The sequence below is a fragment of the Nocardia tengchongensis genome (genome assembly GCF_054781395.1).
This window is the reverse complement of sequence record NZ_BAAGUM010000006.1, coordinates 1-55888: the sequence shown is the minus strand read 5'-3', so window position 1 is coordinate 55888 and position 55888 is coordinate 1. Positions and strand designations below refer to the sequence as shown.

General features: G+C 65.6%; 59 protein-coding genes and 1 tRNA gene (1 of these 60 cut by a window edge). 33 read left to right on the top strand and 27 right to left on the bottom strand.

The window, feature by feature from the left end:
- On the bottom strand, positions 1-2203 hold the 5' portion of the coding sequence (aceE, locus tag ACYVKL_RS11290) for a pyruvate dehydrogenase (acetyl-transferring), homodimeric type (protein ID WP_379161851.1). The gene continues 698 nt to the left of window position 1, outside the view; only the first 2203 of its 2901 coding nucleotides appear in the window; its start codon is at positions 2201-2203; the stop codon falls past the left edge of the window.
- A gap of 232 nt (positions 2204-2435) precedes the next feature.
- Between aceE and ACYVKL_RS11285 the strand changes: the two genes are divergently transcribed.
- From ACYVKL_RS11285 to ACYVKL_RS11265, 5 genes are all read left to right on the top strand, one after another.
- Positions 2436-2999: a hypothetical protein gene (locus tag ACYVKL_RS11285; protein ID WP_379161848.1), complete on the top strand. Its 564-nt coding sequence runs from the start codon at positions 2436-2438 to the stop codon at positions 2997-2999.
- Positions 3000-3162: 163 nt separating this feature from the next.
- The gene (locus ACYVKL_RS11280; protein ID WP_213560182.1) at positions 3163-3585 is read left to right on the top strand and encodes a DUF3052 domain-containing protein; all 423 of its coding nucleotides are present in this window, start codon (positions 3163-3165) and stop codon (positions 3583-3585) included.
- Positions 3586-3720: 135 nt separating this feature from the next.
- Positions 3721-4185: a peroxiredoxin gene (locus ACYVKL_RS11275; protein ID WP_213560183.1), complete on the top strand. Its 465-nt coding sequence runs from the start codon at positions 3721-3723 to the stop codon at positions 4183-4185.
- 28 nt (positions 4186-4213) lie between these two features.
- Positions 4214-4285 (top strand) — tRNA-Val (locus tag ACYVKL_RS11270).
- Between the two features lie 297 nt (positions 4286-4582).
- Entirely contained in the window at positions 4583-5272 is a 690-nt protein-coding gene (locus tag ACYVKL_RS11265) for a hypothetical protein (protein ID WP_379161845.1), read from the top strand.
- A gap of 48 nt (positions 5273-5320) precedes the next feature.
- On the opposite strand, the gene ACYVKL_RS11260 is transcribed toward ACYVKL_RS11265, so the two are convergent.
- Positions 5321-5788, bottom strand: a complete 468-nt coding sequence (locus ACYVKL_RS11260; protein WP_379165687.1) for a tyrosine-type recombinase/integrase — start codon at positions 5786-5788, stop codon at positions 5321-5323.
- Between the two features lie 51 nt (positions 5789-5839).
- Positions 5840-6424 (bottom strand): hypothetical protein, encoded by a 585-nt coding sequence (locus ACYVKL_RS11255; RefSeq protein ID WP_379161842.1) that lies wholly within the window; start codon positions 6422-6424, stop codon positions 5840-5842.
- A gap of 170 nt (positions 6425-6594) precedes the next feature.
- Between ACYVKL_RS11255 and ACYVKL_RS11250 the strand changes: the two genes are divergently transcribed.
- A complete protein-coding gene (locus ACYVKL_RS11250) occupies positions 6595-7893 on the top strand; it encodes an NsdA family TPR-like regulatory protein (protein ID WP_379161840.1) in 1299 nt (432 codons plus the stop codon).
- Here ACYVKL_RS11250 and ACYVKL_RS11245 read toward each other — a convergent pair.
- Positions 7886-8626, bottom strand: a complete 741-nt coding sequence (locus tag ACYVKL_RS11245; protein ID WP_379161837.1) for a 2'-5' RNA ligase family protein — start codon at positions 8624-8626, stop codon at positions 7886-7888. The genes ACYVKL_RS11250 and ACYVKL_RS11245 overlap by 8 nt on opposite strands.
- 151 nt (positions 8627-8777) lie before the next feature.
- Between ACYVKL_RS11245 and ACYVKL_RS11240 the strand changes: the two genes are divergently transcribed.
- From ACYVKL_RS11240 to ACYVKL_RS11160, 17 genes are all read left to right on the top strand, one after another.
- On the top strand, positions 8778-8981 hold the full coding sequence (locus tag ACYVKL_RS11240) for an excisionase family DNA-binding protein (protein ID WP_379161834.1): 204 nt from the start codon (positions 8778-8780) through the stop codon (positions 8979-8981).
- A gap of 157 nt (positions 8982-9138) precedes the next feature.
- Entirely contained in the window at positions 9139-9369 is a 231-nt protein-coding gene (locus tag ACYVKL_RS11235; protein ID WP_379161831.1) for a hypothetical protein, read from the top strand.
- Positions 9366-10136, top strand: a complete 771-nt coding sequence (locus ACYVKL_RS11230) for a hypothetical protein (RefSeq protein WP_379161828.1) — start codon at positions 9366-9368, stop codon at positions 10134-10136. The genes ACYVKL_RS11235 and ACYVKL_RS11230 overlap by 4 nt, the downstream gene beginning before the upstream one ends.
- Position 10137: 1 nt before the next feature.
- Complete coding sequence (locus ACYVKL_RS11225; protein ID WP_379161826.1) at positions 10138-12210, top strand: hypothetical protein; 2073 nt, start codon at positions 10138-10140, stop codon at positions 12208-12210.
- Positions 12207-12383: a hypothetical protein gene (locus ACYVKL_RS11220; RefSeq protein WP_379161823.1), complete on the top strand. Its 177-nt coding sequence runs from the start codon at positions 12207-12209 to the stop codon at positions 12381-12383. The genes ACYVKL_RS11225 and ACYVKL_RS11220 overlap by 4 nt, the downstream gene beginning before the upstream one ends.
- Complete coding sequence (locus tag ACYVKL_RS11215) at positions 12380-13255, top strand: terminase gpP N-terminus-related DNA-binding protein (protein WP_379161821.1); 876 nt, start codon at positions 12380-12382, stop codon at positions 13253-13255. Before ACYVKL_RS11220 ends, ACYVKL_RS11215 begins: the two co-directional genes overlap by 4 nt.
- Positions 13252-13695, top strand: a complete 444-nt coding sequence (locus tag ACYVKL_RS11210) for a hypothetical protein (protein ID WP_379161818.1) — start codon at positions 13252-13254, stop codon at positions 13693-13695. Before ACYVKL_RS11215 ends, ACYVKL_RS11210 begins: the two co-directional genes overlap by 4 nt.
- Positions 13696-13736: 41 nt before the next feature.
- On the top strand, positions 13737-14645 hold the full coding sequence (locus ACYVKL_RS11205; RefSeq protein ID WP_379161815.1) for a hypothetical protein: 909 nt from the start codon (positions 13737-13739) through the stop codon (positions 14643-14645).
- 171 nt (positions 14646-14816) lie between these two features.
- On the top strand, positions 14817-15284 hold the full coding sequence (gene ssb, locus ACYVKL_RS11200) for a single-stranded DNA-binding protein (protein WP_379161812.1): 468 nt from the start codon (positions 14817-14819) through the stop codon (positions 15282-15284).
- Between the two features lie 2 nt (positions 15285-15286).
- The gene (locus ACYVKL_RS11195) at positions 15287-15622 is read left to right on the top strand and encodes a hypothetical protein (protein ID WP_379161809.1); all 336 of its coding nucleotides are present in this window, start codon (positions 15287-15289) and stop codon (positions 15620-15622) included.
- A 58-nt stretch (positions 15623-15680) separates the two neighbouring features.
- Entirely contained in the window at positions 15681-16283 is a 603-nt protein-coding gene (locus tag ACYVKL_RS11190) for a hypothetical protein (protein WP_379161806.1), read from the top strand.
- Positions 16283-16678: a hypothetical protein gene (locus tag ACYVKL_RS11185; RefSeq protein ID WP_379161803.1), complete on the top strand. Its 396-nt coding sequence runs from the start codon at positions 16283-16285 to the stop codon at positions 16676-16678. Before ACYVKL_RS11190 ends, ACYVKL_RS11185 begins: the two co-directional genes overlap by 1 nt.
- Positions 16678-16887, top strand: a complete 210-nt coding sequence (locus ACYVKL_RS11180) for a hypothetical protein (RefSeq protein ID WP_379161800.1) — start codon at positions 16678-16680, stop codon at positions 16885-16887. Before ACYVKL_RS11185 ends, ACYVKL_RS11180 begins: the two co-directional genes overlap by 1 nt.
- On the top strand, positions 16887-17075 hold the full coding sequence (locus ACYVKL_RS11175; protein WP_379161798.1) for a hypothetical protein: 189 nt from the start codon (positions 16887-16889) through the stop codon (positions 17073-17075). Before ACYVKL_RS11180 ends, ACYVKL_RS11175 begins: the two co-directional genes overlap by 1 nt.
- Positions 17072-17254 (top strand): hypothetical protein, encoded by a 183-nt coding sequence (locus ACYVKL_RS11170; RefSeq protein WP_379161796.1) that lies wholly within the window; start codon positions 17072-17074, stop codon positions 17252-17254. The genes ACYVKL_RS11175 and ACYVKL_RS11170 overlap by 4 nt, the downstream gene beginning before the upstream one ends.
- A gap of 163 nt (positions 17255-17417) precedes the next feature.
- Positions 17418-17624 (top strand): hypothetical protein, encoded by a 207-nt coding sequence (locus tag ACYVKL_RS11165; protein ID WP_379161794.1) that lies wholly within the window; start codon positions 17418-17420, stop codon positions 17622-17624.
- A 153-nt stretch (positions 17625-17777) separates the two neighbouring features.
- Positions 17778-18326, top strand: coding sequence for an LLM class flavin-dependent oxidoreductase (locus ACYVKL_RS11160; RefSeq protein WP_379161792.1), 549 nt, complete (start codon positions 17778-17780; stop codon positions 18324-18326).
- 592 nt (positions 18327-18918) lie between these two features.
- Here ACYVKL_RS11160 and ACYVKL_RS11155 read toward each other — a convergent pair.
- Positions 18919-21057: a KAP family P-loop NTPase fold protein gene (locus tag ACYVKL_RS11155; protein ID WP_379161789.1), complete on the bottom strand. Its 2139-nt coding sequence runs from the start codon at positions 21055-21057 to the stop codon at positions 18919-18921.
- 75 nt (positions 21058-21132) lie between these two features.
- Between ACYVKL_RS11155 and ACYVKL_RS11150 the strand changes: the two genes are divergently transcribed.
- Positions 21133-21414: a hypothetical protein gene (locus ACYVKL_RS11150; protein WP_379161786.1), complete on the top strand. Its 282-nt coding sequence runs from the start codon at positions 21133-21135 to the stop codon at positions 21412-21414.
- 383 nt (positions 21415-21797) lie between these two features.
- Here the strand turns inward: ACYVKL_RS11150 and ACYVKL_RS11145 are convergent, their stop codons facing one another.
- The 6 genes from ACYVKL_RS11145 to ACYVKL_RS11120 all read right to left on the bottom strand — a co-directional run bounded on the left by ACYVKL_RS11145 (position 21798) and on the right by ACYVKL_RS11120 (position 29297).
- Positions 21798-22700, bottom strand: a complete 903-nt coding sequence (locus ACYVKL_RS11145; protein WP_379161783.1) for an SDR family oxidoreductase — start codon at positions 22698-22700, stop codon at positions 21798-21800.
- A gap of 2 nt (positions 22701-22702) precedes the next feature.
- Positions 22703-24097: a wax ester/triacylglycerol synthase family O-acyltransferase gene (locus tag ACYVKL_RS11140; RefSeq protein ID WP_379161779.1), complete on the bottom strand. Its 1395-nt coding sequence runs from the start codon at positions 24095-24097 to the stop codon at positions 22703-22705.
- Between the two features lie 124 nt (positions 24098-24221).
- Positions 24222-24659 (bottom strand): SRPBCC family protein, encoded by a 438-nt coding sequence (locus ACYVKL_RS11135; protein WP_379161776.1) that lies wholly within the window; start codon positions 24657-24659, stop codon positions 24222-24224.
- Positions 24656-26158 (bottom strand): flavin-containing monooxygenase, encoded by a 1503-nt coding sequence (locus tag ACYVKL_RS11130; protein WP_379161773.1) that lies wholly within the window; start codon positions 26156-26158, stop codon positions 24656-24658. Before ACYVKL_RS11130 ends, ACYVKL_RS11135 begins: the two co-directional genes overlap by 4 nt.
- Positions 26155-27798, bottom strand: coding sequence for an AMP-binding protein (locus tag ACYVKL_RS11125; RefSeq protein WP_379161770.1), 1644 nt, complete (start codon positions 27796-27798; stop codon positions 26155-26157). The genes ACYVKL_RS11130 and ACYVKL_RS11125 overlap by 4 nt, the downstream gene beginning before the upstream one ends.
- Positions 27795-29297 (bottom strand): aldehyde dehydrogenase family protein, encoded by a 1503-nt coding sequence (locus tag ACYVKL_RS11120; protein ID WP_379161767.1) that lies wholly within the window; start codon positions 29295-29297, stop codon positions 27795-27797. Before ACYVKL_RS11120 ends, ACYVKL_RS11125 begins: the two co-directional genes overlap by 4 nt.
- 91 nt (positions 29298-29388) lie before the next feature.
- Between ACYVKL_RS11120 and ACYVKL_RS11115 the strand changes: the two genes are divergently transcribed.
- Positions 29389-30405, top strand: coding sequence for an AraC family transcriptional regulator (locus tag ACYVKL_RS11115; RefSeq protein ID WP_379161764.1), 1017 nt, complete (start codon positions 29389-29391; stop codon positions 30403-30405).
- Here the strand turns inward: ACYVKL_RS11115 and ACYVKL_RS11110 are convergent, their stop codons facing one another.
- From ACYVKL_RS11110 to ACYVKL_RS11060, 11 genes are all read right to left on the bottom strand, one after another.
- Positions 30406-31641 carry a DUF445 domain-containing protein gene (locus tag ACYVKL_RS11110; protein ID WP_379161761.1) on the bottom strand — a complete coding sequence of 412 codons (1236 nt, stop codon included), beginning with the start codon at positions 31639-31641 and terminating at the stop codon, positions 30406-30408.
- 33 nt (positions 31642-31674) lie between these two features.
- Positions 31675-32265 carry a hypothetical protein gene (locus tag ACYVKL_RS11105; RefSeq protein ID WP_379161758.1) on the bottom strand — a complete coding sequence of 197 codons (591 nt, stop codon included), beginning with the start codon at positions 32263-32265 and terminating at the stop codon, positions 31675-31677.
- A 38-nt stretch (positions 32266-32303) separates the two neighbouring features.
- The gene (locus ACYVKL_RS11100; RefSeq protein WP_379161755.1) at positions 32304-33263 is read right to left on the bottom strand and encodes an MlaD family protein; all 960 of its coding nucleotides are present in this window, start codon (positions 33261-33263) and stop codon (positions 32304-32306) included.
- Positions 33260-34267, bottom strand: a complete 1008-nt coding sequence (locus ACYVKL_RS11095) for an MlaD family protein (protein ID WP_379161752.1) — start codon at positions 34265-34267, stop codon at positions 33260-33262. The genes ACYVKL_RS11100 and ACYVKL_RS11095 overlap by 4 nt, the downstream gene beginning before the upstream one ends.
- Positions 34264-35256: an MlaD family protein gene (locus ACYVKL_RS11090; protein WP_379161750.1), complete on the bottom strand. Its 993-nt coding sequence runs from the start codon at positions 35254-35256 to the stop codon at positions 34264-34266. Before ACYVKL_RS11090 ends, ACYVKL_RS11095 begins: the two co-directional genes overlap by 4 nt.
- Before the next feature lies 1 nt (position 35257).
- Positions 35258-36268 (bottom strand): MlaD family protein, encoded by a 1011-nt coding sequence (locus ACYVKL_RS11085; protein ID WP_379161747.1) that lies wholly within the window; start codon positions 36266-36268, stop codon positions 35258-35260.
- On the bottom strand, positions 36265-37284 hold the full coding sequence (locus tag ACYVKL_RS11080; RefSeq protein ID WP_379161744.1) for an MlaD family protein: 1020 nt from the start codon (positions 37282-37284) through the stop codon (positions 36265-36267). The genes ACYVKL_RS11085 and ACYVKL_RS11080 overlap by 4 nt, the downstream gene beginning before the upstream one ends.
- Positions 37281-38345, bottom strand: coding sequence for an MlaD family protein (locus tag ACYVKL_RS11075; protein ID WP_379161741.1), 1065 nt, complete (start codon positions 38343-38345; stop codon positions 37281-37283). Before ACYVKL_RS11075 ends, ACYVKL_RS11080 begins: the two co-directional genes overlap by 4 nt.
- A 3-nt stretch (positions 38346-38348) precedes the next feature.
- Positions 38349-39212 (bottom strand): MlaE family ABC transporter permease, encoded by an 864-nt coding sequence (locus ACYVKL_RS11070; RefSeq protein WP_379161739.1) that lies wholly within the window; start codon positions 39210-39212, stop codon positions 38349-38351.
- 2 nt (positions 39213-39214) lie between these two features.
- Positions 39215-40036 (bottom strand): ABC transporter permease, encoded by an 822-nt coding sequence (locus ACYVKL_RS11065; RefSeq protein WP_379161736.1) that lies wholly within the window; start codon positions 40034-40036, stop codon positions 39215-39217.
- Positions 40037-40298: 262 nt separating this feature from the next.
- The gene (locus tag ACYVKL_RS11060) at positions 40299-40490 is read right to left on the bottom strand and encodes a ferredoxin (RefSeq protein WP_379161733.1); all 192 of its coding nucleotides are present in this window, start codon (positions 40488-40490) and stop codon (positions 40299-40301) included.
- 74 nt (positions 40491-40564) lie between these two features.
- Here ACYVKL_RS11060 and ACYVKL_RS11055 point away from each other — a divergent pair, with 74 nt between their 5' ends.
- From ACYVKL_RS11055 to ACYVKL_RS11040, 4 genes are all read left to right on the top strand, one after another.
- Entirely contained in the window at positions 40565-41980 is a 1416-nt protein-coding gene (locus ACYVKL_RS11055) for an FAD-dependent oxidoreductase (protein WP_379161730.1), read from the top strand.
- Entirely contained in the window at positions 41977-42618 is a 642-nt protein-coding gene (locus ACYVKL_RS11050; RefSeq protein WP_379161727.1) for a TetR/AcrR family transcriptional regulator, read from the top strand. Before ACYVKL_RS11055 ends, ACYVKL_RS11050 begins: the two co-directional genes overlap by 4 nt.
- Before the next feature lie 91 nt (positions 42619-42709).
- Positions 42710-43588 carry a hypothetical protein gene (locus ACYVKL_RS11045; protein WP_379161725.1) on the top strand — a complete coding sequence of 293 codons (879 nt, stop codon included), beginning with the start codon at positions 42710-42712 and terminating at the stop codon, positions 43586-43588.
- Positions 43589-43614: 26 nt separating this feature from the next.
- On the top strand, positions 43615-44997 hold the full coding sequence (locus ACYVKL_RS11040) for a cytochrome P450 (RefSeq protein WP_379161722.1): 1383 nt from the start codon (positions 43615-43617) through the stop codon (positions 44995-44997).
- Between the two features lie 6 nt (positions 44998-45003).
- Here ACYVKL_RS11040 and ACYVKL_RS11035 read toward each other — a convergent pair whose 3' ends face one another.
- Positions 45004-45960, bottom strand: coding sequence for an Lrp/AsnC family transcriptional regulator (locus ACYVKL_RS11035; protein ID WP_379161719.1), 957 nt, complete (start codon positions 45958-45960; stop codon positions 45004-45006).
- 189 nt (positions 45961-46149) lie between these two features.
- On the opposite strand from ACYVKL_RS11035, the gene ACYVKL_RS11030 reads away from it, so the two are divergent.
- Together ACYVKL_RS11030 and ACYVKL_RS11025 are read left to right on the top strand one after the other, a co-directional pair.
- Positions 46150-47364, top strand: a complete 1215-nt coding sequence (locus ACYVKL_RS11030) for an acetyl-CoA C-acetyltransferase (protein WP_379165686.1) — start codon at positions 46150-46152, stop codon at positions 47362-47364.
- A gap of 3 nt (positions 47365-47367) precedes the next feature.
- Positions 47368-49527, top strand: coding sequence for a 3-hydroxyacyl-CoA dehydrogenase NAD-binding domain-containing protein (locus ACYVKL_RS11025; protein WP_379161716.1), 2160 nt, complete (start codon positions 47368-47370; stop codon positions 49525-49527).
- A gap of 74 nt (positions 49528-49601) precedes the next feature.
- Here ACYVKL_RS11025 and ACYVKL_RS11020 read toward each other — a convergent pair whose 3' ends face one another.
- A complete protein-coding gene (locus ACYVKL_RS11020; RefSeq protein WP_379161713.1) occupies positions 49602-50348 on the bottom strand; it encodes a recombinase family protein in 747 nt (248 codons plus the stop codon).
- Here ACYVKL_RS11020 and ACYVKL_RS11015 point away from each other — a divergent pair.
- Together ACYVKL_RS11015 and ACYVKL_RS11010 are read left to right on the top strand one after the other, a co-directional pair.
- Positions 50259-50990 carry an NAD(P)H-binding protein gene (locus ACYVKL_RS11015; protein ID WP_379161710.1) on the top strand — a complete coding sequence of 244 codons (732 nt, stop codon included), beginning with the start codon at positions 50259-50261 and terminating at the stop codon, positions 50988-50990. The genes ACYVKL_RS11020 and ACYVKL_RS11015 overlap by 90 nt on opposite strands.
- 233 nt (positions 50991-51223) lie before the next feature.
- Positions 51224-52318, top strand: coding sequence for a serine hydrolase domain-containing protein (locus tag ACYVKL_RS11010; protein WP_379161707.1), 1095 nt, complete (start codon positions 51224-51226; stop codon positions 52316-52318).
- A 255-nt stretch (positions 52319-52573) separates the two neighbouring features.
- Here ACYVKL_RS11010 and ACYVKL_RS11005 read toward each other — a convergent pair whose 3' ends face one another.
- The 3 genes from ACYVKL_RS11005 to ACYVKL_RS10995 form a co-directional block, all read right to left on the bottom strand.
- On the bottom strand, positions 52574-52753 hold the full coding sequence (locus tag ACYVKL_RS11005) for a hypothetical protein (protein WP_379161704.1): 180 nt from the start codon (positions 52751-52753) through the stop codon (positions 52574-52576).
- Between the two features lie 179 nt (positions 52754-52932).
- Positions 52933-53559: a DedA family protein gene (locus ACYVKL_RS11000; protein ID WP_379161702.1), complete on the bottom strand. Its 627-nt coding sequence runs from the start codon at positions 53557-53559 to the stop codon at positions 52933-52935.
- Positions 53560-54308: 749 nt separating this feature from the next.
- Positions 54309-54992, bottom strand: coding sequence for a GOLPH3/VPS74 family protein (locus ACYVKL_RS10995; protein ID WP_379161699.1), 684 nt, complete (start codon positions 54990-54992; stop codon positions 54309-54311).
- Between the last annotated feature and the right edge of the window lie 896 nt (positions 54993-55888).

Sequence of the window (55888 nt, the reverse complement as noted above, 5' to 3'; positions counted from 1 at the left end):
CCTCCTGATACCCCTGGACCGTGCCGCCGCCGTACATGCGGCGCATGCCGTCGCGCACGATGTGGGCGATCTCGAAGGAGAAGGCCGGGTCGTAGGCGACGCAGGCGGGGTTGGTGGACGCCAGCAGCAGTGAGTGACCGTCGTTGTGCTGCAGGCCCTCACCGGTCAGCGTGGTTCGCCCGGCGGTTGCTCCGAGCACGAAACCTCGCGCCATCTGATCCGCGGCCGCCCACAGGCCGTCGCCGGTGCGCTGGAAGCCGAACATCGAATAGAAGATGTAGAGCGGGATCATCGGCTCGCCGTGGGTGGAGTACGAGGTACCCACCGCGGTGAAGCTGGCGGTCGAACCGGCCTCGTTGATGCCCTCGTGCAGGATCTGCCCGATGCTCGACTCTTTGTAGGCAAGCATCAAATCCGCGTCGACCGATGTGTACAACTGGCCGTTGCGGTTGTAGATCTTCAACGAAGGGAACCACGAGTCCATACCGAAGGTGCGGGCCTCGTCGGGGATGATCGGGACGATGCGTTTGCCGATCTCCTTGTCGCGCAACAGCTCCTTCATCAAGCGCACGAAAGCCATCGTGGTGGCCACGTGCTGCTTGCCCGAACCCTTGCGGACCGAACGATAAGCCTCGTCGCCGGGAAGTTGCAGGGGCTTGGACATGGTGCGGCGCTCGGGGACGAAACCGCCCAGCTGGCCGCGACGCGCCATCATGTACTGGATCTCGGGGGCGTCCATGCCGGGGTGGTAGTACGGCGGCAGATACGGATTCGCCTCGAGCTCGGCGTCGGTGATCGGAATGCGCTGCACGTCGCGGAACGCCTTCAGATCGTCGAGGGTCATCTTCTTCATCTGGTGGGTGGCGTTGCGGGCCTCGAAATGCTTGCCCAGACCGTAGCCCTTGATGGTCTTGGCCAGGATGACCGTCGGCTGACCCTTGTGCGCCATGGCCGCGGCGTAGGCGGCGTAGATCTTGCGGTAGTCGTGGCCGCCGCGCTTGAGGTTCCAGACCTCGGAATCCGACAGGCCCTTCACCAGTTCCTTGGTGCGCGGGTCGCGGCCGAAGAAGTGCTCGCGCACGTAGGCGCCGTCATTGGCCTTGTAGGTCTGGTAGTCGCCGTCGGGGGTGGTGTTCATCAGGTTCACCAGCGCGCCGTCGCGGTCGGCCTGCAGCAGGGAGTCCCATTCGCGGCCCCACACCACCTTGATGACGTTCCAGCCGGCGCCGCGGAAGAACGACTCCAGCTCCTGAATGATCTTGCCGTTACCGCGCACCGGGCCGTCGAGGCGCTGCAGGTTGCAGTTGATGACGAAGGTCAGGTTGTCCAGGCCCTCGTTGGCGGCCACCTGGATCAGGCCGCGCGATTCCGGCTCGTCCATCTCGCCGTCGCCGAGGAACGCCCACACGTGCTGATCGGAGGTGTCCTTGAGGCCGCGGTCGTGCAGGTAGTGGTTGAAGCGGGCCTGATAGATGGCGTTCATCGGGCCCAGACCCATGGAGACCGTGGGGAATTCCCAGAAGTCGGGCATCAGGCGCGGGTGCGGGTAGGAGGACAGGCCGGCGCCGGGGCCGCCGTGGCTGTACTCCTGGCGGAAGCCGTCCATCTGGTCTTCGGACAGCCGGCCCTCGAGGAAGGCGCGGGCGTAGATGCCGGGGGAGGCGTGCCCCTGGATGAACACCTGGTCGCCGCCGCCGGCGTGGTCCTTGCCGCGGAAGAAGTGGTTGAACCCGACCTCGTAGAGCGCCGCGGAGGACGCGTACGTCGAAATGTGGCCGCCCACACCGATTCCCGGCCGCTGGGCGCGGTGCACCATGACGGCGGCGTTCCAGCGGATGTAGGCGCGGAAGCGGCGCTCCACTTCCTCGTCGCCGGGGAACCACGGCTCGTTCTCGGTGGGGATGGTGTTGACGTAGTCGGTGGAGGTCAGCGCGGGGATCGCGACGTGGCGTTCACCGGCGCGCTCCAGCAGGCGCAGCATGAGGTAGCGGGCGCGGCCGGGACCCTCGCGGGTCAGCATTTCGTCGAAGGAGTCCAGCCATTCGCTGGTTTCCTCCGGATCGATGTCCGGCAGGTATGACGCCACCCCCTCGCGAATCACTCGAACCCGGCCTCCCGCCGGGCTTTTGCGTGCCGATCCGCCCTGGGGTTCCGGTGACCCGTTGGTGGAATTCGACGACGTAGGGTGCATCAAGTCGGTCAAGACGTTTGCTCCTCGTACACATGGGGTGGGACATCTGGTGTGGCGTCAATACCCCGGGTAGCCGTTGGTGCGCGGCGTACCCGTAATGGTTGGTTTGGGGCGCATCTCACATCCTTGCCGATGATGCGACCCAGGTCATCATGTCAGCCGGAAATCCAGTACGGTGGCGCAGGGAACCGCGCCGCTCGCGTCGCCGTTCATTGTCTTCCGGGCTGGATCGGGGAGGAACCAAGTGAAGCTGCTGAACCCGCGGGGGTTCGGATTGCTGTGCGCGTCCGGGGCTCTGGCAACAGGTTTGGTACTGGCCGGGTGCGCGAACACGGTCGAGGGTACTCCCACGGCGAATCAGGTTCAGGTGTCGTCGTACAAGGCCGACGCGGCCACGTCCGCGGCGGCGGCCAGCTCGTCGAAGCAGGCCGCGGCGAAGGCGAAGGCGACCTCCGACAATTGCGGCCCGTTCCGCAAGACCACCGGCGCTCAGGTGGATCGCTACAACGAGTTCGTGGACGCGCACGACGCGGCGGACGTGAGCGTGGCCGACAAGAACGCCAAGCGCGACGCGGCGGCGCAGGCGCTCGAGGACGCGGCCAAGACCGTCGAGGCTCAGGTGACCGCCTCCGGGCCGGACCTCGCGCCGGAGGTTGCGCAGAAGTTCACCGACTACGCGAGCGCGGCCCGGGATCTGGCCGCGTCGGTGCGGAAGCTGACGACCAATTCGTCGGTGGCGCCGCTGAACGACGCGAGCCACAAGGTCAACGATACTTTGACGGCGGTCCGCAACGCCTGCCCCGCCTAGCGATTGACCAGGTCGGGCGGGGTTTCGGGTGGCTTGTCCGGTGAGTCCTGTCAGTCTCACATACGACATTTAGGGAGCGATTTCGGCCGATCGGCTTGCGCTGGGGGCTTTTACCATGTTCGCTTGCAACTACCTATTGTCGGGAATTGAGGAGGACACCACCGTGGTCGCCGCGGCGGACGCGCAGAACTACGCTCAGAAGCTTGGCATTTCACACGACATGGTGGTTCAGGAACTGGGCTGGGACGAGGACGCGGACGACGCGCTTCGGTCCGAGATCGAAGAGGCCACCGGCTCCGAGCTGCTCGACGAAGACACCGACGAGGTGGTCGACGTCGTGCTGCTGTGGTGGCGGGATGGTGACGGAGACCTGGTCGATGAACTGCTCAATGTGATCACCCCGCTCGCCGACGACGGCGTCGTGTGGGTGCTCAGCCCCAAAACGGGGCAGCAAGGCCATGTCGATCCGAGTGAGATTGCCGAGTCGGCCCCGCCTGCCGGCCTCACCTCGACCACTCCGGTCTCCCTGGGCTCCTGGACGGGCACCAAGCTCACCCAGCCCAAGACACCCTCCAAGCAGCGCTGAGGCCTCCACTACTAGGGTTTCAGTGAATCGAGTGCACCCGGTCGGACACCACGCGTGTCCGGCCGGGCGCACTCGCTACTGTGCGCCGGAACAACTCGGTGCCGCGCGCCAGGACTTCAGGATGGAGGGGAACGCATGCCGCTCGAGATCGGTTCGCTCGCACCGGACTTCACGCTCAAGGATCAGAACAACCAGGAAGTCACCCTGTCGAGCTTCCGCGGCCACAAGAACGTCCTGATCGTCTTCTACCCCCTCGCCTTCACCGGCATCTGCCAGGGCGAACTCTGCAAGGTCCGCGACGAGCTCCCCAAGTTCCAGAACGACAACGCGGAAATCCTCGCCATCTCCGTAGGCCCCCCGCCCACCCACAAGATCTGGGCCGCCGAACAGGGCTACACCTTCCCCCTCCTCTCCGACTTCTGGCCCCACGGCGAGATAGCCCAGGCCTACGGCGTCTTCAACGCCAAATCCGGCTACCCCAACCGCGGCACCTTCGTCGTAGACAAAGACGGCATCATCCGCTTCGCCGAAATGAACGGCCCCGGCGAGCCCCGTGACCAGGCAGCTTGGGAAAAAGCCCTCGCCACACTAGATTCATAACCCGTCGCCCGGTCTTGCCGGGCGGTTGGGGCGTATAGCTCAGCGGTAGAGCACTGGTTTTACACACCAGCGGTCGGGGGTTCGAAACCCTCTGCGCCCACTTTCGAAGACCCAGGTCATACCTGGTTTTCGTGTATCGTACGCGATCTTGCCTGCGGTTCGTGTTGGCATTCATGTAGCAGCACAGGGTAGCTGCCTGCTAGCTGTTTGGTCGGTCTTCCTTCGTGGGTCCAGATCGTGTTGGTGATCGTGGTCGGCATGCTCCCGGAGTAACCGCCGAAGCGGTGCGCGGCGTGGCACAAACTCGGCTGCGGTTAGGCCACTGACAACGGGGTTTGACGATATCGTCGTCCCGACTCCGCTGCTGGGGTGGAGCTTTTCGGGAGGGGTTAGTTGGATGGTCGATGTGCCGGAACATCTCAGGGTTGGTCGGGCGTACAGCCAGGTGCGGCGTCGTTTCGTTGATGAGCAGCTGAGTAGTGCGGGGATCTCGTTTGACCTGGAAGGTGTCTCGGCCGACGTCCTACTGAAGTGGATCAATCGTATTGAACAGATGATCCTCGACTGGGCTAAAGACGAGGATCAGAACCTTCGTGGCGAGGCCGATGGGGAGCGATTCGTCTTCGGACGACGCGACGTGGTGGGTCTGCTTCAGAAGCGCCAATCTCGGCTTCTTGATCGGTACGCCGAGTTGGCAAGGCAGGAGCAACTGGCGGAGATTCGGGGTGCTGTCGAGGAGAAGGTCGAGGATCCATCGGTCCGCAGCGAACTTTCGGACCTTGTATCCAGAGTTGAGCAACGACAGCGGGATCTCGACGCCAAGATTCAAGCGCAGGAAGATGCTACGGCGATCGAGATCAGAAAGCTTGAGGTGCAGGAACGTCGCTGGAAGATGCGCAAGTCGCTTCTGGAGCGCGAACCCGCGGCTGTCCTTATCGGCAGTCTCCTCCTCGGTGTCCTCACCCTTGCATTGATTATCGCCATGTTCATCCACACTCAGGTGCCGGAAGTCCTTACCAGCATGGTCTTGCTGATTCTCGGGTTCTTCTTCGGGCAAACATCCGGACGTGGTGGCCGGCCAGATTGAACTAGCGTGCTTTGGCGTTCAGTCGCGTCGCTGAGTGGACTTGCCGACCTAGTTGAGCGCTTGCCGTACTTGATCCCATTGGCTGTCTCCCAGCTTGGCGTAGCGCTGTGTCGTCCGAAGCGATGCGTGGCCGAGGAGTTCTTGCACCTGCTGCAATGGAACACGCGCCCTTACGAGGCGGCCGGCGTAGGTGTGTCGAAGGTCGTGTGGGCGTACGGAACCCAACCGGCGTTTGTCGTCGCCGTCGCCAACCCAAGCGACGCGTACTGCGGCTACGAATCGATCCCTGAAGTTGTCCTGGTCGAATGGGCGGTTGTCGGTGTGTGCCAACAGCAAGCCGCTGCGGACCGTTCGACCATCGTCGACGTACCGAACTGGCGCAGGTTCTCCGAGTCCGCCCTTCTTGATCGCAGTGGTGAGGATCTTGGCCAGATTCTCTCCGATAGGGATCACACGCCGCTCGCAGTCCTTTGGGGCCTTCATCCGCTTGGCGGCCTTGTCCCATGCCCATTCGATGCTGATCGTCTTGCGTTTGAGGTTGATGTGCTCGCGGTGTAGGCCCTGTGCCTAGCCCATGCGCATACCGGTGCCGACTAGGACATCCAAGATAAGTTGGTCGAACTCATCGAGCGGGGCGCGGAGAGCTGCGACCTCGTCGTCTTCGAGGTAGCGCTCGGGAGTTGGTCCGGGCTTGGGCAATTCGATGTCGTGACAGGGGTTCTCAGGGATGAGCTTGGCCTTAAGGGCTGACTTCAGCGAGGAGCTGAGTAGGCGGTAGCACTTGTCAACGCTGGTTGGCGCCAACGTCTTTCGGAGGTCGGCGACCCAGCCTTGGACGTCAGGCTGAGTGATGTCGGTGAGCCGCACTGCGCCCCACTTTGGAGCCAGGTGCTTATCCATCCGGTGGTCGTCGATCTTCTGGGTACCCTCGTCGACCACGCGTCGGAGTGTCCACCGTGGACGCCATTCGTTCCACGTCATCATCTCCGGTGGGTGGTACTTGCTTTCGCGAACCTCATCTTCCTTCGCGGCGGCCTTGCGTTCCGCGATTGCCCTTGTGGTGAAGGTGCCCGGTACCCGGCGCACCTTGCCCGCGGAGTCGCGGTAGAGACCGCTGTATCGCCCACTGGGGAGTTTTTGAGCCCATCCCATGTCAGACCCCCTTTGAGATGTTCGATCGCTGGTCATGGAGAGTCGGCTTCTGTGATTCATTATCGCCCAGCAACACCGTGGTTGAACCGAAAAATACTGTCTCAGTGGACATTTGAGGACGTATACTGACTTGAAGGACCGTTCGCGGTGGGGATCGAGGTGTTCCGACTATGGCGCGAGTTGTGCAACCGAACATGAAGCTGATGGCTGTCATGGAGGAGGCCGGCATCAAGAACCATGGGCTCGCGAACCGGATGCAGGAGGCCAGTCGCCTCGACGGTGGTGAAGCGCTGGAGACCTCGCACTCGAACATCCAGAAGTATCGGACCGGGGTGACTGCTGAGCCGAAGCCGCGAACATGTGCGGTGATGCTGAATGTACTGAGTGAGTTGGTCAAGCGCGATCTCAGTCCGGCGGATATCGGATATCCGGGGGTGAAGCTCGATCGGAAACCTTCTCTGGCACTGGTCGAGTCATTTGAGAGCCCACTGGTGATAACCGAGCGGCTTCAGATGCTGGGTGAAATCGATGCCGACGATACGGTTTTGGAGATCGTTGATTTCGCCCTGGAGGACATCATCGACCGATATGAGGTCGAAGGCCCGGGGCGACTAGCTCCGGAAGTTATCGCCTTGCGACGGCGAATTCATGAGCTCACGTTGCAGCGCCAGCACCCGAAACAGCTTGAGCGCCTGTACGAGTTGGGGGCCAAGCTGTCCGGTATGCTGAGCTATATGGCGGTGAACCGAGGGAGATTCCCTCTGGCCAGGATGTACGCCAAGGAAGCCTTCCATGTGGCAGGGCTGATCGAAGATCCGGAATTGCAGGCTTGGGTCAAGGGCACCGAGAGCTTCTGCGCCTACTACATGGGCAAGTACGGTATGGCGGTTGCGCTGGCTAAGGAAGGGCTTCAGTTCGCGCCTGAAGGCCCGCAGGCAATCCGCCTGTTGTCCAATGGATTAGCGCGCGCACTGGGCAAGATCGGCGACCTCAATGGGGTTCATGCCGCGGTCGAACAAGCGAACACCCTCGCGGAGATCCTGTCAGTTCCGGATGGGCTGTCACCTGCGCTGACCTTCGAGCCCTACAGCCAAGCCAGGCTCGCCGCGAACATTGCGACGGCGTACCTGTCGGTTGGCGACTACGAGAAAACGCTCCAGTATGGCCATCAGGTGGAATCGCTTGTCGACGGCTCTGATTCAGTATGGAGTCGCTCGTTGGTCCGACTGGATATCGCCACCGCACTGGTCAAGTCCTCCAGCCCGGATGTCGAGCAGGCTGTTCACTTGGGGGCCGAAGCGCTGACTTTCTCCGAAGAACGGCCTATCCGATCGGTGTGGCAGCGTGCCCATGAGTTCGGCACTGCCACCCAATCGTTCGATGCTTCGGAAGCGCGGGACTACCAAGAGGTGCTTCGCGATTGGTCCGATCGTGTTCGTGACTTCTCCTCGCCTGCAAAGGCTAGCTAGGTTTCAGGGCGAGTGTCGCTACGTCTTCCCAATGGTAGGCGTGGGGTTCGCGGCGAAGTCGAACAAGCTTAACGGCGTCAACTTGCACGGCGACCGGAGTTGCGTCCCGGAGGGATGCAACTTGCTTAATGAGCTGGGCGGCTTCCTGCTGGCGGTTGCTGTAACCGATTCCGAGGTGCGGCCGGAATCTCTGGGTGCTCGCGATCGGAAGATCTGGAAGTACCTTACGGGTGGCCGCTTCGAGAATCCGGTGTAGCCGGAACAACTCTGTCCATGGAGAAACCGTGAATCGCACTGCGCCGCGGGATCCGGCCAGTGGTCCGACTGTTAGGTCGAAAGATTCGATATCGCTTAAACCGGCCTTGGCCCCATCGGCTATGGCCTGGATCTCTTCTTGGGAAATTTCGCCATAATTACCGATCCTCAAAATGGTGATATGTAGCCCATCAAGGGGAACCAAATCAAAACCGTCGGACTCCAAGGAATTCTGACAGAGCTGTGCCAGGTCAATTAGTTCCGGATTCCGAAAAGTCAAGTACCAGTAGAAGACCTCTCGTCCGGAAGGCCATTCGTTCCGAGACCAGTGGTCAACCGTATGTTTGATATTACGAAAAGCGCTCCAGTCGTTCTCGCAGATCGACCGACGGTCTGACAGGGAAGTCGGTAGCGATTCGGGGAATGACCCCGATCGGGCATCTCTGATCATCTGTTTCGAGTCCTGTCCGTCCGGCACCGCCTCAGCCTACGTGTGCCGTCTGTGTTTCGTGTGCCGGTTGATGTGCCGTGTTCTGGACCTCCGTTCGCGAGTTTTCTGATGTGGCAAGGCATTTCACGCCATGCCCGTCGAAGGAGGCACATTCATGACACAGCGACAATCCGGGGACATGAGGGCCCCGACCGGCCAGTTGATCAGTCTGCGCGAGGCCGCCGCGCTGGCGAAGGTGGACATCAAGACGATCCGGCGATGGATCGACGGTGGTCATCTCGCGGCGTACAGGATGGGACCGAGGCTGCTCCGCGTCGAACGCAGTGAGCTGCTGGCGGTGGCCAAGCCGGTTCCGATCAGTTTCTCGGACGGTGCGGCATGATTCGGGTTTCCTTCCTGCTGTTGTTTTTCGTGTTGGCGCTCGGGGTCTTTGTGCCTCAGGTGGCCATCCTGCTCTTGGTCGGGGTGTTCCTGGTCGGTGTGGTCGGAGTCGTCTGGTCCTCTCGGGGCCCGTTCGGTCGGCGGCGGGGTGGTCGGCGATGAACGACTACTTGATGACCGGATACCGCGGCCGGCCGACGGTGTCTCCGCTTGGCTTCGCGATCCTGGTCCTGCTGGGCTTCGTCTTCGCCGCAGGTTTGTACCTGGGCGTGCTGTTGTTCGGTTCCCGGGAGGGCCTGCCGTCCACGGTGGTGACCTGCCCCGCGCCGGGGACAGCGCAGGTGGCGGCGTGGCCGCGGGAGTGCCCGCGTGAGGCTGTGGCGCGATGAGTGAGCCGCAGATTCGGTTGCAGGCGTGGGAGACCCGTCTGGAGGAGTTCGTTGCCCAGCAGTACGGCTTGTCGTTCGACACGGTGGGCCGGGCGATGGGCCGGGGCCCGCGGGCGGCGTCGGATTTCGCGCGCCGGTTGAAGAAGCTCGGACACGCCGAGGTGGCCCGGGTCGACTACGGGTCGAGCGGCCCCTGGCGGAACTCGTCGACCTTCGACGAGCACGAGACGGCGCCGCACGGCCCGTTGTGGCTATCGCTGACCCGCGCGACCGCATGGAGCTATTTGGAATTCGACCCAGGGGAGTGGACCCCGAAGGCGTCGACAGCCGCGCACCTGACCGCCGTCACGGAGTTGCGGTTGGCGCTGACCGGACTGAATACCGACCCGCGGGTATGGACGAGTGAGCGGCTGTTGCGTCGGCGGCTCCGGGGTGAGTCCGGCCGGCCCGAGGTTCACGTGCATGACGGTTGGTTCCGGGACTTCGCCGATCCGGACAAGGTGTGGGCGGTCGAGGTCGAGTTGTCGCGCAAGTTCGGCGACGGCCGCCTGACGCGGGCGATTTCGGCGGCGTTGGACGCGGCCGACCGCAACGACTTGGCCGGCGTCGTGTACTTCGTGCGCGGCGAGGGCCTGCGGCGCGCGGTAGAGACGGCCGCGACGCGGATTGCGCACAACCGGAACGTCGATCGGCTGCCGAATCTCGAAATCCATGACCTGGACGCCACGATCGCGCGTGGCATGCAGCCCCGAGAGCAGGTGAGCTGAGATGACCGATTGCGTTCCCTTGATCACCCCGCAGGACTGCGGCCCCACCGCGGTCCCGACCCCGGGGCTCACGTCGGCGGCATCCGTGCCCGCGTCACCGCAACAGCTCGTAGTGAGTTCGGTTGCCCCGCAGACACCTTCGCCGGACAGGTTCGAGAATTCGGAGCTGCCGGGCGGCTGGCGGGCCCCGGACTGGCATCTGCACTTCTCCAGCGTCACTGAGGTCCTCGCGTTCCTGGGCACCGTGCTGCTCGGCGTTGGATTCATAGTCGCGGTCGCGGCCACGATGAACTGGTTCGCGAACTGGCGGCGCTGGGACGCCCGCCAGGTCCGCAACTACGCGCTCGGCGCCCTGGTGTTGCCGGTCGGGGCGATGGTGCTCACGAACTCCTGGTTCGCCGCCCCGAACCTGTGGTGGCAGGGCACCCACGTGCTGACGGCGTCGGGTCCGGGTTCGGGTGCGCTGGTGGCGATGACGGCGGGGTGCCTGCCGTTGGCGTGGGGTGTGGCCGCGGTGTATCGGGCGAGGTTCTTGTCCCGACTGGGGACCGAGGGCGTGGACTCGCCATGGAAGACACGGCGGCTCCTGCGCCGTCAACAGCACGGGCAGGCGCGTGCCGCGCGGCGGGCCGCGAAATACGGTGCCCCACTGACCACCGGCTGGCTGAACAACCGCGTAGTTCTCGGGCCGCTGTCCGAGCGTACGGATGCGACGCAGCCGACGACGGTGACGCAGTTAGCTCAGAAGTGGTCGGCGAAGTTGGAGATCCCGATCGAGGGTCTCGGGCACATGATCGTGCTGGGCAAGTCGCAGAAGGCCGGTAAGACGACCATGCAGATCCGCCTCGGCACCGCCCTGTACGAGGCGTACTGGCGGCGCTACGTCCGCACCGGCGAGAAGCGCCCCTTGTTGATCTTCTTGGACTGCAAGGGCGGCAAGCCCGGGTTGGCGACGGGCCGTCAGGTGGTGAAGATCGCGCATCGGCAGGGGGTGCGGCCGGAGCGGATCGCGTTGTGGCCCATCACGAATCGGTTCGATCTGTGGGACATGTCCGTCGAGGATCAGTGCGCCACGTTGGAATCGATGATCAACCCGGTCCAGGCCACCGACGCCGGCGCGGAACACTTCAAACAGAACCGCATCCGCGTGGTGCAACTGGCGGTGACCGCGCCGGGCGGGAAGCCGACCAGCAAGGACGACTTCCAGCAGCGCCTGAGCCTGGAGTGGTTGAAGGACGCCTGGGCCGGGCATGACGCGATCCTGGCCGAGATCGCGGATTTGCAGCAGAACAAGCCGCCCGCGGTCGGGGATGTGGCGGGCAAGTTCCGCAACATCTTCAACGCGATCGGTGAGGGCTTCGACGGCGGCCGCTCGCTCGATTCCTTCGATGTCATCTATGCGACCACTCCGGGCACCGTGCGCGGCGAGTACGCGCGTGCTCAGGTCGCTGCGATCACGACGTTGATTTCGCAGTTCGCGTGTGGGGAGCATGACCGGCAGATCGTGTTGATCGTCGATGAGATGTCGGCGGTGTCGGACAAGACCGGTGGCATCAACCAATTCACCATCGCCGAACGGCTGCTCGGGATGGGCGTGGTCGCGATCTTCTCCGCCCAGAACCAATACGGGCTCGGCCAGACACAGGACGAGCGGCGCCGCCTGATGGAGGCATGCCCGTCCGGGGCCCTGCTGATGGCGCTGGAAGGCGCAGGGAAGGTGTCGGAGGTGTTCGGGACCCGCCCGGTCACCGAGAACTCCCGCCATTCCAAGGGCGGCCGTGTCGGCGATGAGGGGACCCTGGGCAACCGGGAGACCTTCTTCATCGATCCGAACCGGCTCGCCGAGTTCGACCGCGGCGATGTCGTCTGGGTGCACGCGCTCAAAGCCCAATGGGGACACGTGATCCCGGTCGATCTGGACGAGATCGCCGAACTGCCGGCGGACCCGAATCCGGAGCGGTGGGCCGCGAACATGCAGCCGCGGGTGCCGTTGCGGGCGGTGCGGGATCTGGATTCCGGGCGGGCCCGGCGCGCCGATTTCGGGTTCGACGGCGAGGGCGGTGAAGTCGCATGACCGACTACCTGCGCCCGATCACCGCCTACGTGGCCACCCAGAACAGCCACCGCCACAACAACACTGACCGCCCTGACCGGAACACGCAGGCTCGCGTGTCCGGCTCGGACACCGAGGCGGACACCACCGAGGACACCCCGGACAGCGGGGCAGCCAGGGGGTGGACACGATGACCACCCGCACCGATAAGCCACGCGGTCAGCTGGTAGCTCGCACCGGGTTCGTGTTCGGGTCGCTGACCTCGGTGGCCACCAACGTCTTGCACACCTACCTGCCGACCGTCCACATGCCCAACGGGCTGGCGCTAGTCATCGCCGCCCGGCTCGGGGCCGCGATCTGGCCCATCGGCCTGCTGCTGAGCATCGAGGTACTGGCGCGGGTCGCGTGGCGACGGGGCCCCGCCTGGACCGCCGCACGTTTCGGCGGGGCCGGCGCGGTCGCGTTCGGATCCGCGGTGATCTCCTACAGCCACGTCCGAGAAGTCCTGTTGGCCTGGGGATATGGGCACCCAGCGGCAGAATTCGGGCCGCTCACTCTCGACGGCTTGATGGTGGTCTGTGGGTTCGCGTTGCTGTCTCTGACCCCGCCCACGTCCGACACGAACCGGTACAACGACGCGGCGCTTGCCGTACCGCAGTCGTTCCCGGCAGGACGGTCGAAATCCGCAGCGACACGGGAGATTCCGCTCGCCGTCCAGATTGATGCATTGCGCGAGCCGGTCCTCCCGACCTCCGAGGCAATGTCCTCGGTGTCCGGCCACGCGGACTTCATCGCGAGCCCGGACAGCGGGGAGGACAGCGAGGCAGCCATTCGACGTGAGCGTGCCCGTGCACTCCACGGCCAGGGCTGGACGCATGCGCGGATCGCCACCGAGCTCGCGGTCAGCAAACGCACCGTCCGCCGCTACCTGGCCACCGAGGCGGACACCCCCGAGGACACCAGCGCGGCCACCGAGGACCCGACGGCCAGCGCGGTCAGCGACGCGGACTGGCTATCCGGTCTCGAAACCAACCATCACGACAACCATCAAGGAGTTCTGGCATGAGCACGAACAAAGGCATCGATTGGGACGGTGAGCTGCAAGCGCTCATGGAGTCCTCCGGCATCAAACACACCGAACTGACCCGCCCCACCTGGGCGACGCGAGCCCGCCGCAAGGCCCTGGGCGCCCGCCCGCTCCTGGCCGCGATCGCCATCACCAGCCCGCTGATGTGGGCGATCACCACGTCCGGCGCACCGGCCGCGGCCGTCATCCCGCTGCTGGTGTGGCTGGCGGGCTGGGTCGGGTACGGCGCGTGGATCAGCCTGGGCCGCCCCGACACCGCCATCGCTGCCCACGCCATCGCCGACCACGGCGGAATCGCTTTCGCCGCGGTGTCGCGGTTCTGCTTCGCCCATTCCCGACCGGCCCGTGCCCGGTGGCGGGCCTGGCGCGCGGCCGCCGGACGCGACCGCGCAGCCGCCACGGGCGAGGCGACCGCCTGATCACCCAATCACTCACATCCCTGAAAGAGGAAGGAAATCCCATGTCCGGTAACGAAGTTGATGAGCTGGCTCGCAGTTGGCCGCAGCTGTCGGCGCTGATCTTCCAGTTGTTGCAGCGGATCCAACGCGCCACCGCCGATGGATCGATCCGCCTGTCCCGCGCCGACTACAAGCAGTTCGTCACCGAACTGCGCGACGCCCAGAAGACCCTCACCAACGAAATCAACACCACCCAATCCTGGTACCAAGCCCGCACCGAGGACTACCAGCGCGAATCCCGTGCCGCCGAGACCCGTGCTGTGGCCGGCGTTTCGGCCGACGAACGAGCCACTGGCGTGGCCTACCTGTCCGGGTTGCGCGCCAGCATCGAGCACACCATCCACGACACGGTGCTCACCGCCGAACAACGCGGCCAGATCGTGCAAACCCTCGACGACATCGACGGCGATCCGTCGAAGCCGGTCGCCCGCAACGTGTTCGAACCCATCACGGGCGACGCTGCAGTGCGGGCCCGGTTGGCCGCCGCAGCGAGTGAGCAGCGAGTGCGCCAGCACCGCGAACGCCTCACCCACACCGCAGACGCCACCGCCGGGCAGCCGACCAGCGCCGAGATCGCGCAGCTGCGGCAAGACAACGCCCGCCGTTTCGATGACCTCGCCGGGCGGCTGGAGCGCCTCGAAGGCGAGATCAGCCAGCTACGACCCGAACAGACTGAAACTGTGGCGACCAACGGCTATGGCGCGTTCCCCGGGACCCGCAAGCCCCGCGCCAGCGCCGGGCAGCGGCAGGAACAACACCCCGAAGCCGACCAGGCTCACGGCCCGGCGATGACCCCGCAGGCCACCGCCGAGCCCGAGCAGAACTCCCCGGCGCCGCGGCCCGCCACCGAACAGCCCCGCTCGGAGGCTGCGTGGGCGGAGTGGGCCGCGCGTATGCAGGCCGAGGCGTAGGAGAACCTCTGTGCCCCAAGGGTTTTTAACAACAACACAGAATTGGAGGAACCGCTATACGACAGCTGAACCGCCCGTGATGCCCCGGCATCACATCCCTGAGACTTGGACAACCTCACCGAACACTGTTTCGGAATTTGAATTATTTCAACAACTTTCAGGAGTTATGACATGTCCGGAGAGACGACTCTCACCATCATTGGCAACCTGACCGCCGACCCGAGTATCCGTTTCATGAACGACACGGGTCACGCGGTGGTCAACTTCACGGTCGCTTCCACCCCGCGGGAATTCGATGCGAAATCCAAGCAGTGGAAGGACGGGCGAGCGCTGTTCCTGCGCTGCACCCAGTGGCGCGAGGCCGGCGAGCACGTCGCTGATTCCCTGTCCAAGGGGGATCGGGTGATCGTGGTCGGGAAGCTGTCCCAGCGCGAGTACACCGACCGCGACGGCGTCAAGCGCACCGTCATGGAGTTGGTGGCCGACGAGGTGGGGACGTCGCTGAAATACGCGGTGGCCAGACCGGTCCGGTCCAAGAACCGCAATGGCGGGCGACCAAATCCGAAGGACGGAAACGCTCCCGGTGTCAGCGATGACCCTTTCAGCGATTTCCAGCCGAGCGCGGATGAGGTGGCCTGATCATGGCGTGCGCACTGAGCCGGGCCGAGGAGCCCAACGGCAAGAAGTCGACCCAGCACTGGCACCAACTGCCCACCAACGTGGTGCTGGACCTGGGCGAGTCCGACCCCGCGGTCGTCCTCGCGTGGCAGCCCGACGCCGAGACCGGGGTGCAGGCGTACCTCAGCCTCGTCGAGGCCGCCGCGCTGGCCGAGGCGCTGATCACGACGCTGGAGCACTGCGAGTCGTTCACCAGCAACGACGGTCAGGACTCGGTGCCGGATTGGGTGCATGACCCGGCCTCGAACGGGATCCCGCGCTACTTCGGTCCTGACGCGCGGCCGCTGGAGGAGTTCTGATGGCCTCCCTCCTGTGCCACAACGCCATTCACCACAACACCCAGAAAGGAATCTGATCATGGCGTACCTGGGGACCGCGGCACACGCCTGTGCGGACGGGTCCGGTTTCGGCGGCCGCGGAGCGATCGAATTGCATTGGCACAACATGCCGGATGCCACGGTCGAGCCGCTGTCGGCTGACGACTGCCGCGGAGACATCCGGATCCGCTGGCGGTTCGACGCCACCATCGAGGGAATGTTCGCCAACCTCACGGTCAACGAAGCCCGCACCCTGCGGGACAACCTGACCGCGGCGATCGCGACCTTCGAAGGGATCACCACTGCCGGCGACATCGACAGCGAGGTTGACAACACGGTGCCCGTCAACGTGGACGGCACCGTGCTGACGTCGCCGGAGAATCCGGTGCACTGCTACCGGTGTGGTGGACGGATCGCATTGGTGTCCAACAGGAATGACTACTGGTGGACCCACGAACCGTATTCCATCAACGACCATGAACCCGTCCTCGCCGAACCGATCCCGTGCGGTCACTGCGGTGCGGCGATCAACATGGTCGACGACGGAATCGCGGTCTACTGGGTCCACGAGGTCGATCCCATCGACAGCCACACCGCCCGCCCTGTGCCCGCTGCGGCGCCGGAGATCGGGGAGGTGGCGTGATGGGACGCAGTACCCTCGCCGCGCGAGCCGACCGCTTCGGGCGGCTGATGGTGGCTATGCAGCCGGGCGCGCAGTTCCGGTTCACGTTCCTCTACGCCCTGGGCGGTGAGTATCGGTCGGTGACGGCCGAACTGACCCGCTCGGGTCTGGTGGAACTGATGGCCGCGGTCACCGACGCCCTCCAGGATGGCACTCCCGTCGTCGACAGCGAACCCGCTGTCGCGGACGCGAAAAGCCATTCCGTGTGGGTGGCCGAGCTGATCAAGGAGCGCGACGAACTGAAGGACTACTGCAAGGAACTGCTCGATCAGGTGCAGTGCCTGCAGTGGGATCTCGGTGCGCTCCAGGCCCAGCACAACCAGTGCCCGGAACGGTCGACGGCCGGGAGCAAGTGATGGACCCGAACACCGCACTCGCCGAGGTTCGGCGGCTGCTCCAGTCCAAAGACGAACTGGGGCTGTGGAAACGGGACTACGACTGCAACGAAGCAGTCCGCATCCTCATTGACCTCGCCGACGGCGTGGCCGCACTGGACCACTCCCTGTCTCAGGGCGGATACCTGCCTCGGGAATGGGAATGGGCCCGGACCGCGGGGAGGGCGTGATGGTCATGATGGCCGAGGTTCACGTCATCGACCGATCAGCGCTGTCCGCGGTGATCGGGGCTGCGCTGGAATACCTGGCCGAGGTCGGGGTAATCGTCGGCGACATCGCTGTTGCGGACGAGCAGATCGTGTCGGCGATCCAGGCCCGGTGGACGGTGTTCACCGACAGCCCGGAGGTACCGGCATGATCGAGTATCTCGACGAAATGTGCTGCGGGAAACCGATGGTGAAGATCCCGGCGCGGCCGGTAGACGCACCGTTCGAGTACCTCATGTACTGCTGCGAATGCGGTCACCACGAGCCCTGGGATGTCGACGAAGACCCCACCGCCACGGGTGACGGTCAACCGCGGGAGGACCGGCCGTGAGCGGCTCGGGATACCAGTGGTGTGGCTGCCGGGACTGTTTCGACATCGTGGTCGGATCGGGAACGGCGCTGATCCTGTGCGGGCTCTGCGAAGAGGCAGGGTGCGAGATTCAGGACGGTGAGTGCCAGCGAGACGACGCCTACGAAGGTTGAGGCATCCGATCATGGCCAAGGCCAAGAAACCGATGAGCCGGCGAACGCAGCTGCGGCTCGGGCGGGAGATCCAGGAACAGTACGACCGGGGTGCCAGCTGGGCCGCGATCACCGTGGACTTCGACCTACCGAAGTACAAGGTGCAGCGGCTGGCCAGAACCTACCGGGAAGACTGCGAGCGGAGAGCCCATCAGAACCAGTTGACCTTGTTCGACTGAACGCTCCGGCCATAACCGAATATTGATCAAGCGGAGTCCGTGCCTGTCATTACCAGGCACGGGCTCCGCCCCATTTTCTACCAGGCCAGGCGGCCATGCCCTTGTCGGGCCACGACGCCGACTGCGCTCGGTCGCGGATTCGGTCAGGCGAGCTTGACCTTGTTCGACGAGAAGGCTGACCTGTTCGCGCGGCTGCGAGACGGCGGACCGGTCACCTGGCAAGGTTCTACCCGTGCCGCACTGACCGATCAGGATGTGGTTCCGCATACCGAATCGCCTCTGCGGACTTGGGTCGGTGTCGGCGGCAGCCCACAATCGGTGATTCGCGCGGCCCGCCACGGGTTCAACCTCATGCTGGCCATCATCGGGGGCCATCCGGCCCGCTTCGCGCCGTTCTCGAAGCTCTATCGGGAAGCCTTGACACGCTTCGATCGTGAGCAGCTGCCCATCGGGGTGCACGGTCCCGGACATGTGGCCGCCACCGACGAGGTGGCCTTCGACGAATTCCTCCCCAGGTACCAGGCCATGCTCCGCACTGTCGGTCCCGCGCGGGGATTTCGGGTGCCGACCGCGGAGCAGGTCCGGCGCGAGGTCAGCCCGGATGGAGCCCTCTACGTCGGTTCTCCCGACACCGTCGCCCGCAAGATCGCGGCCAACCTGCGCACCCTCGACGCGACCCGCTTCAACCTGATTCCCTGTTAAGTCAGCGTGTTGGATATCTACAAGAACCCGCATCCCCAATCTGCCCTACCTGGTTGGTGCTGGACTCTCTCATGGCCGATCACGGTCCAGCACCCCGACGCCGTCGAAAACCTACTATGTCTCCGCGATCAGCTCGTTGCGTGGCGAGATCCTGTATCGGTCGGCGATCCTGCTGTTCAACACTCGCGGCACATCGGTTGGTGAACCACCTCTCCGAAGTTTCAGGGCTCGGCTACTGGGGCAGCGCTGCCCTCATCGCGGCCGTACTCGCCGCGCGCTACTTCACTCGTATGTCCAGTGTCCAGTTGTTCCGGATCGCATTTGTCGTCACCTGCCCTTTGGATGCAACGGTCGGCGACCTGCTGTCGAAGTCACATGACTAGGGCGCGTTGCGGTTCGGTACCTGGGGTACAAGCGCGGTACTGCTGCTTGGTTTGACAGTTGGCGTCGCCGTTCATCGCAGTCGGCGGCGCACTCATCCTGTTGATGACTTGGCGGGCACCGGGCACGGTTCCTGGCCGGGATACGGCTATGGCACCCGTCTCGACTAGCCGATCAGCGTTCTAGCGCTGTGTTGCTGTTGGGCCGAAGATCATGCTTGCGGCGTGTGCTCCGCGAGAGCACGGGCAAGGACAGTCTCAGCGACACGGATCCGGTTGTCCAGGCTGACATCGCGCCGATCGATCTGTGCGGTGATGTCGAAATCGTGGTCCCGGCTGGGCCAGAGCGACGGGTCGATGAGCTCTGCGAAGTCGTCGAAGTAGAACTGTCCCAGCCGGGCCCCGTCATCGGAGAGCAGCACACCCGTGAATCGGCCCGCGATCGCAATCAGGTCGCTCCAAGTGTTGACCGCGCGCTGGGCGAATTCCCCTAGCCGGGTGCGGGTTTCGGAATCCATCAGCCTGATGTGGAACAGAATTCCGCCAATCCCGGCAGGCAAGTCTTCGTCCAGGTCGCGCACGCACGCTTGATACTGCCGTTCGCGATGGTTCGCCAGCGCGGCCGCTCGGCGGGCACGATCGCATTCGCCTCGAGCCCAGGATTCGATGCCGTCCTCGATCGAACCGATCACCATGGTTGTCAGAGGAAGTTCGAACTCGTCGTTGTACTTGTCGATGATGGAGCGGGCCATGTCATCGTCGAAGGCACGTTCGATGCCAATCGCGAGAAGATCACCGACCAGTCGCGCCGGCGGCGTGTTGACCGGGGAGCGATCAGAGGACAGACCCAATTCGGCGGTCAACCACAGAGCTCCCGCGAGTGCCGTTTCCGCGGTGAACCCTGCCCTGTTCACCACCATGTGCGCGATCTTGAGTGCCCGACGCGACCGGTAGTCGCCAAGTGCGGAGCGGAATTCGTTGTCAGCAGGCAGCGATTCACCTCTGGCCAGCTGTGTCAGACCGTCGAGTACAGCGGTGTCGCTGATGTCACCGACGGTGACGCCGAAGGCGAAGTAGCGGTCGAAATAGTCGCGTTCGCAGACCCGCCGATGATCGAGGTGGCGGCTGTCGTCCGAAAAGGGGCTGCTGGCGTCGGCCATGACGGGAAACAAGAAACGCAGCAGTGCCAACAGCTGTGTCCTCGTATCCTCAGTGCTGGTGTCCGGCAACACGTTTGCGAACCGGGTTGCCCAATCGACCTGCTGGCGTTCGGTGTTCGTGAAGATGACGTGGTGAACCGGCCGGGTCAGATCGACACGCCAAGCGGGCAACCGCCGATACAGGGCCGGATAGCTGACCCTCAGGAATGTCAACAGCAGCAGATCCAGGAAGTTGACGTTGTCGGGCCCGACGATCGTCAATGTCACATCGAACTGATGTACCAGCCGATGTATCGAACGCAACGTAACCAGGTCCGACTCCGGCACCTCGTCCAGAAATGCCTGAACCACGGGCAAGTTGTCGACGGTCAAGGACTCCACGTCGATTCCTGACCGCCGAGCAACCTCGCTGATCGCGACTTCCAACTCCCGGTACCGATGAAACATCTGTAGCGGCGGCAGCTCGAAGGGGTACTGGACGATCTTCTCGATGTACTCGAATGCCCGCTGCGGTTTGCCGCCCGCCACAGAGGTCGTCGACAGCACATCGCTGATGGTGCTGTGGTCATAGGCCAGCAGATAGTGGATCCCGGGAAAGCTGCCTAGCAGGCGGACAGCCTTGAGCACCGTCAGGAGTTCATTCGCGTCGAGCCGGTCCAGGTCATCGACGATGACGAGCACTCGGACATTCTCCTTCGCCAGTGCCTCGGAGAACTTCCGGAACTGCTCGTTGAACGAATCTGTGCTGTCGAGCAGATCGCCGAACAGCTGCAGACCGGTCGAGGCCGCGTCACCAGCCACGGGTATGGTCTTCGCCGCGGTCGCAGCCACTGAAAACGTCGGGGACAGAAACTTCTTGGTCTTCTCCCATAGCGTTACCGGGAGAGCTGATTTGATCGTGGCGTAGAAATCGAAGAGCACGCTGTCGGTGTCGGAGGCCGCCCAGGGCGTGAACCATCGGACCTGCCAGGTTTGCGAGCCGTTCTGGATTTGTCGCTCAACGAGTTTCAGCACCGAGGACTTCCCACTGCCCCACGGTCCCGCCAGCCCGAACACCACGCTCGGGCCGCCGCTGGCCGCTTCGATCCTCCGTGCCAGTTGTATAGCGAACTCGGTTCGCCGCAACCGATCCTGAGCCGGATCACTGATCGGACTGTCGGTGTATGTGGTCGCGGGGTCGGGTGCCAGCATGTCGACAGCACATCACATCCGACCGACATCGGGGTGTGGAAATCGGCGGGCGGGGTCAGTGGATTCGGCGTAACAATGGCGCTGATCGGGCTGCTGCTGTTCGGGATCAGCTTTGCTGCAGCGAATGACACTGAGCACCCGAAATGTGATGGGCAGTCGATGTCGAGCACCGACAGGTGCCTGTCGTCGCGGTCCGGTGCGCAAAGCCGCGACGACCGCGCATCCGATGCCGCGACAGCCGCCGGGTGGATGCGAACCACCCGGATCGTCCTGCTGGCCAGCGGGCTGATTGTCCTTGCCGGCCGGGCCGCGACAGCCACCTCCAGGCGGTCCGAGCGCACCGACCGAAATAGCTGAATTGCGTTGGGCAACAACGTATCTAGGATCGTTGCGCCAAGATCAGTCTTCGCAATAAGGGGTGGATTATTTTTCTGTTTCGGGCGTGGAAGCTGCTGGTAGCATTCGCGGCGGTTTTCGCGGCGGTTTTCGCGGCGGTTTTCGCGGCGGTTTTCGCGGCGGGTCTCGTCGGTGAGGCGACGGCGGCGTGGCTCGGTCTCACCGTCTTTTTTTTGGGTGCTGATCGGTGGAATCATCGTCGGGAACAAGGTCTTTCGCCGCAACCTCTGAGGTAACCCGTTCCAGGTCCGTCCCACCGCTCTGTGGGCGTGCCGGAATCGTGAGGGCGGTGTGGTCGCCTCCTTGCCAGTTCACTGTGTGTTCTGCTGAGCCTGTTCCGGGTTCTACCTGCTGGGATGATTCGCCGCGGCGTCCTGCTGGGCCTGGGCTGGGTTGATCCGTCCTTGGTAGTCCCGGCGCGCCAGTTGGTCGGCGTTGCAGGCGTTTTCGCCTCCGAGGAGGAGGTTCAGTGCTTCGCCGACTCCGCGTGGCAGGAAGCGCTGCGCGGTCAGGAAGGGTCCGGCGATTTTGGGGACATATACGCGCGGGGCCGACACATCGCGCTCGACAGTGCGGACGACCGCGTCTGCGACGGCGTCGGGTGACACCTCCTTGATGAGTGGGATGCGGCGGGTCGTGCCCGGGACGGGAAGGGAGACGGTCGAATCCAGTCCCGCGACGAGTTCGGTGGCGACGCCGCCGGGCAGGATGGTCGAGATGCGGACGTCCGTGTGGCGGTGCTCCAGCCGGACCGCGTCGGTGAAGGTGATGGCGGCTGCCTTGCAGGCGTTGTAGGTGGCGGTGCCGGGCAGGGCGGCCTGGCCCATGACGGAGCAGATGTTGACCACGTGCCCCCGCCCGCGGGGAATCATCAGTTCGAGGGCGCGTTTGGTGCCGGTGATGACGCCGAGGACGTCGGTTTCCAGGGTGCGCCGGGTGAGTTCGTCGGATTCGTCCAGCAGGGCACCGATCGGCATGATCCCGGCGTTGTTGACGAGCACGTCGAGGGGCCCGAGTTCACGGGTCACCGTGTCGAGGAAGGCGCGAAACGATGCCGGATCGGCGACATCCAACCTCGAACTGCACGACAGTCCGAGTTCGGTTGTGGCCGTGTGCAGCTGGGTTTGGTTGAGGGCTCCGATGGCGACCTTCGCGCCGTGGTCTCGGAAGGCTCGGGCGATGGCGTATCCGATGCCGCGGGAGCCGCCGGTCACCGCGACGACGCGTCCGGTCAGGGAGATCGACATGGTCATCCTTCATTGCGGGGCTGGTACAGGTGGCGCAGCTCGGTGAACGACTGGTCGCACAGCTCCGCCAGCCGGTCCACGTCGGGTACTGCGGCCGGGCAGGCGGTGAAGCAGACCTCGAGTCGGGTGCCGTAGGACAGGCACACCACATTGAGTCCCTGGCCGTTGTAGAGCACGGTCATCGCGTGCAGGCTCACCACCTCGGATCCGTTGAGGTACAGCGGATTCGCGGGTCCGGGCACGTTGGAGACCGGAACATTGAACAGCGGGCGGGCACGTCCGCCGAGCCGAAGCAGGTGTTCGAGCAAAATCGGGAGGGTGACCAGCAGCGTGTAGGCGGTGAGCGCGGGACCGCGCAGCCGGGAGAGTCGCGCCTTCACCGCCCGGGTGGCCGCGACGATCGACTCCAGGCGGTGGCCCGGATCGGCGGTGTCGGTGCCGAGGGCAATGCGCGCCCAGGTGATGGCATTGCCGGCGTGCTCGTAGTGGGCGCGGTGCCGGATCGAGATCGGGATATTGGTCACCAGTGGGGTTTTCGGCAGCGCGCAGGATTCCGTGAGATACCCGCGAAGCGCCCCGGAGCAGGCCGCGAGCAGGACATCGTTGATGGTTCCGCCGACGGCCTGGGCCACGGCGCGGAACTCGTCGATCTCGAAAGACCTCGTTGCGATGCGTCGTTCGGCGTCGATCACGGAGTTGAGTGCCGTCCTGGGGCCGGTCCAGGGCCGGGTGGCCGAGCCGGTGGGCGCGACGCGGGCGGCGCGGACCATGGCCGGTATCGATGCGATCAAGTGACCCGCGGACACGATCGGGCCCAGCACGCGCCTCGACCGGCCCGCGGTGGCTTGCCGTGCGGTGCGAGTCGGGCGCACCGACCACACCGGCGGTTTCGCCGTCTCGGCCGGATCTTCGGAGAACCATCGCCGCAGCAGTTCAGCCCCGGTCATCCCGTCGGCGATGGCGTGATGCAGCTTGCCGAACACCGCGAAATTTTCGTCGTCGAAACCCTCGATGACGTGCACGGTCCACAGCGGGGTCGCGCGGTCCAGCGGAATGCCTTGCAGGCGCGAGACGACGTCGAGCAAGCCGTCACCGTCGAGCAGGCTCAGGTAACGCACATGATGGTCGGTGTCGAGTACGTCGACGGATTCCCAGCGTGGCCAGGCGAGCCCGCGTGCGGCCGGTCGCAGCCGGACGTCGTAGGGCGGCGCGGGTGCACGGTGGCTGCGCAGGTTCGCGACGAGCTGGGGTACGAAGTCCTCCTCGCACCCCTCGGGCTTGCGGCAGACGGCAAGCACCGAGGCGTGCATGAGGTTCGAATCGGACTCCAGCCACAGCCAGCCGGCGTCGAACAGGTGCAGCCGGGTGGCGGACGGGTGTGAGCGATGACGTTCCATTCAGTCCCCTCAACTGATTGGTCGACCGATTTACTCGGTCGGATGGACCGCAAGAGCCGGAACGTCGTTGTTCAGCAGTGCTCTGTATGAAATTTGATGTCGGAACAGGACGGTGACGCGGCCGTCAGGGCATGGTCCTCACCTGCCCGGCGCGCCGCGCGGCTGTGCGGAGCAGTGCCCCCAGCAGCAGCCGTGTCAACAGTGCCATAGCGAATTCGACTATCCAGGAACGGTTTTCGCACATCGTCGACCAGGTGACAGCGCTGCGGGAGCCGTCGCCGGTCAGCTGTACCTCGGCACGGTAGTGCCGCAGCGGGATGCCGGACAGGGCCTTGTAGGAAAGCCGGCACTGCGGCTCGTAGCTGGTGATCTCCTCGCGGATGCCGATGCCGGGCAGGCCGATCCGGCGGACGGCGCCGACGCCATTGCGCACGGTCCGGCCCGGCCGCTCCAAGCGCGCGCCGATGCCGGGCAGCCACGTGGACATGCCCTCGTGGTCGGTGAGCACCTCCCAGATCACCGGTACCGGCAGGGTCGTCTCCCGAAACGCGCACACCCTCATGCCCGCACGCTCTCGATCGCTTTGTCGCCGACGTGGTAGGCGGCCAGATCGACCTGGGCGGTGGCGCGGGCGTAGGCGATGTGGGAGCCGGGCCAGACTGCGACGACCTTGCCGGCTTCGGTGTGGTACCAGCCGGGGCATCCGCTGGTGAACACGGTGCCGGACAGGCGGTGCTGGAGTTCCCGGTTGAAGTTGTCCTGGACCTCGCGGCGCACGTCGAGCCACCGGCCCAGCCGGGCGCTGATTTCGATGGCCTGGCGCGCGTAGCGGGCCTGCTTCTCCAGCAGGAAGATGATCGTGTTGGTGAGGGAGCCGGTGTTCGGGCCGTAGATCATGAACAGATTCGGGTATCCCGACACCGAAATCCCCAAGTACGCTTCGGGGCCCGATTTCCATTCGGTGTGCAGCTTGCGGCCGTCGCGTCCGGTGATGTCGATCGGCGCGAGGTATTCGGTGGCGGTGAACCCGGTGCACCACACGATGACGTCGGCCTCGACGGTCGATCCGTCGGAGAGCACCAGTCCCCAAGGTGTGACGCGCGCAACGGCTTGGGTGTGCACCTCGACGTGAGTTCGGTTCAGCGCCGGGTACCAGTCGTTGGACAGCAGCACCCGGTTGCAGCCGACCTTGTAGTCGGGCGTCACCTTGCGCCGCAGGTCCGGGTCGGAGATCTCGCGGCGAATCTTGAATCGCAGCCAGGCGTGCATGGCCCCGCGCAGCGGGTCGAACCAGTTGTGGATCAGTGGAACCCGCGCCTCGTACCACAGCCATTCTATGTTGTGCTGGGCGCGGGCCAATCCGGGAACGGTGCGCAGCACGCGGCGGATCCACGGCGAGGTCCGGTGATTCCATTTGTTGCCGACCCAGTTGGGCGAGCGCTGAATCACGTGCAGCTCCTCGACCCGGTCGACGATGGCGGGCACCAGCTGCACCGCGCTGGCGCCACTGCCCACGACCGCGACCCGTTTGCCGGTCAGATCCACCGAGTCGTCCCACTCGGCGGAGTGGAACTGCCTGCCCGCGAAGGTATCCACGCCATCCAATGACGGGATCTTCGGGCGGGAAAGCTGCCCGGTGGCGCAGATCAACGCGTCGAACCACTGCTGTTCGCCGCCGGCCAGCGTCACCCGCCACCGCCCGCTGGGCTCGTCGAAGGCGGCGGCGGTCACCTCGCTGTGGGACCGGATCTTGCGCGCCACACCGTATTTGACGGAGCACCGCTCGAGGTAGGCCCGGATCTCGGCCTGCGTGCCGAAGCGTTGCGACCACTCCGTCTCCAGCTCGAACGAGTACGAGTAGGTGGGGGAGGGCACATCGCAGGCCGCGCCCGGATAGTGGTTGGCCCGCCATACTCCGCCGACGCCGTCACCCTTCTCGAAGACGGTGTAGTCGGTGATGCCGTTGCGCTCCAGCTCGATCGCCGCGCCCAGGCCGCCGAAGCCGCACCCGATGATCGCGACGGACGGCGCGGCGCCGGTGGATGATTCGTTGGTATTCATGACAGGTCCAGTTCCTCCAGGATGCGACGTTGCACCTTGCCGGTGGCATTGCGGGGAAGTTCTTCGACGAAGATCACGTCCCGGGGCGTCTTGTAACGCGCCAGGTTCGCCTTCACGTAGGCTTTGACTGCGTCGGCGTCCAGCTCGGTCTCGGAGCCGCGAACGATGATGGCGCGCAACCGTTTTCCGAAGTCGCGGTCCTCGACCCCGACGACCGCGACATCGGTCACCCCGGGCAGCGCGGCGAGCAGGTTCTCGACCTCGAGCGGGTAGACGTTCTCGCCGCCGGACACGATCATGTCGTCGTCGCGCCCGTCGATGTAGAGCAGTCCGTCATCGTCGAAATGTCCGACATCGCCGGTCGACATGAAGCCGTCAATGACACGCTTGTGGCGTCCGTCGGTGTAGCCCTCGAACGGCGCTCCGCTGCGCACGAAGACGCGGCCGATGGTATGCGGGCCGGCGATGCGCCGGTCCGCGTCGTCGAACAGCACTACCTCGGTGGTGATCGGCGCCCGCCCGACGGTGCCGGACGCCACCCGCAGCTCGGCCGGCTGGGCGACGGCCGCGATGGCGACCTCGGTGGAGCCGTACAGGTTGTAGAGCACCTGGCCGAACGCGTCGAGGGTGCGCGTCGCCAGATCCGGTGCCAGCGCGGAACCCGCGACGACGATCGCGCGCAGCGACCGCAGGTCGTACCGGGACAGGGTGTCCGACCCGAGGTCGAGGATGCGGTTGAGCATGGTCGGGACGAGCACCAGCATCTCGGCCCGATGGGCCGCGACCGCCGCCAGGGTGGCCTCGGCGTCGAAGCGTCGCATGGTGATCGCGGTATTGGCCAGCGCGGTGTTCACCGTCCACATGCCGAATCCGGTGCTGTGGAACAGCGGAGGGGCGATGACGGCGCTGCCCCGGCGGGGGAACGGGATCCGGTCCACGAAGGTGGCGCTGAGCAGCGGCGAAACCTTGGTTCGCGGAGCACCTTTCGGCAATCCGGTGGTGCCGCTGGTGAGGATGACGAAGCCACCCGGATGCGGGGGAGGAGGCAGCGGGCGGCGATCGCCGCGGGCGATCAGGTCGTCGATCGTCTCGGACTCGGCCGGGACGTCGTGCCCGTCCTCGACCCAGGTCAGGTACCTCGGCAGCGGCAGTTCCTCGAGCAGGTCGGTGAATTCGCTGTCGTGCAGCACGGCCCGCACCCCCTCGCGGCGCGCCACCTCCAGGAACTGCGGCTTGGCGAAGCCGGTGTTCATCATGGCCAGCCGTAGACCCGCGCGGCCGGCCGCGCTGATGGCCAGCAGCAGTCCGCGGTGATCGCGGGCCAGGACCGCCACCACGGCGCCCGGCTGCAGGCCAGACGCGGCGAGCGCGGAGGCCAGCGCGTTCGACTGTTCGTCGAGCTCACGGTAGGTCAGGGCGCCGCGCTCGTCGACCACGGCCAGCGCTTCGGGGTGTTCGGCCGCCGCCTTCATGATCAGCGACGCCTGCGGGCCGTAGCACCGGTTGGCGGCCGCGAGGCGCCGCAGCCGATCGGGCCGGGTGAGGTCGATGACGCCGGTCCGGTGCAGCAGCGCCGCCGCGGCGACCTTCTCCACCAGCTGCCGAACCGGGGCGGGCACGGTATCGGGGGCGCGGGTCACCAACCCCACCTCCGTCGTCCGGTCGCGGCGAGCGCGCGCATGACCCGCCCGAGCACCACGGCACCGGTTCCGGTGTAGGGGAACCACAACAGGTAGCGCTGATAGGGCAGCGGTGCCCGGGGCGCGGTGACCGTCTGCGGACGGCAGTAGCGGAGCACGGATTCCGCCCCGCCGAAGCGCCCGCCCAGCCCGGACTGCTTCCAGCCGTCCATGGGCGCGGCGAAGAAGAACACATTGGCGTGCGAGTCGTTGATATTGACCGCACCGGCCTCCAGCCGGGCGGCGATCGCGCGGCCGCGCCGCACATCCCGGGTCCAGACGCTCGCCGACAGGCCGTACTGCGACGAATTGGCCAGTGCGATGGCCTCTTCCACGTTCTCCACCGGCATCACCGGGATGAGCGGGCCGAAGGTCTCCTCCCGCACACACGCCATCGTGTGATCGACACCGGTCAGCACCGTCGGCTGCACCCAGCGTGACCCGCGATCGGTGTCGCCGCCGGCGGCGATCCGGGCGCCCGCCGCGGTCGCATCGTCCAGATGCGCACGCACGATATCGAATTGGTCCTCGGTTACCAGCGGCCCGACATCGGCGCCGCGGCGCAGCGAACCGACGTGCGCGGACAACTTGGCCACGAACTCCGGATACACGGCCGACTCCACATACACCCGCTCCACCGACGTGCACATCTGCCCGGCGTTCGCCAGAGCGCCCCAGGCGATGCCATGGGCAGCCAGGTCGAGATCGGCGTCCGCCAGCACGATCGCCGGATCCTTGCCGCCCAGCTCGAGCCCGCACGGGACCAGTCGCTCCGCGCACCGCTTCGCGATCGTCGTCCCGACCTCAGTCGACCCGGTGAACTGGATGAAGTCGGCCTCCTCGACCAACGCCGAGCCACTTGATCCGGGCCCGTGCAGCACCCGGAACACCGGCGGCGCGCCAATCTGCTCCCAGCCCTCGATCGCGGCAATGACACTGTTCGGGGTCGCCGACGCCGGTTTCACGACCACCGTCGCGCCGGCCAGCAGGGCCGGAATCGCGTCGCACAGTGACAATCCCAGCGGGAAATTCCACGGCGTGATCACCGCGACGACCGGGTACGGCCGGTGCGCCACGGTGGTCTTCTTCATCAGGTTCAGCAGATTCGGCGGCGCGGGATGCCCGGTCCGCAACCACTGCCCGGCATGGCGGGCGGAATACTTGACCAGATCGACCGGCACCGTGAACTCGATCCGGGCCTCCACCACGGGTTTCCCGGTGTCGGCGGCGAGCGCGGCCACGATGCGTTCCTGGTTGTCGAGCAGCCAGTCGGCCCACCGGCGCAGCCAGCGGGCCCGGGCCTCGACGCCCAGGTTCTCCCAAGCCGGTTGTGCGGCACGAAGTTCCGACACCAGCTTCGGGACGTCGGCAACGTCGGATGTCACGATTGCACCGCCTTCGGTCGTGCCACGCGGTTGCGATGTCTCGTCATTGAGTCCTCCAGTGGAAAGGCGGCGCACTGAGAATCAGGCTAGGAATTCCGCCGCCCGCGATCCATGGGATCAGCGGCCAGTACTTGTGAATTCCGGCCAGGGCAGTCACCATCGATGCATGACCGAGGCGCTGCTGCTCCCGCGCTCGATCGCGAGCGCGGCCATCCTGGCCGACGTCGCGCTCGAACACGGCATGGAACTGGGCGAAATCTTGCGCGGAACCGGGATCGACCCGGCCGCGTTGCGCGACGTCGAGGCCGAGGTCCAGGCCCGCCAGGAACTACAGATGGTCCGCAATATCGTGGCCGCCCGTGGCGATGTCCCCGGCCTGGGTCTGCTCGTTGGGAGCCGATATCACCTTGCGACACACGGTATCTGGGCCTTCGCGGTGATCAGCTGTGCCACCGTGCGCGCCGCCCTGCGCACCGCGATCTCCCACATGGATATCGGCAGCTCGTTCTTCGGCTGGTGCATAGTCGAGCACGAGACGGGCGTCGATATCGTCCTCGACACCTCCCGGGTCCCAGAAGCGGTGCGCACCTTCCTCATCGAGCGTGACGTGGCCTGCGTGGCGACCGCCGACCGTGACGCCTTCGGGCAGCTGCAGCCGCTGGATCGTGTCGAGCTCGCCTACCCCGAACCCGCGTACGCGGCCATGCACCGCGACCTGCTGGGCTGCGACCCGGTCTTCGATGCGCCGGCGACCCGCCTGACCGTTGGTGCCGACATGCTGGATCTGCCCATGCCGCAAGCCAATCCGTACACCGCGGCGCTGGCCGAACGGCAGTGCGGCGAACTGCTGCAACGCCGCCGCGAGCGCACCGGGCTGGGCGCCCGGGTGCGCTCGGCGCTCATCACGCACGGCACCCATGCCTCGCAGTACGAGATCGCCGCCGGACTGCGGATGAGCGTGCGCACCCTGCGCCGCCGCCTCGACGAGGAGGGCACCAGCTTCCGCGAACTGGTCGACGAAACCAGGCAGATGCTCGCCGAGGAGCTGCTGACCATCGGCGCGACCGTCGAGGATGTCGCCGGCCGCCTCGGCTACGCCGACGCCTCCAGCTTCACCCACGCCTTCACCCGCTGGACCGGCACCACCCCGGGCCGCTTCGCCCGCGCGGCGCGCGGCGGTTGATCAGCTGAGCAGGAGATGGACTTGGAGTTCGCCGACCAGGAATCCGAGTAGGGCGCCGACGGTGACCAGCTTCCATTCATCCTGTTTGAAGGCCGGGCGGAGCAGGCCCTCGAACTCGTCGTCGGTCATCAAATCCATTTTGCTGCACAGCAATTCGGGCAGGTCGAGCACCTGGCTCGCGTAGCCGCCGAGGCGGTCGGCGCGTTGCCGCATCCCGGCCACAGCTACCCCGGCGACGTCCTGCTGGAAGCGCCGGTAGCGTTCGCCGCCGACGGCCAGCACCAGCAGCGGCTGCACGGGCCGGGCGACCTCGGCGACCGAATCTCGGATCTGCTTGTCCACCAGGTAGAGAAAGCGATCCGAGCGCGGACCGGTGAGCATCGCGTCGAACATCGTGACCGGCGTCAGGACTTCCTCGCCGATCAGGGCCGCGTAGTCGCGGGTGACCTCGGACCGTCGTTTGTGGAACAGGCCCTGCCAGGTGAACAGGCCCAGCAGGCGCACCGGCCGGACCGGCCGGAAGATCATCTGCAGGGCCAGCCAATCGGTGAACAAGCCGGTGAACGCGCCGAACAACGGCATAATCAACACCGAATGCGTCAACGCCCAGACCACCGCCTGCACCATTCCGAGGGCCAGCCCGAACGGCAGGCCGATACGCACGATGAACCGCATCTCATTGCGTCCGATCATGCGAATCAACTTGACCGTCATACGTTTGTCGCGGGTCAGGGCGTCGATGGCCAGTGCCCGCAGATCGAGGACCAGATCGATGTGGTCACCCAGTTCACCGAGGAACTTGTCCAGCACCTCGGGCAGGGTGTCCTCGATCCGGCGCACCACCGCGTCCCGCATCCCGCGGGGCATCGCGTCCCACACGGCCGGATGCAGAATCCGGACGAAGTCCGGCGCGAACTCCTCGACCATCTCGTGCACCGGCTCGCGCAGCTCGTGGACCACCGCCCGGGTGTCCACGCCGGTGAGGATCTCCTTCGGATCCAGGATCCGCGCCAGGGCCAGATCCACCACCATCGACGCCATCCGTGCGGCGTATCGCGGAATGATGCCCTGCCACCCCAGATATGGTGGTATTCCGATGAATTCGATGGGGCGGAACATCATCTCCACCGCCACCAGCTTGGTGCCGTACCCGATCAGCGCCGCGATCGCGGGCATGGCGGCATAGACCGTCCAGTGCTGCGTTACGTCGCGCAGCACCTCGTGCAAGAACCCCAACGCCACTCCCCACCAAAATCCCCTGCGGTGAAATCACTTGGTGGTCAGCGCGGAATCGATGCCGCCGACCTCGGTGATCACCCAGTTGGCGTTCTTGTCGATGGTCAGGCGGTAGGTGGCGGTCGACTGCACACCGTCGGGCGCCTGGGCGTTCTTGGTCAGCACGCTGACGAAACAGTCGACCGCGTACTGCCCGTGGGATTCCGAGCGGACCTTGGCCACGATGGGGGTCGGGCTCGAGGTCCACTGCAACGGCGTGATGATCTGTGCCATCGAGCTCGCGGCCTGCTTCAGCTTGTTCGACAGGTCCGGGGTGGTGTTGGCGGTGAGCTTGGCCTGCCAGGAGTTCAGGTCCTTGAAGTCCATGTTCGCCGCGCCGACCGCGTAGTCGAGTGCGACCTGTTCGGCGTGCGCCCGGTCGGCCTCGGCACTGTGCAGCGCGCTGACCTGTTGGGATTTCGAGTGCGCCTGCCATCCGAAGAATGCCGAACTCGCGACGAGACACGCGATCCCGGCGCCGATCGCGAGTGTCCTGACCTTGATCGTCGGCCCGGCGGTCGCTCGCGGGGGTGCGACCGTCGCTTCCGGCGCGCCCTCGTCGGTCCGGTCCGCTTCCTTCAACATCGAGTCTCCTTGTGAGTGTGGTGGTACGGCAGCTGTTCTCAGTTGCCGCCGGCTATCGAGACGGGCACGCTGAGCGCGCCGCCCGCGCTGTCGCGGATCGCGGTGTCGAGCAGGTTCGAGACATCGAGGGTCCGGATGGCCGCGGCGCCCGCCCGGATCGCAGGCATGGTGGTGACCGCCAGGACCCGTAGCCCGGGGGCCGCCTTGTCCAGGAACTTCTGCACCTCGTCGATCAACGGGCCCGCGCCCTCGCTGATGCCCTCGGGGAACGGGGCGGTTCGGACGTCGTCGGCGGAATGATTTAGCCAGGTGCCCATATCGACGCCGAACTTCCGGATATCGACCGAGGCGGCGGCGAGGCCGCCCGGCAGCCAGGCGCTGTCGGCCAGCATGGCCTGGAACTTGTCCAGTACCACGGAGAGGTCGTCCTGGCGCGCGGTGACCATCTGCTCGTACAACGACCAGGCGCGGGACAGGTCCACCAGCACCAGTCCGTCGTCGGGGAGCGCGATATCGAGTTCGGAGATGATGGCGCGCAGCTGCTCGGGGTGGATCTGTTCCATCAAGCGGGTCAGCCGCGCCGACAGTTCCTGGACGGTGGTCGGTACCGCGACATTCGCGGGCGGCACCGTCGCATGGTTCGCCAGATATGGACCGCCCGACGACGGCGGCAGCACGGCCAGGTAGGGCTCGCCGAGCGCGGACAGGTTGTCGATCCGGAACTTGCTGCCGACCGGAATCGCGTAGTCCCCGTTGTACTTCCAGCGCACCTCGACGCCGTTCACGTTCGGGTTCAGGCCGGCGACCTCGCCGATCGGCACCCCGCGCAGCAGCACCTTCGACCCGACGGCCAGGCCGACGGAATCCGGCACGGTGAGCGTCGCGTCGCGGGTGTAGGGCGAGGGTTCCAGGCCGAGTCCCAGCACATTCATATACAGCACCGAACTCGCCGCGATGAGGCAGAGCCCGCCCAGTGACAGGGGAGTGCGCCAATTCATCGCAGGGCCCCCAGAATTCGAAGAATGTCGGCGAATGCCGGCGTGATATCGCTGTCGTCGCGGGTCCTGACCGAGTCGACGTTCACCGACGGATTGCGCAGGAATGGCAGCAGGGTGCCGGTGAGGAAGTCGGACACCGCGTTGACATCCGCGGGGACGTTCTCCGCGGTGGAGCGGGCCGCGGACACGCCCGACGCGAGCGATTCGAGCAGCGGGACCAACCACTGCCCGCCCTGGAAGATGGTGCCGATGGACGGCAGCAGGGTACCGACATACTTCAGCACGCCATCGTTGAGCCGGAACCAGTAGTGCACGGCGGGGTCGGAGAGCATGGCCGAGAGCTGGGGCGCGCTCGCATCGACCGACTCCGCCGTGGCGTTCAATTGCGTGAGCAGGCGGTCGATTTCGGAGTTCCGTGCGGCCAGGTCCTGCAGGTCGGTCGAGACAGTGCTCGCCATCCGTGAGACCTCGGGCGGGGCCGGCATCACCTTGTTGACTCCGATCAGGGTGTTCTGGACCTTCTGGATGTTGCCGCCGTTGATGAAGTTGGCCAGCACCGCCATGACATCCTCGAGCTGCGGTGGCGCGGTGGTGTGGCCAGCGGGGATGACCGCGTCCGCGGACAGGTAGCCGGTCGGGGCCGCGTCGTGGCCGTGCTCGAGGCCGACGTAGGTATCGCCGAGCAGGGTGTCCTGCCGGATGATCGCGGTGGTGTCCTCGGGAATCCGGGTGTCCGCCGCGATGCGTGCCCGGACCCGCACCGCCGATCCGGTCAGTTGTGTCGACAGCACCTGACCGATGCGCAGGCCGTCCATCATGACGTTCGCGCGGTCGGGAAGGTTCATGGCACTGGTGAATTCGAGTGTCAGGTCGTAGCCGTCGCCGATGCTGGTGCCCGGCAGGGGCACCCGATTGGGGTCGATCGCGCACGAGCTGCCGGCGAGCACCGTCGAGACCAGCACCGCGGCGGCGAGCACGGCCCTGGGGCCGATTCCGGTCGTCACTTGTTCTCCTTCGCCAGTGTCAGATCCAGGACGTTCGCGCCGTTCACCGTCGGGGGTTGCCAGCGCACGCCATCGCCCTTGGCGGTATTGCCGAGGAACGTGGCCACGCCCGGCAACACGGCGAGGAATCCGCGAATGTCTTCCGCGCGGGTGGCGGCGAGGCGGATGGCGTCGGCAGCGCGGTCGGCCAGCGGCCAGATGTCGCTGCCGTACTGGGTCTGGATCTCGTAGAGCATCTGGATCAGGGGACCCATGCCGCGGATCAGTCCGTCGACGCCGGGCCACGCCCCGTAGGTGAGGCTGGTGACGTCGGTCGGTAGCACCTCGGCGATGTGGCGGATCCCGCCCCAATCCGCCACGGCCTGATCGGTCAGCGGGGCGAGTGCGAAGATGATCGATCCGATATCGCCGACGATGCGGTCGGGGTCAGCCATGGCGCTCTGCGCGTCGATCATCAGTTGATGGGTATTACCCCCTTGTCCCGCAAGGGCTTTGGACAGCCCGTCGACTGCGTCCGAGACCGACCGATTGTCCCCCTCCGGGGCCACGCGATCGATGAAATCGGCGGCGGAGCCGGTGATCTCGGACAGGCTCTTGGGCGTCGCGGTGTTTCGCAGCGCAATACAGTTCCCGGGTTCCAGCCTGGCGCCCGACCCGTAATTGCCGACCAGCTCCAGGCTGCGGTCGGCGAGGATGGACTTCGAGCGCGTGACCGCCTTGACGTCCGCGGGATAGGACCGCCCGGAGTCCAGCTTGAAGGTGACGCGTACCTGGGCGCCCTGCGGCTCGATGCGGTCGACTTTCCCTACGTGATAACCCATTTGCGTGACCGGATTGCCGACATAGAGCCCGACGGCGTCGGGCATGAGCGCGCAGTATCCGGAGTCGGCCGAATGTGTGGAGCGGGTCACCGTCACCGCCGTGCCGACTGCGACCGCCGCCGTCAGCGTCACCGCACCGGCGGTGAAAGCCATTCTCTTCCGGTTCATCTCAGCAGGCCCGTCCCGGCACGGGGACGCACACCTGTGAAGCCAGCAGCTGCCCGCCGCCGAGCTGTGCGATGCCATCGGGAGTCAGCCAGGCGGCCAGCCGATCGCGCAGTGCGGACAGCCCCCCGATGGTCGGGTCCACGGAGCCCAGGAAGTCGCCGAGGGCCTGCTTCGCCTGCGCCACCGCCGCGCGGACATCCTGCTTGTGGTCGATGAAGTACTGTTCCTCGGGCAACAGCCGCGTCAGCACGTCGCCCAGCAGCTGATACGACTCGTTGAACCCGGCCCGGTAGGTGTTGTAGGTGGCGAGCACCGTTTCGAGATCGCGGAGGAACTGGAACACGAAATCCCGGTTGCTGTTGAACGCCGTGGTGTACTCCGACGCCAGACTCAGGGTGGTTCGGATCTGATCACGCTGCGCGGACATCACCTTGGCTATGCTGTCCAGCCCGGCGACCAAGGAGCCCACCGAGTCGGGGGAGTGCTGCAAACCGGTTGCCAGCTGGGCGATGTCACTGTGTACCGGCGTCCCGTCGGTATTGTCGGTGACCGGGGGGACGTCCTGTAGGACATCCGCGATCGAATAGGGCATCGTGACCCGTGAGGTCGGAATGACTGTGTCTCCCAAAGGTTTCTCCCCGAGCGGGACGATCGATACGTAATAGCCGCCGACCGCGGTGAGCATGCGGACCTCGATGGTCGAATCGGCGCCGACGAAGGCGTTCGTGGCGACGTCGGCGCGAACGCGCACTGCCGTCGGCTCCAGCGTCACGCCGGTGACCTTCCCGACCGACACCCCCGCGATCCGGACGTCCTCGCCGCCGCGGATTGAGGCCGCGTCGGTGGTTTCGAAGATGACGGGGTGGCGGCCCGGAGGGTGCAGGTAGACGACAGTGGTGGTCACCAGGACGGCCCCCGTGACACCGACGACGACGGACCCCAGGAGCTTGTCGTCGGATGCGATCCGCCGCAGGGTCCGGCGCATCGCGGGAAGCGCTCGGGCGGAACTCATTCGGGCTTGCATATCGCCACCTTGCTGCCGCTGAGCAGGACCTTGACGGTGTCGGGCAGGTCGGCCACGCCGTGCGAGCAGCCGAGCGCGGACCCCGCGCCGGGCGTTGTCAGCGCGGGCACCTGCAGACCTTCGAACGTGTTGGGAAGTAACCGAATCGCCTCGGCCGCCTGATTCATCGACGAGAACGTCGACCCGAGCAGCTTGTCGATGTCGAGATCCTCCTGGAGGCCGAGCTGCGTGATGAGCCGCGCCACCGGTCGCATGAACGCCGGCCCGTAGAGGTCGGTCTTGCGGAATTCGTCGAGCACCGTGTTCGCCGCGAGCACGGTGATGTTCAGGCTGCGCAGAAACTGGATGAGGTTGGCGGACTTTCCGCCCATCGACGAGTCGATGCGCGACATGTTGTCGACGAGGGTGGAGATCAGCTGCTGTCTGTCGCGCGCCTGGTCGGCGAGCTTGCGCAGGCTGTCGAGCATAGGAGCTAGACCGGTGCCGTCGCCCTGAAGCACGGTGAGCGCGTTCTCAGTGAAGGTGTTGATCTCCTGCGGGCTCAGGGTCCGCAGCACCGGCTGTAAACCGTTGAACAGCCGGGTGATATCGAACGAGGGCTGGGTCCGGTCGGTCGCCAGATGGGTCACCGGCGCGCCGGCATCGGCCGGAATCGACAGATCGACATACCGAATGCCGGTCAGGTTCTGGTATTTCACGGCCAGATGCGCATTGGCCGTCAGCTGATGGGGTTTCGCCAGCGCCAATGTCACCCGCGCGAGACTGCGTCCGTGATCACGGATGATCGAGATATCGCGGACCTTACCGATCTGCAGGCCGCGCATTCGGACATCGGAATCCTGGTGCAGGCCCGAGACATCGGTGAAATCCGCCGTCGCCGTGGCCGTCGGCCCCTCGACCGGTCGGCGGATCGCGGTGATCACCAGCGACAGCAGGACGAATGCGACCACGGCGGCGATCCCGAGCCGGACCAGGTAGCCGGTGATGATGCGGCGATGATTCATCGGCCCGCCTCCGGCGCCGCGGGCAGCATGCCCAGGGGAGCCGCGAGCGCGGGCAGCCGGTCCAGCACCACGCGCAATTGCAGTGTGCGCGTAGCACCGGTGCCGGAGAACGCGCGATCGTATTGAGCCACCAGGGTTTGCAGCTTCCCGGTCAGGCTGCCGTTTGCGAGCACAGCGGGAATGGTGTCGGTGATCTCCTGTACGGCCTGGACGACCGGGGTGAGCTCCTCACCGTGCGAGGCGAGCAGCTTCCCGGCCGCGCCGAACAGGCTGCCGCTGGCCAGACCGAGTCCGGCGGAGGCGTGGTCGAGGAGGGGGTCGTTCGCCCCGCGGCTGCCGTCGGGGAGATGGTTGTAGTCGAGGTCGTAGACGCCGTAGAGCCCCGCGGTCGTCTCGCGCAGGAAGACGGGCAGTACGTCGGCGACGTCGTTGAACGCGCTCAGCGATGAACTCGGCAGTGCCCGCTGGGTTTTCGCGATGCGATCGGCCAGCACAATGCCGGTGCGGATCATCGGATTCAGGCCGTCGGTGTAGCGCACCACCTTGTCGAGGGTGGTCATCATCTGCTGGGTCAGTGTCCCATCGACCACCAGCGACCCTCGTTCGATCATGGTTGACATCGAGTAGTCGCCCAGTGGATTCCGGCGCAGTAGCAGGCCCGTGGTCAGCTGCCGTCCGCCCGTGCCCCCGATGAGATTGACGGCGGTGACGCCGAAATAGTTCTCGGGCCGGTAGTCGATGTCGAAAGCGTCGGTCAGCCCGGAGATCCGGCTCGATTGCAACGCCACGGTGAGCCGCACTCGCTCGCCGTCGATCCGGTCGAGCGCGGTGATCGTGCCGACCGGTACACCGTGCAGCATCACGTGCGTTCCCGACGAGATGCCCGGAGCCACATACGGTGTGTCTATGCGCATGACGACCACACCGTCGTCGCGATCGAGCCGGTGCATGACGATACCGAACACGGCCAGCATCACAGTCACTGCGACGACGACGGCGGCGGCCAGGGACAGCGCTCGGCGCTGGGTGCGGTCGGTGCCGCGGATGAAGTCCTGATGCATGAGTCAGCCCTTGAACTCCATGACGGGGCTCAGGCCCCAAATCGATACGGACAGAATGAAATTGAGAGTCACGATGAGAATCAGGCTCATCCGGATCGCCCGCCCGGACGCCGATCCGACCCCGGCGGGCCCGCCCTCGGCGAAGTAGCCGAAATAGCAGTGCACGAAGGTGACGGCAATGCAGAACACGACGGCCTTCAACAGGGAGAAGGCCACTTCGCCCACGTCGAGGAACTGCCCGAAGTAGTGGTCGTATGTGCCCGGCGCCTCGTGCCGGAATAGTTTGACGACCGTCCCGCCGGTCACGAAGCTGACCACCAGAGCCAGCAGATAGGACGGGATGACGCACAGCATCCCGCCGATCAGCCGGGTGCCCACCACGAACGGAATCGCCTGCAGGCCGAGCACTTCGGTGGCATCGATCTCCTCGGAGATGCGCATGGCGCCGATCTCGGCCGTCATCCGGCATCCGGCCTGGGCGGCGAAGCCAATGCCGGTGAGAATGGGCGCGATCTCGCGAATGTTGGCGAACGAGCCGATGATGCCGCTGAGCGCGCCGAACCCGAGCAGGTTGAGCGCGTCATAGGCCTGGATCGCGATGGCGATGCCGACCGAGAGTCCGAGCAGCACCATCAGGCTCACCACGCCGCCGTCGACGACCAGCGAGCCGCGCCCCCAGGCCATGCTGTTCATGGTCTGCAGCGTCTGCCGCCGATACATGCGCACGGTCTTCGGCAGCAGGTAGGTCGTTTTGGCGACGAACAGTGCGCCACGGCCGATTTCGGCGAAGAACTGCGAGGCGCCGTGCTGGATCGGGCGTAGCGCGGCGGTGATCCGGGGAATCGGGGTGTGCTTCGAAGCGGTCATCGTCACGACACCTGGTTGGGGAAGAACATCGACTGGAACTGTGTGAACAGCAGATTGGTGATGAAGATGGCCACCACGCTGAGCACGACCGAGGCATTGACCGCGTCGGCGACACCGCGCGGACCGCCCTTGGCCTCAAGGCCGCGCAGGCTCGCGACGAGCACCACGATGGCGGCGAACGCCATCGCCTTGGCGATCGCGAAGACCACATCGGTCACGGTGGCGAAGGCCCCCAGTGACTGCCAGAAGCTGCCTGGCACCAGACCGTTGACCGAGACGGCGATGAACAACCCGGCGAAGACGCCCGCCGAGATGATGACCGTGCACAGGATCGGCGAGATCAGGACCATGGCCAGGAAACGCGGCATCACCAGGCGCTCGACGGGATCGATGCCCATGACCCGCATGGCGTCGGTCTCTTCCCGGATGGTCCGGGACCCGAGATCCGACGCCACCGCCGACGCGGCGGCCCCGCTCATGAGCAGGCCCGTCGCCATCGGCGCGCCTTGGCTGATTACGCCCAGCCCGCTGGCCGCGCCGGCCAGCGAGTTCGCGCCCACCTGGCCCATGAGCCCGCCGACCTGGACCGACACCTCGGCGCCGATCGGAATCGCCATCAGTAGCGCTGGCAGCGCGGTGACCTTGAGCAGCGTCCAAGTCTGCGTCAGCAATTCGATGATCGGAAGCCGCCCGCGCACGGTGTCGACCACGCTGTAGGTGAGAACGGCGGCGGCGAGCTGTGTGGTTCGGCCGATGGTGGAAAGGCTCCGTTCGGCTTTGGTGGTGAGGAACTGTACGAGCGGCGTCGCTGCCGTATCACTCATTCGATGGCACCTTGCTGGCTGTTCGCGGATTGAGATGCCTCGAGGCGGCGTGCCCCCGAAGGCTCGGCGATGGGGGACACACCCGGGCTCAAACTGTGTCGGCGGTCACCCGAGGTGGCGATCACGATGCCACATTACGGACACAATGCGCAAGCAAATGCGTACAAGTTACATGCAGATGCTACGCATTTGATTTCCGCGCGCAGTGAAATACTCCTGTTTGCGTTGGCAAATTGCAGTATGCCCTGCGCATTCATTTCGGTCACGCGTCCGATACGGAGATGGCGAGACTCGGGCAGGACGCGGCAGCGAGGATGGCCAATGGCCGGTGCTCCTCGGTCGCGTCGGTGGTGAGGACCGTCGTCCCGTCCGTGTCGAAGTCGAACAGGCCCTCCGAGACGGCGATGCACTGTCCGTGGCTGTCGCACAGCGAGGAGTCGATCGAGACTTTCATGAGTTCTCCCTGGTGGATCGGTGATGATACTAATGTTATTGAAACAGCATGATTAGTAACATGGAAGGGGTCTCATGACCACGTCGACCCGCCCGCTGCGTGTGGCGATCGTCGGAGCCGGGCCAGCCGGCATCTACGCCGCCGACGCGCTGATGAAGTCCGGCGCCCTGGTGAGCATCGACCTGTACGAGCGCATGCCGGCGCCCTTCGGGCTGCTGCGCTACGGTGTCGCGCCTGACCATCCACGGATCAAGGCCATCGTGTCCGCGCTGCACAAGCTGCTCGACAAACCGCAGGTGCGGTTGCTCGGCAATATCGACGTCGGCGCTGACATCACCCTCGACGAGCTGCGGTCGTGCTATGACGCGGTGGTCTACGCCACCGGCGCGAATGCCGATCGGGCACTGCCGATTCCGGGCGTCGACCTCGAAGGCTCCTACGGTGCGGCGGATTTCGTGTCCTGGTACGACGGCCATCCTGACGTGCCGCGCACCTGGCCACTGGATGCGAAAAAGGTCGCCGTCCTCGGTGTCGGCAATGTCGCCCTCGATGTCGCCCGCATCCTGGCCAAGACCGCCGAGGAACTGCTCCCGACCGAGATCCCGCCCAATGTCCACGCGGGCCTGAGCGCGAATCAGGCCGTCGAGGTGCACGTCTTCGGCCGCCGCGGTCCCGCCCACGCCAGATTCACCCCGCTCGAGCTGCGCGAGCTCGATCACTCCCCAACCATCGAGGTCATCGTCGACCCGGCTGATCTGGTCTACGACGAGGCTGCGCTGGCGCTGCGGCAGTGTTCCAAGCAAGTAGAGCTCATCTGCAGCACACTTGAGCAATGGGCGGCGCGTGAACCCGGTGAGCGGCCGCATCGGCTGTTCCTGCACTTCTGTGAGAACCCGGTCGAGCTGCTGGGCGACGGGGAGGGCCGCGTCCGGGCGCTGCGGACCGAGCGCACCCGTCCCGGCGGGGCCGAAGTCGTTGCGGCAGGCGGTGATCACACCGACTGGGAGGTGCAGGCCGTCTATCGGGCCATTGGCTATCTGTCCGAACCCGTGCCCGGGGTGCCGTTCGACGAATGCGCGGGCGTCATTCCCAACGAGGCGGGCCGGGTGCTCGCCGAACCCGACTCGGACGCACCCGAACAGCGGTATCTGCCCGGCGTCTATGTCACCGGGTGGATCAAACGCGGTCCGGTGGGCCTGATCGGTCACACCAAAGGTGATGCGAGCGAGACGATTTCCTCGCTGCTCGCCGATGTGGACCGGCTCGCCCGGCCCGCGTCCCCGCAGCCCGAGGCGGTGATCGAGCTGCTCGAGAGCAAAGGCATCGCCTTCACCACCTGGTCCGGCTGGCAGCAGCTCGATGCCTACGAGCGAGAGCTGGGCGCTGCCGAAGGGCGGGAGCGGGTCAAGGTCGTCGAGCGCGACGTGATGGTCGCGGTCAGCCGGTCGTCCGCCGCGGCCGGAGATTGCCGTGCCAGTATCGAACCATGATGTCGGCCGATACCCGCAGCGCCCTCGAGTCCTTTCTCGCCATTGCCGAAGGCGGCGAGGTCAAGGTGCCCGAGAGCCGGACCGATATCGCCATCCTCACCGCGGCGGCGGCGGTCATCAGCGAGAACGGTGAACGCAATCTCACTATCGACGCGGTGGCCGAACGGGCCGGATTCACTCGAATGACCGTCTTCCGGCGCTTCGGCAGCCGGGAGCGGCTGGTGCAGGCAACCTACGCCAACGAACTGCGCACCGTGCTCGATCGGATCGCGATCGCGGCGGACTCGGCGCACAACCGGCGCGATCGCGCCGAAACCGTTGTCCGGCAGCTGATCTCCGTGGCCCAGGGCAATTCGATCTTCCAGCGGCTGGCGCAGGTGGAGCCGTCGGCGATCGTGAACGCGTGGCGCGGGACCGAGCTCGACGGCCAGGCCTGGGGTGCGGGATTGATCTCGCATTTGTTGCAGGACGAGCAGCTCGAGGATCCGCTGGCGGCCGACGAGGCGGATTTCGTGGGTCACGTACTGATGCGACTGGTGATGTCGCTGTTGCTGGCGCCGGTCGCGCCGGCACATCGGGCGGCCTCCGACCAGTCGGACTTCGTGCGCAAGATCGTCGAACGCGTGTTGCCGCATTAGCCATTTCGACCCGCGGCCCACGGGCCGGCGACTCGCTCGCCGCGCTTGGGGGCCCCTTGATGTGACACCCGATACATGTTACCAATACATCATGAACGGTAACATTAGTAACGCAATGGCGGTGCTACTCGCCGACCCCGCGATCCAGCTGCCGGGCGAGGGTGCGATCCCACTCCCGCCCGAACTGCACGCAAATCAGACGGCCGCATGGATCGTGATCGTGCTGCTGTACGTGGGCGCGGCCGCGGCGGTGGGCTGGGCGGCGTGGAAACTGTTCCGCCACCGCGAGGTACTACCGTCGGTGCTGGTCGTGGCTGGTTTCATCGCGGCCAATATCGAGCCCCTCGGTGACCAGGCGGGCCTGGTCAAGTACGCGGCCGACATCCCGTGGTTCCACTACTCGATCATGGGACGCTCGATGCCGGCCTTCATCCTGGTCGGCTGCATGCCGTATGTGGCGGTCGGCGGGTACTACGCCTACCGCTACATCGCCGAAGGCCGGTCGCTGCGGGACATCTTCATGCTGTCGGCCGTCTACGTCGGCGTGCCCGAGATCGTCGCCGAGATGCTGCTGCACCACTGGGGGATCATCGTCTACTACGGCGACAATCCGACCCGGATCCTGGGCATCCCGCTGTACTCCATCGTCCAGAACACCACCCTCCTGCCGGTCTACGGCATCGCCATCTACTTCGGTGTGCGCTATCTGCGTGGGGCACAACAGCTCTGGATGATCCTGTTCATCCCCGCGCTCACGATCGGCTACATCCTGGGCGTCAGCTGGCCCGTCTACCAGGCGGTCCAGTCCTCGGCGCCGTGGCCGGTCACCTGGGCCGCGGGCCTGATCGTCTGCGTCACCTCGCTGGCGGTCACCTATGCGCTGCTCCAGATCCCCGTCCTGCGTGAACTGCGTGAACGCGCCGTGACCGCACCCGATGGCGGCTACGCCACCACTGCCGACATCGTCTGAAAATCGTTGTGAAGGAAGGTTTTCCCATGGTTTCGACCAATTCCGCCCAGGACCGGACCGGCCTGGGTCTCGTCGCGCCCCCGCCACCCGGCCCCCGCGGCTGGGCCGCGCTGGACATGTGGCGGGGCATGGTGAGCGACCCCTACCTCTATCCGGGCAAGATCACCGAGAAGTACGGTGACGTGGTATCGCTCCCGGTCCCGGGCGCCGAGATCGTGCTGCTCGGCTCCCTCGACCACATCAATCACGTCCAGGTCAGTAATGCCGCCAACTACAAGCGCGCGGACTGGGTCACCGAGTACGAGAAGCCGGTCGAGCACAAGTTCCGGTTCTTCGCCTTCGACGACGCCGACTGGGCGCGCGGCCGCAAGATGATGAAGCCGCATCTCACCAAGAAGTCGCTGCTGGATCTGGAATCGCTGTTCGACGAGGCGATTTCGGAGCAACTCGACCACTGGGAGCGGTTGGCCGACACCGGCGAGACCTTCGATCTACAACGCCGGATGAAGGTGCTGACGGTCGCGGTCCTGTTCAACGCGCTGTTCTCGCGCCGGCTCACCGAGGCCCGATTGCAGTGGGTCATCGACCACCTGATCGACGTCATGGGGGCCATGACCGCGCGCACCCTGATGTGGTCGGTGCCGACCCGGATTCCGCGGCTGTGGGAGCGGCGCGGTATTCGGGCGCAGCGCGAACTCGATCTGTTCCTGACCGACATCGTCGCCGAGCGGCGTGCCAACCCGACCGACAGCGGCGACATGCTCAATGTGCTGCTCGCCGCGACCTATGACGACGGCACCCCGCTCGAGGACGAGAAGGTGCTCGCGGAAATGGTGGGTCTGGTCGTCGGTGGGTTCGACACCACCTCCGCCGCACTGACCTGGACCTTCGGTCAGGTCGCCCGGCATCCCGAGGTGGAGGAGCGGCTGCTCTACGAGCTGAACTCCGCCGGAGGTGACTCGCTCTCGCCCACCGAAACCAGCAATCTGGTCTATGCGCGTGCGTGTTTCGACGAGGCGCAGCGGTTGCAGGGCGGGCTGGTCATCAATCCGAAGGTGGCCATCGACGACGATGTGATCGGCGGCTACCGCATCGCGGCGGGCACCACGGTGGTCAGCTCCAACATCTCGATCCAGCGCGACCCTCGGTACTGGGACGACCCGGCGCGGTACAACCCGGACCGCTGGCTGGACCGCGCGGTCCGGCGGGATGCGTACATTCCGTTCGGTCGCGGTCCCCGGCTGTGCCTGGGCATGCACATGGCCTACATCGAGGGCACGCACACCGTGGCGGGCGCATTCAAACGCTTTCGGGTCGAGGTGGATCCGCGCCACCGCCTGGAGCCCAAGTATCGGATGACGGTGGAGATGAAGAACGGGCTGCCGGTCAAACTGGTCAAGCGGGGCTGAGCCCGGCTACACCACCCAGGACCACAAATAGGTGTGTTTGGTCGTGGTGAACGCCTCGAACGTCTCGATCCGGCGGATGCCGGGCAGCAGCGCGATCTCGTTGAGCAACGCCGAGAGCAATGCGGCCCGCGTCGGTGCGAAGGCGGTCGCGATGAAGTCGAATTCGCCGAGGGTCCGGCTCAGTTGCGGGAGGTCGGCGCGGGCGAGCAGTGCGCCCGCGGCCTCGTCGAATCGGCCGTCGCGGACGGTGATTCCGACGAAGGCGTATGCCCCGATCCCGAATTGGGAGATATCCGATACCGCCTGGATCCGGATCACGTTGTCCGCCAGCAGACGTTTGATCCGGGACCGTACGGTGCCTTCGGAAATATCGAGTTCCGCGGCGATGCTGCGGTTACTGCGGCGGGCGTCGACCTGGAGGTTGTCGATGATCGCGAGATCGAGTTCATCGGCGGTGTCGCTGGGCCGGGCGGTCGGTGCCGTACCCGGGTCCACCGACAGCAACCCCCAGTCGGAGTCGAACCGGAGCACATCGAGCACCGGGTATCCGCGTACCTGGTCGACGCCGGGGATGCCGGCCAGTGTCACCCCCAGCAACTCGGCCAGATGGGTGCGGTCGCGACCCAGGATGGGCACGATCAGATCGTGACGGCCGGTGGTGATCGTGACGGAGATGCTTTCCGGTAGCGCGGCCACGTCGGCGGCGATCTGGAGAGCGGGGCGTTCACTGACGTTCAGAGCGGCGAAAGCGAACTCCCGGTGCCCGAACACTCGCATGTCCGTCACCGCGACGACCCGCATGACGTCGCACTCCTCCATGCGGCGGATGCGCGCGGCCACCGTTATCTCGTTGATGCCCAAGGCATTCGCCAGCGAACGGTTGGTCTCGCGGCCGTCGACGCGCAGGCGGGCGAGCAGGGCGCGATCGAGCTCGTCCAGCGGTTCGACGTCGACGCGGGTCATGGCAGCGAGTATCGCAGAACTCGTGCCCGCGCCGGTCAACGCGCCGGGCAAGTATCTGAGTGTTGCTCAGAAATCTGATATGCCTGGGTTGGTGAATTCGTGTGGATGGTGCGTTGACCACTTGGGATCAGCGCCGTTACAGTCATGAGTGGCACTTGGAAATAAATGAGTGTCACTCATGAAAGGGCCCTGATGGCTGAAGCATTCATCTACGACGCCATCCGCACCCCACGCGGAAAAGGCAAGAAGACCGGTGCGCTGTACACGGTCAAACCCATCGACCTGGTGACCGGGTTGATCAAGGACCTGCTCGCCCGGCATCCGCAGCTCGATCCGGCCGTGATCGACGACGTGATCCTCGGCGTCGTCAGCCCGGTCGGCGACCAGGGCGCGGATATCGCCAAGATCGCCGCGCTGGCGGCCGGATTGCCGCCCACCACCGCGGGCGTGCAGGTCAACCGCTTCTGCGCCTCTGGCCTGGAGGCTGTGAACACGGCGGCCCAGAAGGTTGCATCCGGTTGGGAGTCACTGATTCTGGCCGGTGGCGTGGAATCCATGTCGCGGGTACCGATGGGGTCCGACGGCGGCGCGTACGTGCTGGATCCGGCGACGAACTACGACGGCCACCTGGTGTTGCAGGGCATCGGCGCGGATCTGATCGCCACCACCGAGGGCTTCGATCGCGGCGATGTCGACGCCTACGCGGCCCGCTCGCATCAGCGGGCCGCGGCGGCCTGGTCGGGCGGATACTTCGCGAAATCTGTTGTGCCGGTACGAGACCGGACGGGGCAGGTGATCCTGGACCACGACGAGCTGCTGCGGCCGGAGACCACGGTCGAGACCCTGGCGGCGCTGCCGCTGTCCTTCGACACACTCGGGAAGCTCGGCGGGTTCGATGCCGTCGCGCTGCAGCGTTACCACTGGGTCGAGCGGATGAATCACGTTCACCACCCTGGCAATTCGTCGGGCATCGTCGACGGCGCGTCGCTGGTGCTGATCGGCAGCGAGCAGGTCGGCAAGGAATTCGGGCTGACGCCGCGCGCCCGGGTCGTCGCGACGGCGGTGTCCGGTGCGGAACCGACGATCATGCTGACCGGTCCCACACCCGCGGCCCGGAAAGTGCTGGCCAAAGCGGGACTGACAGTCGACGACATCGACCTGTACGAACTCAACGAGGCCTTCGCGGCGGTGGTGCTGAAGTTCCAGAAGGACCTCGGCATTCCTGACGACAGGATCAACGTGAATGGCGGGGCCATCGCCATGGGGCATCCGCTCGGTGCGACCGGCGGCATGCTCGTCGGCACGGTGGTCGACGAACTGGAGCGGCGCGGTGCCCAGCGTGCGCTCGTCACCCTGTGCGTCGGCGCGGGTATGGGCATCGCAACTATCGTCGAAAGGGTCTGACACATGCCGGACATCAAGTGGGACAACGACTCCGAGGGCATCGTCACACTGACGATGGACGCCGAGGGCGTGTCGGCCAACACCCTCACCGAGCAGTTCCAACGTGAGTTCACCGAGGTGGTGGCGCGGCTGGGCCAGGAACGGGAATCGATCACCGGCGTGATCCTGACCTCGGCGAAGAAGACCTTCTTCGCCGGGGCGGACCTGAATCGCATCCTCGCGACGGACACGGCCGCGGTGCCCGCCCTGGCCCGCGAGCTGAACCTGATGAAGGCCAACCTGCGCAAGCTCGAGACACTCGGTCTGCCAGTGGTGGCCGCCATCAACGGTGCGGCGCTAGGCGGGGGATACGAGCTCGCGCTGGCCTGCCACCACCGCGTCGCGCTCGACGTTCGCGGCAGCGAGATCGGTTTGCCCGAGGTGACTCTCGGCCTGCTGCCCGCCGCCGGCGGCGTCACGCGCACCGTGCGCATGTTCGGTGTACAGCGGGCGCTGACGCAGGCGCTGTTGCAAGGTCAGCGTCGCAAGCCCGCCGCGGCCCTGCAGGCCGGGCTGGTCGACGAGCTCGCCGCGAGCCCCGAGGAGCTGCTCGCCAAGGCCCGCACCTGGATCAAGGCGAACCCGGATGCACAACAGCCCTGGGACGTAAAGGGTTACCGCATTCCCGGCGGAACCCCCGCGGTGCCCGCCTTCGCGGCCAACCTGCCCGCGTTCCCCGCGAATCTGCGCAAGCAGCTCAAGGGCCAGCCGATGCCCGCGCCGCGGGCGATCCTGGCCACCGCCGTGGAGGGCACCCAGGTCGACCTCGACGGCGCCTTCCTCATCGAGACCCGCTACCTGATGGAGCTGGTCACCGGCCCGGTCGCGAAGAACATGATCCAGGCGTTCTTCTTCGACCTGCAGACGATCACCAAGGGCTCCGCACGTCCCGACGGCTATCCGGTGACCACATTCGAGAAGGTTGTGGTGCTGGGTGCGGGCATGATGGGCGCGGGCATCGCTTACTCGCAGGCGCGGGCGGGCATGCGGGTCGTACTGAAGGACGTCACCATCGAGGCCGCCGAGAAGGGCAAGGACTACTCGAAACGGTTGCTGGACCAGGCCGTCGCGAAGGGGCGGATGACCGCCGAACAGCGCGACGGGATTCTCGATCGCATCCATCCGACCGCCGACTACGCCGACTGCGCGGGAGCGGACCTGGTGGTGGAAGCGGTGTTCGAGGACCCGGCGTTGAAGCGGGCCGTCTTCGCCGATGTGGAGCAGGTGCTGAAGCCGGACGCGCTGCTCGGATCGAACACCTCCACGCTGCCGATCACCGAACTGGCGCAGGGTGTTTCGCGTCCGGAGGACTTCATCGGACTGCACTTCTTCTCGCCGGTGGACAAGATGCCGCTGGTCGAGATCGTCGTGGGGGAGAAGACCAGTGACGCGGCGCTGGCCAAGGCCATCGACTACACCCTGGCCATCAAGAAGACGCCGATCGTGGTCAACGACAGCCGCGGCTTCTTCACCAGTCGCGTCATGGCCGGATTCCTCTTCGAAGCAGTCGCCATGCTGGGCGAGGGCATCAGCCCGGTCTCGATCGAACAGGCCGGCGTCCAGGCCGGATTCCCCGCTCCGCCACTGCAACTCCTCGACGAACTCACCCTCACCCTCCCGTTGAAGATCAACAATCTGATGCGCGAGGCGTTCGAAGCGCAGGGCAAGGTGGTGACCGGAGTCGAAGCCGGCCCGGTGCTGGAACGCCTCGTCACCGAGCACCACCGCGGCGGCCGATCCACCGGCGCCGGCTTCTACGACTACGACAGCGACACCGGCAAGCGCGTCGCCCTGTGGCCCGGCCTGCGCGAAATCTTCGGTGGCACCACCGAGATTCCGTTCGAGGACATGAAAGAGCGCATGCTCATCCTCACCGCCCTCGAAACAGTCCGATGCTTCGACGAGGCCGTCCTGCGCTCGATCCCCGAAGCCAATATCGGCTCGATCCTCGGCATCGGCTACCCCGCCTGGACCGGCGGCGTCATCCAGTACATCAACCAATACGACGGTGGCGTCCCAGGTTTCGTAGCCCGCGCCACCCAACTCGCCGACCGCTACGGCTCCCGCTTCCAACCCCCAGCCAGCCTGACCGACCTGGCCGCATCCGGAAAACCCTTCGAATAGGGGTTCCGGTAGTAACCGCCGAAAAAGCAACGGATATGGCGCAACCCCTGGCCAGGGCGAGGCTTGCTGAGCCACTAGCCGTCGTGGCGGCCGAGGACTTGGGTCTGAAGGCGTTGACGGAGGTCGGTTTCCTCGGGTGTCATCGGGTCGCCAGGGCGCCGGATTCGTGCGGGGATGAGCCGGATCAGCTGATCGTCGTCGGTGGTTTGTTCGGCTTCGGCCAGTGCGCGGTAGAGCGAGGCGACCGAGGGGTGCTTGCCCGCGTTCTTCCCGGTTTTGATGGTGAGCTTCGTCGCGATGTCGGGTACGGCGACGCCTCGCACTTTCAGGGCGAGGGCGAAGGTGAGCGAGTCGTCGTCGATGACCTTGGGGCGCCCGCCGTGGTTGCCTCTGGAAGCAGCGATGAGCTGGCCTTCGAGGGTCTTTTCCCGGATGTAGTTGCGTTCGATCTGTCCGGCGACGGCCAGGACGGCGAAGAACATCGCACCCATGCCGTTCGTGTCGTAGATCCCGGGGAGGGGGCCGGTCAGCAGTTCGAGCTGGATACCCCCTGTCCGGAGGTCGGCGGATAGGGTCATCAGTTCGGTTGCGTTGCGGGCCAGGCGTTTGAGTTCGTTGACGGTCAGCACGACCAGTGTGTCGGCCGCGGCCTGCTTGAACTGATGTGCCAGCGCGAGGGGACAACTGAAATCCAGTTGTTTTGCGTATTTCCGGTCGGATTGACTACACGCATGATTGTCATCACCGCCGCTTCCGGGGCGCTGGGCAGCCTCGTCGTCGAACGCCTGCCCGCCGACCTGGTCCGGCCCGCTGTCCGGCATCCGCGTCACCCCGGTCAGGTGCGGGCCGACTACGACGATCCCGCCAGTATGCGCGAGGCATTCTCCGGAGCCGAACGGCTGCTGTTGATCTCCTCTCCCGAACTGGACCCCGCGCGCCGTCTGCGCCACCACCTCGGCGCCCTCCAGGCGGCACAGCAGGCGGGAGTGAAGTCGGTGGTCTACACCAGCTTCCTGGGCGCCGACACCAACCCGACAAGGCTGACCGAGGCCCACCATGCCACCGAGCAGGCCATCATCGAAAGCGGTCTTCCGTGCACCATTCTTCGAAACCCGCTCTACAGCGAGCCATTTCTGCCTCCACGAACAGCGTCCGAGGTGCTGAGCGGAACGGGCGGCAAGGGACTGAACACTGCCTTCCGCACTGATCTCGCACAGGCCGCGGCCACAGTGCTCATCGAAGACGGCCACCTGGGACGCGCCTACGATCTGACCGGACCGCTGTGGACCTTCCCCCAGCTTGCTGCCGCACTCGGGCTGCCCTACCGGGAACAAACACCACCCGGCCCGATGGGCTGGTTGCACACCCTGGTGCGCTCGGGTGAATTCGAACGACAAACAGGCGACCTAGAAAATCTGCTCGGCCGCCTGCCGACACCGATCATTCCGCGCGCCGTCGAGTGAAACGTCCACGCGCGGCAGGACGCGGCAGTGCACGCTAACTAGCCGATTTTCGTGCGGTGTCGGGGCCGGGTCAGCATTGGAATATATGGCTGATGCCAGTGCTCTTGGGGCATCCCCGGCGGGTAGGGCCGAGAGCTGGCTGGCCATATGGGTGGTGGTCTCACCGTGGTTCAGGGCGGAGGTCAGGGGTTTCCCGGATGCTGGGTTCGATTGGAAGTCAATAGCTTCGGTGCATGCGATCACGAATTGTTCTCGCCGGACTCTGCGCTGGTACCGCGGTAGTGCTGCTCGGCTGCTCTACAGTTCAGCGGGCCACCTCGTTGCAGAACGACCTCGACGGACTGACGGCTGCGGGCGCGGCGGGCGCGATCGAGACCGTCACTGACAAGCACACGACACTGGTGCTGACCAGCGGCGTCGGAAACCGATCGACCGGAGCGGCGATGCCGGAGCACGGCCGGGTGCGCATCGGCAGCGTCACGAAGACGTTCACCGCCGCCGTGGTGATGCAGCTGGTCGCAGAGGGGAAAGTGAACCTGGACAGCCCGGTCGACACCTACCTGCCGGGGCTGCTGTCCGGCGACGCCGCCGACGGCCGTGTTATCACCGTCCGGCACCTGCTGCAGCATCGCAGCGGGATTCCCGAGTTCGCCGGCCAACCGGGGGCCGACGAGCTGACCGCGGCCGCCGAGGACCGGACCCTGGCACCGGCTGAGTCGGTATCGATCGCCCTGCACCAGCCAGCGCAGTTCGCGCCCGGAACCCGATTCGCCTACACCAACACCAACTACATCGTGCTCGGCATGCTGATCGAGAAGGTCACCGGTCACAGCTATTCCGATGAGTTGTCCGAGCGGATCATCGGCCCGCTCGGCCTGCACGACACTTATTTACCCCCGCCCGGTGACCGCGAGATCCACGGCGAGCACCCGCACGGCTACCAGGAGACAGCGGCCGGGCCGGTCGATGTGTCCAGGATCGAACCGTCCATTCCCTGGGCGGCGGGAGCGCTGGTGTCGACCGGGCACGACCTCAACACGTTCTGGCGGGCCCTGTCCGACGCGCGGCTGGTCCCGGCTCCTCAACTGGCCGAGATGACCACACCGCAGGACGGCGCGAGCGAGGACGAAGGCCGCGGCTACGGACTCGGTGTCGGTTCGACGGAACTGTCCTGCGGAGTGCGCTTCATCGGCCACAGCGGCGGAATTCCCGGCTACTACACCAACTCCGGAGCTACCTCCGACCGCGCTGTGACGATCACCTTCACCCAGGAACCACGCACCCGACCGGATGTCCAGGCCATGCTCGAACACGCCCTCTGCCCCTAACCTGCTGGATAGGTCTTCCAGGCAGCCATCAGCCTGCTCCGCGCCGGACACTCGAAATCAAGTCGCAGTCGCTCAGAATGCCCCCGAGTTCGGCCAGGAACCGTCGCAGTGCACCCAACGCAATAAAGCAGTGCACCCAACGCAATAAAAAGGGCCTGCGCGCTGACCGAACCGGCCAGCGCGGGCGGACGAAGGTCAACTGGCCGTGTCGATCCGAGGCCCGCGGAACGTCGGCAACTAGGCACCCTTCTATGTCTAGACGTCTGTCCGATCCCACGAAAGGTGCGCGTAGATCAACCCTGCAGCCAGGCCGCTCGCACCTCTTTCCGGATTGGTGGGGGTGAGTTTGTCCAGGAAGGGATGCGTGTGCGGAACAGAATCCGCGAAGGCCTGCGAGGGTCGCGGCATCGGCATGGCGCGCATAGCGGTCGCCATGACTTACCCAGCGCGCATTCCATCGATGGCGCGATCGTGGGCCAGCGGTCAGTTCGACGCGGCAGATCGGTGCCAGGCGGAGACCTTTAATGCATGGGGATCGTGTTGGCGTGGAGGCAAGGACGGTGTTCTTGTCGGTGGGATAGGTAGGTGGTGTTGGTGGCTAGCGGTGAGGGCTACTATTTTTCGTTCGACTCGGCGTGCATTGGACTGACGCTGTGGCGGCGGCGAACGACAAGGACCGCCGCGATCGCTATCGCGGTTACAGCCACTGCGGCGATGGCGTAACTGGGGCCGCGCAGGGTTTTCTCCAGTTCATGCCAATTAGCGCCGACCGCGTAGCCGGCAAGGGTCAGGGACGCTGTCCATGGCAGGCATCCGGCGAGAGTGTAGAGACCGAATTTGATCGGTGGCATGCCAGCGATCCCGGCTGGCAGGGAGATGAACGTCCGGATCCCTGGAAGAAGGCGTGCCCAGAACACCGATGCCGCACCGCGATTGACGAACCAGTCCTGAGCTCGGTCGATGTCATCCTCGCGAAGGAGGATATACCGGCCCCAGCGATGCAGGGCGGCCCGGCCGCCGTAGCGGCCGACCCACCACGCCGCGTAGCTGCCGATGACATTTCCCATCGTGCCGGCGACGATGACCGCAACCACGTTCGGGTGCTGGCCACTGACCGCACCTGCGGCGAGGGCTCCACCGAGGAGCATTGTCACCTCAGAAGGAATTGGGATGCAGGCGGATTCCGCGGCCATCAGCAGCAGAATCGCGACCAGACCATAGCTGATGATCACTTGCTGCATCGCGGACCCCCAACGACAAAGCGGGATGCGCGAAGGGGAGGGGCGTCAGAGGCTGGAAGGTGGATATCGGGTGCGGTCGAAGTCACGGTGCCACCTTCACAAATCGTCGCTGTGAACACGCTGAGTCGGTGACGGCGGTCATGTTCGGCACACCTGGCGTGAACCGAAGATGCGGCTGTGCGTTCCGCAACGGATCGCAGATGTCAATTAGATTAGCCTTGCCTAATATTTCACTGGTGATCGTCGGGCGAGGGCATGAGGGGCTCTCGCCCGACGACCGACCAGGAGCCGCACCCTGCCGCCTGGCGCACCCGCAGACGTCACCTTGCGCGGCGGTGCACGCTGTGGGCCATTCTTCGGTACCCAAGCAGCCAGATTCCGCATGAGCGCGCCACGCAGCGAGAACCGCCCGCGTCGACGTCAGGCCGCGCCCCACCCGAAAAGGCCGGTCCCGGGTGGCTGATAGTCCGCATCACAGAGTTCATCGCTGGTGAACGATGGTGGATCGTCGAGTCCAGTGCCGGCCGGTCGAGCGTCCGAATGTCGTATCCAGCAATGACATTCGCGGTCAACACCCCTGTGCGGCCGCCATGCCCCCGCGGGCATCGCCGGAGCGGTCAATCGGCGGAAAGCGGGGAGTGTTGACGGCGGCCGAGTTGAGATGGGTCCTCGAAATCGAGCAGGTCCTGGTCGGGAGGCGCTTCCTCTCGACTGATGCCGGGTCCGCGCGATCGGACGCGGGCAAATATTTACGCCGCTCCGGTGAAGGTACCCGCCTGTGCGTTGAACACGGCGGCTTCGACCGCGGCCACGGCAGCTTTCGGGACGAAGCGACGGCCGCGTGCGCGCACCAGGTTCTCGATCGACTCGGCGTCCCATCCAGGGCATTGCTTCCCAGCCGCCCGCACGACAGACAGCAAAGTGATAAGGGCTTCGGTGCGCGGATCGGGGCTGTGATTGTCGAGCAGCGTGCGCTGCATCGAATGCCGCAGTGCCCGTTTACGTTCGAGATCGAGGGTGGGCCACGCATCGAACGGCACCAGCCCCAGGATCCGGCCACGTTCGTGTCGGACTCGGCCGTCAGCGACGAGTCGAGCCGATACTGTCGCACGCAGCCCACGCCCGCAGTCGGTGATCATGCGCGCCGGCGACAGGGCGCGGGCTGCGATCTGCGCGATGGCGTCGACGACCACCGGATCGGATTGGTTGCGGTAGCCGGGCACGGCGTGTGGAGTTGCCATGACCTGGGGTGCCCAGCGGCCGCGATCCGTGATTGTCACCGGTGGGATCGACTCGGCAGTGGTCCCCGTACTCAGTTCGACCAGCAGTGCGCCCGCGAGCAGTGGGTCCAGCGCGACACGGTCGATCATGCAGCATCCGTCGTCATCGGAATGCAGTAACCAGAGCAGGTCCTCGGCGATCAGCGGTGGCATGGCGACTACGCTGCCGCCGCTGCGCCGTGAACACGCTGAGAGCCGACGCCGGCGCCAGCCCCGGATGCTCGATGATGGCAGACATGGTTGAGATCCCGATCCTGGTCCGGCCGTCCCGGTGGGGCCTGCGAGCCCGTTCAGCAGTGGTGAGCACACGCAACTCTTTCTGGATCGGACAGCAGCAGAACCACACCGCCGGCGATCACCGCGAATGCCCACAGCATCGGGATGGGTGAGGCACTGCGGTAGCCGTGGACATACAAGGATGTGTAGCGGCCCGGCCTGGTTGCGCGGCGGTAGTGGTACCCCCTGCGTGTGTTCCCCCGTGGAGAATGCCGCCGCACGCCGTACCCCATGAGCGGCAGTATGACCCCGGGGGCCGACACGATCGGGGCCGTTGGGGGAGAGATGGCCCGGAAAGCGATCAGCGGGTGAGCTTGGCCCACCGTTCGTGTGCGGACTGGCGAGTCATGCCGGCGGCCCGGCCGATCTCCTCCCAGGACGCGCCCCGCTCGCGAGCCTCCCGCACCGCAGAGCTCCTGAGCGGCGACATGGAGTGAAGTAACCGCCTGCGGCGACTAGCTGAAATCTGCTGTTTCGGGTGTAGACATTGTTCAGGGTTAGGTATACAGTCGCTGTCGTACGCAAGGAAGATCAAGTTCCCGGGCAGATCGAAGGCTCGGGCAGGAAGTTCCGTCCGTCCTCTCCGGCGGAGAAGAGAATCCGGTGAAACCGGCCGGACCGTCGGAGAGGACAAACCAGCCCGCCCTGCGGGTATGTCGGCGATCGAGGAGGTGGTCACTGAGTAGTCATTTATCGGTTCCATGTCCTTGCATTCGCCGTGGACGGCCCGCAGGGCGGGCGACCCGTTTCGAGAGCGAATTCCCTCTTCCGTA

Coding starts and splice junctions, on each gene's coding strand:
- ACYVKL_RS11275 (WP_213560183.1), top strand. CDS start 3,721: ATGCCGCTCGAGATCGGTTCGCTCGCACCGGACTTCACGCTCAAGGAT.
- ACYVKL_RS11265 (WP_379161845.1), top strand. CDS start 4,583: ATGGTCGATGTGCCGGAACATCTCAGGGTTGGTCGGGCGTACAGCCAG.
- ACYVKL_RS11255 (WP_379161842.1), bottom strand. CDS start 6,424: ATGGGATGGGCTCAAAAACTCCCCAGTGGGCGATACAGCGGTCTCTAC.
- ACYVKL_RS11250 (WP_379161840.1), top strand. CDS start 6,595: ATGGCGCGAGTTGTGCAACCGAACATGAAGCTGATGGCTGTCATGGAG.
- ACYVKL_RS11240 (WP_379161834.1), top strand. CDS start 8,778: ATGAGGGCCCCGACCGGCCAGTTGATCAGTCTGCGCGAGGCCGCCGCG.
- ACYVKL_RS11235 (WP_379161831.1), top strand. CDS start 9,139: ATGAACGACTACTTGATGACCGGATACCGCGGCCGGCCGACGGTGTCT.
- ACYVKL_RS11230 (WP_379161828.1), top strand. CDS start 9,366: ATGAGTGAGCCGCAGATTCGGTTGCAGGCGTGGGAGACCCGTCTGGAG.
- ACYVKL_RS11225 (WP_379161826.1), top strand. CDS start 10,138: ATGACCGATTGCGTTCCCTTGATCACCCCGCAGGACTGCGGCCCCACC.
- ACYVKL_RS11220 (WP_379161823.1), top strand. CDS start 12,207: ATGACCGACTACCTGCGCCCGATCACCGCCTACGTGGCCACCCAGAAC.
- ACYVKL_RS11215 (WP_379161821.1), top strand. CDS start 12,380: ATGACCACCCGCACCGATAAGCCACGCGGTCAGCTGGTAGCTCGCACC.
- ACYVKL_RS11210 (WP_379161818.1), top strand. CDS start 13,252: ATGAGCACGAACAAAGGCATCGATTGGGACGGTGAGCTGCAAGCGCTC.
- ACYVKL_RS11205 (WP_379161815.1), top strand. CDS start 13,737: ATGTCCGGTAACGAAGTTGATGAGCTGGCTCGCAGTTGGCCGCAGCTG.
- ssb (WP_379161812.1), top strand. CDS start 14,817: ATGTCCGGAGAGACGACTCTCACCATCATTGGCAACCTGACCGCCGAC.
- ACYVKL_RS11195 (WP_379161809.1), top strand. CDS start 15,287: ATGGCGTGCGCACTGAGCCGGGCCGAGGAGCCCAACGGCAAGAAGTCG.
- ACYVKL_RS11190 (WP_379161806.1), top strand. CDS start 15,681: ATGGCGTACCTGGGGACCGCGGCACACGCCTGTGCGGACGGGTCCGGT.
- ACYVKL_RS11185 (WP_379161803.1), top strand. CDS start 16,283: ATGGGACGCAGTACCCTCGCCGCGCGAGCCGACCGCTTCGGGCGGCTG.
- ACYVKL_RS11180 (WP_379161800.1), top strand. CDS start 16,678: ATGGACCCGAACACCGCACTCGCCGAGGTTCGGCGGCTGCTCCAGTCC.
- ACYVKL_RS11175 (WP_379161798.1), top strand. CDS start 16,887: ATGGTCATGATGGCCGAGGTTCACGTCATCGACCGATCAGCGCTGTCC.
- ACYVKL_RS11170 (WP_379161796.1), top strand. CDS start 17,072: ATGATCGAGTATCTCGACGAAATGTGCTGCGGGAAACCGATGGTGAAG.
- ACYVKL_RS11165 (WP_379161794.1), top strand. CDS start 17,418: ATGGCCAAGGCCAAGAAACCGATGAGCCGGCGAACGCAGCTGCGGCTC.
- ACYVKL_RS11155 (WP_379161789.1), bottom strand. CDS start 21,057: ATGCTGGCACCCGACCCCGCGACCACATACACCGACAGTCCGATCAGT.
- ACYVKL_RS11150 (WP_379161786.1), top strand. CDS start 21,133: ATGGCGCTGATCGGGCTGCTGCTGTTCGGGATCAGCTTTGCTGCAGCG.
- ACYVKL_RS11145 (WP_379161783.1), bottom strand. CDS start 22,700: ATGTCGATCTCCCTGACCGGACGCGTCGTCGCGGTGACCGGCGGCTCC.
- ACYVKL_RS11140 (WP_379161779.1), bottom strand. CDS start 24,097: ATGGAACGTCATCGCTCACACCCGTCCGCCACCCGGCTGCACCTGTTC.
- ACYVKL_RS11135 (WP_379161776.1), bottom strand. CDS start 24,659: ATGAGGGTGTGCGCGTTTCGGGAGACGACCCTGCCGGTACCGGTGATC.
- ACYVKL_RS11130 (WP_379161773.1), bottom strand. CDS start 26,158: ATGAATACCAACGAATCATCCACCGGCGCCGCGCCGTCCGTCGCGATC.
- ACYVKL_RS11115 (WP_379161764.1), top strand. CDS start 29,389: ATGACCGAGGCGCTGCTGCTCCCGCGCTCGATCGCGAGCGCGGCCATC.
- ACYVKL_RS11105 (WP_379161758.1), bottom strand. CDS start 32,265: ATGTTGAAGGAAGCGGACCGGACCGACGAGGGCGCGCCGGAAGCGACG.
- ACYVKL_RS11100 (WP_379161755.1), bottom strand. CDS start 33,263: ATGAATTGGCGCACTCCCCTGTCACTGGGCGGGCTCTGCCTCATCGCG.
- ACYVKL_RS11090 (WP_379161750.1), bottom strand. CDS start 35,256: ATGAACCGGAAGAGAATGGCTTTCACCGCCGGTGCGGTGACGCTGACG.
- ACYVKL_RS11085 (WP_379161747.1), bottom strand. CDS start 36,268: ATGAGTTCCGCCCGAGCGCTTCCCGCGATGCGCCGGACCCTGCGGCGG.
- ACYVKL_RS11080 (WP_379161744.1), bottom strand. CDS start 37,284: ATGAATCATCGCCGCATCATCACCGGCTACCTGGTCCGGCTCGGGATC.
- ACYVKL_RS11075 (WP_379161741.1), bottom strand. CDS start 38,345: ATGCATCAGGACTTCATCCGCGGCACCGACCGCACCCAGCGCCGAGCG.
- ACYVKL_RS11070 (WP_379161739.1), bottom strand. CDS start 39,212: ATGACCGCTTCGAAGCACACCCCGATTCCCCGGATCACCGCCGCGCTA.
- ACYVKL_RS11065 (WP_379161736.1), bottom strand. CDS start 40,036: ATGAGTGATACGGCAGCGACGCCGCTCGTACAGTTCCTCACCACCAAA.
- ACYVKL_RS11060 (WP_379161733.1), bottom strand. CDS start 40,490: ATGAAAGTCTCGATCGACTCCTCGCTGTGCGACAGCCACGGACAGTGC.
- ACYVKL_RS11055 (WP_379161730.1), top strand. CDS start 40,565: ATGACCACGTCGACCCGCCCGCTGCGTGTGGCGATCGTCGGAGCCGGG.
- ACYVKL_RS11050 (WP_379161727.1), top strand. CDS start 41,977: ATGATGTCGGCCGATACCCGCAGCGCCCTCGAGTCCTTTCTCGCCATT.
- ACYVKL_RS11045 (WP_379161725.1), top strand. CDS start 42,710: ATGAACGGTAACATTAGTAACGCAATGGCGGTGCTACTCGCCGACCCC.
- ACYVKL_RS11040 (WP_379161722.1), top strand. CDS start 43,615: ATGGTTTCGACCAATTCCGCCCAGGACCGGACCGGCCTGGGTCTCGTC.
- ACYVKL_RS11035 (WP_379161719.1), bottom strand. CDS start 45,960: ATGACCCGCGTCGACGTCGAACCGCTGGACGAGCTCGATCGCGCCCTG.
- ACYVKL_RS11025 (WP_379161716.1), top strand. CDS start 47,368: ATGCCGGACATCAAGTGGGACAACGACTCCGAGGGCATCGTCACACTG.
- ACYVKL_RS11015 (WP_379161710.1), top strand. CDS start 50,259: ATGATTGTCATCACCGCCGCTTCCGGGGCGCTGGGCAGCCTCGTCGTC.
- ACYVKL_RS11020 (WP_379161713.1), bottom strand. CDS start 50,348: ATGCCGGACAGCGGGCCGGACCAGGTCGGCGGGCAGGCGTTCGACGAC.
- ACYVKL_RS11010 (WP_379161707.1), top strand. CDS start 51,224: ATGCGATCACGAATTGTTCTCGCCGGACTCTGCGCTGGTACCGCGGTA.
- ACYVKL_RS11005 (WP_379161704.1), bottom strand. CDS start 52,753: ATGGCGACCGCTATGCGCGCCATGCCGATGCCGCGACCCTCGCAGGCC.
- ACYVKL_RS11000 (WP_379161702.1), bottom strand. CDS start 53,559: ATGCAGCAAGTGATCATCAGCTATGGTCTGGTCGCGATTCTGCTGCTG.
- ACYVKL_RS10995 (WP_379161699.1), bottom strand. CDS start 54,992: ATGCCACCGCTGATCGCCGAGGACCTGCTCTGGTTACTGCATTCCGAT.